The organism is Microcoleus sp. AT3-A2 (genome assembly GCF_036705685.1).
Lineage (GTDB): Bacteria > Cyanobacteriota > Cyanobacteriia > Cyanobacteriales > Microcoleaceae > Microcoleus.
In genome coordinates, this window is sequence record NZ_JAUBVF010000038.1 from 11,702 (window position 1) to 57,663 (window position 45,962).

A 45,962-nucleotide genomic window follows, 5' to 3' on the forward strand; every position below is an offset into this window, starting at 1 on the left:
CTGGGCAATTTGGGAGGTGCTTACCTCAATTTGGGCGACTATACCAAAGCCATTGAGTATACACAGCTCAGTTTAGCCATCGCCCGCGAAATTCAAGACCGCGAAGGGGAAGGTACAGCACTGGGCAATTTGGGAGGTGCTTACCTCAATTTGGGCGACTATACCAAAGCCATTGAGTATACACAGCTCAGTTTAGCTATCGCCCGCGAAATTCAAGACCGCCTTGGGGAAGGTACAGCACTGGGCCGTTTGGGAATCGCTTACCTCTATCTGGACAACTATTCCCAAGCCATTGATTATACACAGCTCAGTTTAGCCATCGCCCGCGAAATTCAAGACCGCCAAGAGGAAGGTACAGCACTGGGCACTTTGGGAAGCGCTTACCGCTCTTTGGGCGACTATACCAAAGCCATTGAGTATGCACAGCTCAGTTTAGCCATCGCCCGCGAAATTCAAGACCGTCTTGGGGAAGGTGCAGCACTGGGCAATTTGGGAATCGCTTACGGCGCTCTGGGCGACTATACCAAAGCCATTGAGTATGCACAGCAGTGGTTAGCCATCGCCCGCGAAATTAAAGACCGCAGTGGAGAGGGTACAGCACTCAACAACCTCGGAGCGGCGTTCTTAAAGGCTGGTAACCTGACAGAATCTGAAAAAATGCTCATCAATGGGATTCAAGTGTGGGAATCGATGCGGCAAATGCTCGGCTCCAACGACGCGCATAAAGTCTCCATCTTTGAAAAACAAGCTAACACCTATCGGACTTTACAACAAGTCCGGGTAGCTCAGAATAACCCGATCGCCGCTTTAGAAATTGCCGAACGGGGACGGGCTCGTGCCTTTGTCGATCTCCTGACACAACGCTTATCGTCAGGTTCTACCAATCCGGTCATTACCGCTGCTCCCAACGGCGAGCAAATCCGCCAAATCGCCAAAGCACAGAATGCCACTTTGGTGCAGTATTCCATAATCTACGACAACTTCCAGATTCAGGGCAAACAAGAAACGCGAGAATCCGCGATTTACATTTGGGTGATTCAACCGACAGGCGAGATCGCATTCCGCGAGGTTGACCTCCAACCCATCTGGCAACAGCATAACGCCTCTCTAAGAAGCTTAATCGTTGGCAACCAAGAATTCCTGGCTGTCCGCAGTCGCAGCAGTTTTGGCTCCACCCAACCCCAACCCAACTTACCGACGCTGCATCAACTGCTGATCGATCCCATTGCCAGACTCCTACCCAAAGACCCCAATGCCCGTGTCATTTTCATTCCCCAAGGCTCCCTGTTCCAGGTGCCTTTTCCCGCCCTGCAAGATGCCAGCGGCACTTACTTAATCCAAAAACACACGATTCTCACCGCCCCCTCGATTCAAGTTTTGGATTTGACTCGACAACAACGGCAGAAGTTAGCACACAAGCCAGCTAACAGCGGCAGCGCTCTAGTATTGGGCAATCCCACGATGCCGAGTGTGTCTTCCTATCCCGGAGCTCCCAAACAGCAATTGTCTCCTCTACCTGGAGCTGAAGCTGAAGCGATCGCGATCGCGCCTCTGCTCAACACCCAAGCCATCACAGGCGCACAAGGGACAAAAGCTGCGATCGTCCAAAAAATGCCCCAAGCATCGATTATTCACTTGGCAACGCATGGATTGCTCGATGATGTGCGCGGATTGGGAAGTGTGATCGCGATGGCTCCTTCTGGTAGCGATGACGGCTTATTGACTGCTGAAGAGATTTTTGACATGAAACTGCAAGCAAGCTTAGTCGTTTTGAGTGCCTGCAACACTGGAGAAGGCCGAATTACCGGGGATGGAGTAATTGGTTTGTCGCGGGCTTTGATTTCGGCAGGAGTGCCGAGTGTAATTGTTTCTTTATGGGCGGTTCCTGATGCGCCGACATCGGAATTGATGCAGTCGTTTTATCAAAATTTGCAAAATAATCCCGACAAAGCACAGGCACTTCGGCAAGCAATGTTAACTACGATGAAAACTCATCCCCAGCCGCGAAATTGGGCGGCATTTACTTTAATTGGGGAGGCAGAGTAAGGACGATCGCGACAAGCAGATTACAAAGTACGATCGGGATACTAACCCTTACCGCGAAACTGGCGGCTGCAAAATTTCATCCTCCGGGGCTATTTTTGCTGACTCCAAAACCTCCTCTAAAACCGGAGAAGGAATCGGCACTTTCTCAACTACCGGATGCTTTTCCAAAGTCAAGCGAGACTGCGACGAACCAGACAACCTTTTCAATAACTGCGGTTTGCGATCGTACAACAAATAAATAATTCGATCGCCTGCTTGCCAAATCTGGGTCGCCTCCACTACTTGCAAGTATCCCTGCCTTTCCACCAGCAACGGCGCCAACTCCCCGGCTTTAACCAAAGCTTGTAAGTGAGCAATCTGAAACTGCAATCCCTCTGTTTTTAACTCAGTTTCCCCCAATTTCACTTCGCCGTCGCTTAAATATTCGTTCCAATCCTTCAGCGACAAATCGGAGACAAAGGCTTGATTGATTTTAGTCGGATTTGCAGGCGTATTTGCTTGCGGATCTTTGGGGAATATTGCCAAAACCCTCGGCGGTGCAAACTCTTCGGCTGCTCGCTGAGCTAACACTAAGTTTACCTCGCCGTTGTTAGTCATTGCCAAAAAAGTTCCCATCGATTCGAGTCCGGCTTCTTCTAACACGCTGTGGTCGAGAGCACTGCTCAAAAACACCCGCAAACCCTCTCGTTCTGCTTGTGCACAAGCTTCCGGGTTCGTGTCAATAATTGCCACCGATTCTCCGCGTTCTTGAAACAAGCGAGCAATTAATCTGCTCAAAGGATTTGACCCGACAATTGCAGCACCGGTTGCCGATTTTGAGGTGACGCCCAACAGTTGAGCCATCCGTCCGGCGGTTAGTCCCTGGACGAAAACTGTCATAATAATTGTTAGGAAGACTAAGGCTTTAATCGAGTCGCCGCCGTTGATTCCCCGCTGGGTGAGCAAAATTGCAAATAAAGATGCGATCGACGCTGAGACAATTCCCCTCGGCGCTACCCAACAAACAAATAATTTCTGCCGCCAATTCAGTCCGCTGTTCCAAGTACACACCCAAACGTTTATCGGCCGCACTACCCACATTAAAGCTAAAACTGTAAACAAACTTCCCCAACCGAGGGCGACCACACTAGCGAGGGATAAATCGGCCGCCAGCAGCACGAACAGCATGGAAATAGCCAGGACTGTCAGTTGACCTTTAAACCTCCTCAGCAGCCTTTCTTCCGGCACAGCAGCGGCTCTGAGGACGATGCCGGAGAGGACTGTTGCCATCAGTCCCGATTCACTGCGGATTTCTTCTGCTAAGCCGAAAAATCCCCATAAACTGGCTAACACTACTAAGTTTTTGAGGTCTTCGGAGAGAAATTGCGATCGCTTGAGAAGGAATCCCAGCAGCCAACCTCCCACAACTCCGACGAGTGCGCCAACGAAGAGTCGCACGATTAAATCTCGGAACAAAACGAGCAAATCAGCATTGCCGTTTAAAATAATATTCAGCACCAATACTGCTAGAATTGCCCCGACTGGATCGATTAAAACGCCTTCTGCTTCTAGCAAGGCGGCAACTTTTTTGTCAACGGATACTTGTTTGAGCAAAGGGCCGATTACTGTCGGGCCTGTGACGACTACTAGAGAAGCATACAGAAATGCGATCGGCCAGGGGAATTCCCCCAACCAGTGTGCGGCCATTCCGCCGCCTATTAGCGTAATTAAAGTGCCTACGGTAACTAAATTGCGGATGCTGCCGGAAAGTTTGCCCAAATCTCGCAATTCCAAATTCAAGCCGCCTTCAAACAGAATTAAAGCTACGCAAAGGGATACCATAACTTCCAAACCGCTGCCCAGCAGATTCGGGTGCAGCACTCCCAAGCAGTCTGGGCCGGCTAAAATGCCAAACAACAGCAAAAAGACGATCGCCGGAACTTTCAGATAGGCGGCGAGAACTTGAGCGCTGATGCCACAGATGACGGTCATGACCATCAACTGGGTGATGTTAAAGGGGATTTCCATAGATATAATTGTTACAGGCTGCCCGCTCAGTTTTAAATGTTCGATCGCGGGTAATTGGAGTGCAGGCGCTATTTTCGGCGCAGCTTACAAACTCGGCACGGCCCTGGATTTTTCCCAATAAGATTAAAAAAACTTGATAGTCGCTATAACTTTATCAGATAATTCTATTGGCGTCAAAGATGGCAGTAAGCTGTAGCTAAGCGAGAGATTGTCTGTTATGTTAGAGAGTTGGACGGGGATGCGGGCACAGAGGGATAGGATTTGACGAATTTTGATGGGGAGTCATTCGATTTTAGATTTTAGATTTTGGATTGACCCCACGGATAAATTCGGAGGCTTGAGGATTTTAGATTTTCGATTTGGGATTGATTCCACGGATAAATCACGTGGCGCGTACCACCTTTGAAATTCGCTTGTCAATCTCAAATCTCAAATCTCAAATAGCAAGAGTTGTCGGCTTTCCAATTACAGAGCGATCAAACCCCCAAATTTATCTGTGGAGTCAATCTCCCATCTAAAATCTCCCATTTATAATCTATAATCGACTGGCATTCTGCCACCTGCGAAAAAACTCCGAGAGAATGGCCGGCGAAATTCGCCCTTCCAGCCAATCTAAAGCCTGGTTTTGCTGGGGTGCGGCCCGATAAAATTTGCACGCATCTATCAGCCGAATCGAAGAATTAGTGACAATAGATTGAGCTCGCCATTTTTGTGCAAACTCGTTAATAATAGCCGGAGAAAGTTGTTTTTGCAGCCAATCTAAAGCTTGGTCTTGTTGTGCTAAACCGCGATAAAATTTGCCCACATCTATCAATCGCAAATTACTGTCTTGAGGTAAGGTAGTTGCCCGCCATTTTTGAGCAAATTCCCCTAAAACAGAGGTAGGAACCTGACTTTGCAGCCAAATTAAGGCAGTATCTTGGCTAGCCTTAGCTTGATAAGACGAGAATACCTGAGTCAGCCGCACGTCTGAGATGGGAGGGGGAGTCGGAGTGGGAGTCGGCTGCGGAGTGGGTGTCGGGGCTGGAGGGGGAACAATTACTTTGGGAGGTTTTCGCATCAAAGCGGCCCAGGTTTTGAGGCTTGCAATGCCGTCTGGATTGAGACCTTGAGATTTCTGAAACGAGATGAGCGCCGCTGTGGTGGTAGCTCCAAATTTACCATCCATCGCACCTTGATAAAAACCTTTAATTCTTAATTCCTTCTGGATGTCTGCAACTTTATAACTTTGGGCGCCTTCTCGGACGCTTTCAAAAATATTGGTGTCTACATTGCCCGATACGCCGGACACGGTGCCGGTGTCGCTGTACTGCCAAAAAGTCCAAGTTTTCCAGCCGCCGGGAACCCAAGGTTCATCAGCACTGGTATAGTGAGCAATCCACAGCGGGTAATCGGCAAACCGTTTTGTCCCCAGGTTGTCCCAGAAACCGGGGTAAGTATAAATAATCGGCCGCATCAAGGTGGCTTTTTCGACTGCTTCTAACCAAATTGCGGCTCGATCGCACAATTGAGTCGCACTCAAACCGCCTGTAGTTTCGATATCCAAGACTGGCGGCAAATCCCCCGGTTCGAGTTTTACAGTTTTCAAGAACAAATCTATTTGTCCTTGAATACTGCTTGCAGGTTGAAAAAAGTGGTAAGCACCGCGTTGAATCCCCGCCGCTTTCATCGCCGCCCAATTGCGAGCGAAAGTTTGGGCAACTAAAGTTACACCTTCGGTCGATTTGACAAAACTGAAGGTAATACCATCCCGCGCAACGGCTTGCCAATTGACATTGGGCTGGTAGTCGGAAACATCTATACCGCGAATACTCATATTACCAAGGGTTGAGAAAAGCTGGTTTGCTCTGAAGCAGCGACTCGATTAAGGGTACATTAAATTGTAATGCTAAGTCGCTAAGTGTTTTTTTTGCAGTGGAGATTGTGCGAATGAACTTCGATCGAATAGAGCCCGGCCCTGGTGAAGAGTCTGTTTGGGATTACCCGCGTCCCCCTCGGCTTGAGGAATCGACCAAACACGTACAGATAATTTTTAATGGAGTGACGATCGCCGACACGCGCCGTCCTCAGCGGGTATTGGAGACCAGTCACCCTCCTGCCTACTATATCTGCCCCCATGACATCAAAATGGAATATTTGCACAAAACTTTACGGGGTTCTTGGTGCGAGTGGAAGGGACAAGCCGGTTATTACAATGTGACGGTAGAGTCGAAAGAAGTAGTAAATGCGGCTTGGTTTTATCCCAATCCTAATCAGGTTTTTGCAGCTATTAAAGATTATGTGGCTTTTTATCCAAGCAAGATGGATGCCTGTTATGTGGACGGGGAATTAGTGCAATCTCAACCAGGGGATTTTTACGGCGGCTGGATTACCAAAGATATTGTCGGCCCGTTTAAGGGAGGGGAAGGAACTTGGGGGTGGTGAGGGAGTTTTGAGTTTTGAGTTGAGGACAGTGGCAGACACCGCGTTTTTTTTACGCAAAACCTCGTTACAGCCTCGACCTCGGTTTCAAAACCAGGTTTCTTGAGTTTGCCTGCACCATCAATGAGTTGAGGAATGGCGCAAAAATTGTTTTTTTTACGCCGTAAAAATCCTAGTAAAAAATTGAGTAAAAAATCCCGAATAATTCAATAAATCGGGAATTTAGTGAGCATGAATCAATGCAAGGCAGCTACCGCAAAAACTAACGCAGCAGCTTCTTCCATTATTAAAAAATAGTATAGTAAAGATTACAGGGACTGGCAATAAATAAATAATTATATAATTTAATAGCTGACACTAGCTTTGTTGCTGGTTTATTGTTTATTCGGATCTGCGCTGTGTCTGTTGAATTTATTGAACCCTCTAACTCGCCCGAAAACTCACCCCAAAATTTATCTTTAGAGTCTACTCTTAAGGATCTAGCTCTATTCAATTTCCAGGTTGACTCCTCATATCTCGCCAAAGAAGTAGCTCGGTTGTTTCAATCTCACCCGCTGCTTCCGGGAGTTATCTTAACCGTAAATGGGGAATTTTTAGGCATGATATCGCGTCGGCGATTTATGGAACGCATGAGCCGCCCTTACGGAGTAGATATATTTGCTTGCAGACCGATTATAGCCTTGTATCAAATAGCTCAAACCGATATTTTGATTTTACCAGGAGTAGCCTTAATTGTCATGGCAGCTCAGCGCTCCGTGCAGCGACCGCCGGAACTGCTTTACGAGCCGATTGTTGTGCAGTTAGAACCTCAAGTTTACCAACTTTTAGACGTGCATCAACTCTGGGTAGCTTTATCCCAAATTCACCAACAAGCTACTTGGTCTATGAGCGAACTTTATTACAATTTATCGCTCACACAATCCGAGTTAGAAGCAGCTAATTCTCAATTAAAAGCAGCTAATTCCGAATTGTATCGCCTTGCCAACTTAGATGGCTTAACTCAGGTTGCCAACCGTCACTGTTTTAACGAATACTTAGAGAAAAAGTGGCAAGAATTGGCTGAAGCAGCATCAGAACTATCTTTAATTTTATGCGATGTAGACTTTTTTAAGAAATACAACGATACTTATGGACATCAGGCGGGAGATACTTGCTTGCAGCAGGTAGCCCAAGCTATTTTGGAAGCGGTAAATTACTCAACAGGCGAAGTTTCGGGCGAGAGTCTGGTAGCCCGTTACGGAGGCGAAGAATTTGCAGTGATTTTGCCTCGGACTTCACCGGAAATAGCTGTCTGGATTGCAGAGAAAATTCGAGTGTGGATTAAAGAACTAAAAATTGAACACGTTAATTCAGAGGTGTGTTCTCTCGTGACGCTGAGTTTGGGGGTAGCGAGTACGGTTCCTCGATCGTCCGCAGCACAAAAAAACTTGATTGCAGCGGCAGACCGCGCGCTTTATCAAGCTAAAGACAAAGGGCGCGATCGAGTGATTTTAGATTTTAGATTTTAGATTTTAGATTGGAAAAAGTGATCCACGAATAAATTCGTGGGCTTGTTTAATGGTTTCCATCATAGATTATCGGGCAAATCGCCGATCGACTTGCCGATGCTAGCCAGCAATTTCTCCAAAGCTTTCATCTGCTTGACGGTGAACGTGGGTACGTTCTTCCCCAAATCCCAACGGCTGATTGTTTGCGACGAAACGCCAAGCTCTCGCGCCAAATCTTCCTGACTCATCTCCAGTTCTTCCCTGAGCTTCTTCAAATGCGACTCTTCATCTTCAGGTCGCGGAACGGGCTTTTTCGGCATATCCTCGATCGCACATTTTTTATATAAGATGCTTAAGCATCTTACTTCCTTCCTCGGAGAAGATTATCTACTTCTGATTCTTCCTGAATTCTCGCGATATTTCACAGCAGGCGAGAGCCGAAAACTTGGCAGTCACGAGTCTAATAATTTTATGAATAGGAGATATATCGGGCGATCGTCCCCTGCCTACAAAGACTCGCACCAAGCACGTTCTGCCGTCCAGTGTCTGTCTGAAGATTCATAAATCCTCAACCCATCCAACCCGGCATTTTGGATCATCTCCTCAACTTCATCCAGGGTAAATGCTGCTTGCAACGAATCGCTGAATAACTGTTTCTGATGCGCGTTGCAATCTCCCGCATACAGATTGACTAAATTATCCCTGATTTCCGCTGTTTCTGGCCGCAGCAAATCCCGCAAAAAAATTGCTCCCTGCGGCTTCAACACCCGCTTGACTTCCTGCAAAAACAGCAGCGGATCGGGCAAATGGTGGATAATGCTGTTAGAAATCACCATGTCAAAATAACTGTCTGGATACGGCATGGCTTTAGCATCGATTAATTCGAGATTGATTTGCGATCGCACGCCCGCCTTTTCCACATTTTGGGCCCCGACTTTCAGCATATTTGGTGACAAATCAATGCAAGTCAATTTCCATGCACGCCGCAGTTGAGAAATTGCGATCGGAATTCTCGCCGTACCCGTCCCCGCATCCAAAACGTTTCCCAAAACCGGTCCCAACGCCGCAGCACTCTGAGCAAAAGCAGCATTAACCTCAGTAAAGTCCATCGAATCGTATTCGATCGCCTCTTCCAAGGAATCCATCACTTCCGGTTCCAAAACTCGCTGCATAAAATTTATCTCGTTCTCTGGCATTTCCATATAGGGGTTCAGTTTCGCCTGCAAAAGCTCGACTAACTCCGGTTCCATATATTCGTAATTGTCCGGGATTTGCAGGCAAATAACTTTCTTGCCTTCGAGACTTTCAGGAAATTTGCTGCGAAGTTGATCGCCATGCTTCTTCTCCATCACAAATATCAAATCCGCCCAGCCCAGCAAACCCTCAGTTACTCTAATTCTTGCACCTTTTTCCGTTCCCGCCGATCGTACGCTGTAGCCGCTAACCTTCTGGCATATCTTCTCGGCAGTCAAACTTCTCCACTTATTCTGACTGCACACAAACAATATCTTGATTTTTTCCACAAGTTTAAAAAGCAAAATTCCATCTTATCTGCGTTAATCCGCGTTAATCCGCCCCCATCTGCGGTTCAAAATCTTAATCCAATTTTCCCCCATCGCACCTTGCATACCACAAATACTGTATTTTGTCAAACTTGGCAAAATCTGCGTTACAATTCTTAAACCTTAAAATACGGATTTTGCATAAATAATTGTACTTATTACATTTGCAGAGTTCGTTAATTTTACGATTTTAAAAGCTTTCAGCGTCAAAAACTTAAATTAGTCATAATGCCCCTGGATTGTGAAAATCGTACCACAAGCCTCAAAACAAGTAAATAGGTAAAATAATTGAGAATGAAGTCAATAATTTGGGTCGTCTTTAGATTTTCTTAAGATTTCAGCCCTTAAAATAGATCGAACATTTAAAACTAAATCGACTTTTAGATTGTTTTTGCTTATTAAAGTAGCTGGAATTGCCCCGAAGACCGATCGACCCTCAACAATAGATACAGATGCTTGATCGCACAATGGCATCAAACCAAACTCGATCTAACTCTGCTAGAATTAGTAAAACGAAGTCGTTATGAGTTTAAGTAAATAGCTATGACCAACCAAACCGTAGAAAACCTAGTAATTATCGGCTCAGGCCCTGCAGGCTACACAGCAGCAATCTACGCCGGGAGAGCAAATCTGAAACCCATAGTCTTTGAAGGCTACCAAGCGGGAGGCGTCCCCGGCGGTCAACTGATGACCACCACAGAAGTCGAAAACTTTCCTGGCTTTCCCGAAGGCATCACCGGGCCGGAACTGATGGATCGGATGAAAGCTCAAGCAGTGCGCTGGGGTGCCGAATTATACACAGAAGATGTAATTTCGGTGGATTTGACCAAGCGTCCGTTTACAGTGCGATCGGAAGATAGAGAAATCAAAACCCACACGATAGTAATCGCTACAGGCGCGACGGCGAAAAGGCTGGGGCTGCCTAGCGAACACGTATTTTGGAGTCACGGCATTTCGGCCTGTGCGATTTGCGACGGCGCTACCCCAATTTTTAAAGGAGTAGATTTAGCTGTAATCGGCGCGGGGGACACTGCAGCGGAAGAATCTATTTATTTGACAAAATACGGCTCTCACGTACATATGTTGGTGCGGCGCGATCAAATGCGCGCCAGCAAAGCCATGCAAGACCGAGTGCTGAGCAATCCCAAAATTACCGTGCACTGGAACACCGAAGCAGTGGATATTTTGGGCGAAGCCGGCGGCAAAATGGACGGGGTGAGAATTAGAAATATCCAGACCGGCGCCGAGAGCGATTTGCTGGTGAAAGGATTGTTTTATGCGATCGGTCACACTCCCAACACTCAACTGTTCCAAAGTCAGTTAGAACTCGACGAAGTAGGCTATATCGTTACCAAACACGGTTCGGTAGAAACCAGCGTTGAGGGAGTTTACGCCGTCGGCGACGTGCAAGACCACGAGTTTCGCCAAGCAATCACCGCGGCCGGCAGCGGTTGTATGGGTGCGATGCTGGCAGAACGTTGGCTGTCAGTCAACGGTTTAACCCAGGAATTCCATCAAACCCAGGAATCCGAGCAACCCACCGCAGCGCCGGAAGCTCAAAAAGTACGCAAAACTAGCGAGAACTTTGATATCAACGACACACGCCACGAAGGAGGTTATGCTTTGCGGAAGTTGTTCCACGATAGCGATCGACTGATTGTGGTCAAATATGCCTCTCCGAGTTGCGGGCCTTGCCACAGCCTCAAGCCGATTTTGAGCAAAGTAGTAGATGAGTTCGAGGGCAAAATCCACTACGTGGAAATTGACATCGAAGAAGATCCAGAAATTGCTGAAAATGCTGGCGTGATTGGTACGCCGACGATTCAGTATTTCAAAAACAAAGATTTGGTAGCTGATCTCAAAGGAGTTAAGCCGAAAAGCCAGTACCGCGAGTTAATTTCCAGTAATTTGTAGGAATTTGATCGATTTTAGATTTGAGGTTTGCCAAGAGAGATTTAATCTAAACTCAACTGGCGTCCCACCTGCCGAAAACCCGGTTTCTCTCCTGCGCGCCAGTCCAGTTCAGGGGATAAACCGATTTTTTTTTAGCCCCATCGTGCGAAAAAACCCGGTTTGTCGCGAGTGTTTGGCGAATGAGAAAGAGGATTTTTGACTGTTCCGGGTTTTTTCGCCTGAGTGCTACTAAAATCGAAAAGTCTTATATAGGTCGATCGTCATTATGGCTCAAAGCCGCCTCCGACTGCCGCGATTTCTCAACAGTGCCTCACCGTCAAGCCTGTCAATGAAAATGATGTGGGCAGGTTTGACAATAACTGTCGTGTTTATATTGGTAGCCACCTTGTCTCCAGCTATGCAAGCTTGGGGATGGCTGCAAAATCCTACCGAGGCTTTGAGTAACCCCATCCACGAACCGCCGTCGGCGAATTATTGGTTTGGTACTAGCCGCAGTGGCTACGATGTATTTTCCCGCACGCTGTTTGCTTCTCGGGCTGCTTGGCAAGTGGTAATTTTAGCCACTGCTTTGAGTTTGTTTATCGGTGTCCCGCTAGGTTTGGTTAGCGGTTATTTGGGCGGTAAGCTCGATCGAGTGTTGTTATTTTTAATGGATACAATTTATACTTTGCCGGGGCTGCTACTTTCTTTGACGCTAGCGTTTGTAGTGGGAAAAGGAGTTTTTAATGCTGCGATCGCCCTGAGCATTTCCTACATCCCTCAATACTACCGCGTCGTCAGGAATCACACCGTCAGCGTCAAAACCGAATTATTTGTCGAAGCTGCGCGAGCAATGGGTGCTGACACTTGGACAGTGCTTTCGCGCTACCTGTTTCTGAATGTGATTCAAAGCGTACCGGTGCTGTTTGCGCTCAACGCGGCCGATGCAATTTTAACATTAGGAGGTTTAGGATTTCTCGGATTAGGACTTCCCGAAGCAACTCCCGAATGGGGACACGACTTGCGTTTAGCTTTAGATGCACTACCTACTGGCATTTGGTGGACGGCTTTATTTCCCGGTTTGGCGATGACTTTAATGGTAGTGGGACTGTCCTTGGTGGGGGAAGGATTAAACGAATTTGTGAACCCTCGCCTGCGGAATCAGCAGTAATTTGTCTCGCGGTTACATTAAGTTCGCAGTCAGGACTTTAGTGCTTATTCACAAATATAAAAAAACTGAAGTCCTGACTGCAAACAGGCGCTATAAAGAGATCGTAATATCGGCCAGATTAATTATTAAATCTTTCTCTCAAGAAGGTGCATTCTTTCTAGTAAACCTTCGTTGGGTTGTCTATATAGACACGGAGCGGAAATTTTTCTTGATAGCTTCATCCCCTAACGCTCAAGCCACATAATTTAAACCCCAGTAGAGGATAAAGCGCGGCTCTGTGCTTTCTGATGACACGCTGTAAATAATAACAAAATTTTGAGGATCGCACTAGCCTCCTATCGGTTCAAATCTTTAAGCGCATCCTGCAGCTTATGCCTTCTCTAACCATAGCAAGCACATCGCTAACTGGGTAAATTTTTCTTCTCTGGCGGAGCTATCATTGGCAGACAGTTGCATCAACGTCCGCTTACGATTTTTTTGCGTCTGCTTGAAATTATCAAGACAATTGGGGAATCCTATCTAAAATTAATTAAAGGGCTTTATAGAATCTTCACGCTGCCATGAGATATTTAAAGGAATCGTGAAGTTATACTTCCGAGAGATGGCGAATTGTATGGTTTGTGAGAGCGTGCGATCGCGTAAGTGCGAACCGAAAGCCAAAAAAATTAGAGAAATCCGCAGCCGAGAGTTGCGTGGCTGCTTAACTCTCAGTAGAATTTATCCTGGTGGTTTTTGCCATTGACGCGACAAACTCGTGTCGAACTGCTTAAATAAGAATGTGACGTTAAGAACTTAATGTGATTTAACGTTAAAATTAAACCCAATTTCTGAGATTTGAGCTAACTTAACAATGAAAGCCCCTGTTGCACTACTCAACCCGCAACGCTTCATTGGGGGTCAGAGTCGGTCTCTAATCCAGAGTGGCCGGCTTAAAACTAAAGCTACGAGCTTTATTCAATCGCAGATTGCGTATGATTCAATTCAGGGAAACAGGGTAATGATGGGTGTATCTACACGGATTGTATTGGTTCCAATTTGGGCAACTCAAAAATTGTCTGCTAAGTGTCTGGCCAACTACGCCGCAGCCGTTCACCCAGATATACGCAGAAAACAGCGCCGTTCGATCGTGCCAAAGTTTTTGCGGGCCGTTCTCAGGATTTAGCAGAGCCGGACATGAGTTAGTATTGTCAAGCTAAGCTGACAGAGTTTTCCTAGTTCTTGACAAACAATGGAAAACAACTTCCATTTTTTGTGAGAAAGGCTACAATCGGGAAGGTCTTTGCAAGATCCAATTCTCCCCGTTTGGTGCTTCAACCCTCTGCTGTTGCATTTGAGCCAGCAGACCGATATCCAAGGTGGCGAAAATTTGCCGTGCAACTGTCATGTCTGACAACCGGAGTCAAAGCAAGGCGAATCAAAAGTTCGACACCTCCAATACAAAAGTTAGAGGGTTCCGTGCAGGAAAACTTGTACGGGTAAAAGCTCGAAGTACCGAGTAAAAAAGCCAGTATTTTTGGAAGTGCGATGAATCGCACTTCATGGTTTGCTTCTCTGGGCAAGGTATTGCAGATGATGTGGTAACTCGCTCCGAAAGAAAAAGCCGCTAGCTCAATTTAAGGTCGCGATGTTAAAATCTGCGCTCGATTGAATGCGCTGGCTGCTTCAAACCAGAACTCGAACTGTGACTCATAAAACAGGTGCAGTTTCGCTAACAGATTCAGCTAGCAGACCGAAAATCCCACTATTTTTTCCTGCGGGAATGTCAATACTGGCTAACTTGTCTAAACTACAAACAGACACTATTCCACTGTTATTTATTCTTTAATTCAGGAGCATGAGGAAGACGGCATGATCCAGGCTAACACCGTACTCGAAACCACAATTACACCGGAAATGGAAACAATCGAGTTGCTTCGGAGCGCCGAAAGCGTTCTACCTGAGAGCGAGTTAGAACTCTTTATCGACGAAGAAGACGATCGAGAAGAATTCTTAGACTCTCAATCTGAGGACGACACTAAATCTGGCAAAGGCGCCAAAGCCCGCCGCCGGGCTCAGGCAAAGAAAAAGCATTATACTGAAGACTCTATTCGTCTTTACCTCCAAGAAATCGGTCGGATTAGACTGCTGCGAGCTGACGAAGAGATTGAACTAGCGCGCAAGATTGCAGATTTGCTGGAATTAGAGCGAGTTCGAGAACAACTGCTCGAAGAGTATAACCGCGAACCCAAAGACAGCGAATGGGCTAATGCTGTAGATATGGCACTACCTGCATTCCGTCACCGACTTCACGTTGGTCGGAGGGCAAAGGAAAAAATGGTGCAATCAAACCTGCGTTTGGTGGTGTCGATCGCCAAAAAATACATGAATCGCGGTTTGTCTTTCCAAGATTTGATTCAGGAAGGCTCTTTGGGTCTGATCCGAGCCGCTGAAAAATTCGATCACGAAAAAGGCTACAAGTTTTCTACCTACGCAACTTGGTGGATACGTCAAGCCATTACCCGGGCAATCGCCGACCAATCGCGCACTATCCGCCTACCGGTTCACCTTTACGAAACCATTTCGCGGATCAAGAAAACTACCAAACTCCTGTCTCAGGAAATGGGTCGCAAGCCGACGGAAGAAGAAATTGCTACCCGCATGGAGATGACGATCGAGAAGTTGCGGTTCATTGCTAAGTCAGCACAGTTGCCCATCTCTCTAGAAACTCCGATCGGCAAAGAGGAAGACTCGCGTCTGGGAGACTTTATTGAATCTGACGGGGAAACGCCAGAAGATCAAGTCTCCAAAAACTTGCTCAGGGAAGACTTGGAAAGCGTTTTGGATACTCTCAGCCCCCGAGAACGAGATGTACTGCGACTGCGTTACGGCTTAGATGACGGACGGATGAAGACCTTGGAGGAAATTGGTCAAATCTTTAACGTCACCCGCGAGCGGATTCGCCAAATCGAGGCTAAAGCCCTGCGGAAGTTGCGCCATCCCAACCGGAACAGCATCTTGAAAGAATATATCCGCTAGAGTAATTTGCTAGCATCACCCAAAAGAGTGATTCGCACTCTTTTTTTGGGGGGGGAGACCCCCCGCCCCGGTTTGATATATAGCTGTTAAATTTTGTGCGACTAACTGCCGGGGGCAAGTGGCTATTTGCCACCCCAATCGTGCTGTCAAAGTTTTGGGAGTCCGTCACGGAACTCCTAAGCTTTGCAGTGTCATAAAAGTCTTAACTAGAAAATTACATCACGCCCCAAAAGTGAAGCAGGCCTTGACCGGAAACCAATTCAATGATGACAGCGGCAGAAAAACCAATCATCGCCAAACGACCGTTCCAATTTTCGGCTCCTTCGCTGAAGCCCCAGTTCCAAGCGTTGCGTTTTTGTTCTTGCATAGTGCGAACTCCTTTCGTTAACTTGTGTAAGGCTTATGTAAATAAATATAACATTACTTGATAAAAATGCAAGCTTGTGATTAGTGATATCGGTCACAACGGTCGTGAAGCGAAGCTATCCCGGAGGGAATCGACCTTGATGATTTTGGCTAACGAGGAAAAATAGCCAACTCGGTCTCAGGGTCGAACAAGTGAATTTTGTCATGGGCGATGGCCAACCAAAGCTCCTCGCCAACTCGGATCGATCGCTCAGGAGGAACCCGCACTTGCATCCGCACCGCCGGAGCATCCGTCAAACAAACCCCCAAATAAGTTTCGTGTCCCAAAGCCTCTACAATTTCTACTTGTACCGAAAGATTTTTGGTAGCCGGAGGGTTAATGCTCAGATGTTCCGGCCGAATTCCCAAAATTAGCCCTCGCCCGTCATATTGTTGTAGACTTTTTGCCCAAATATCGGGTAAAGTAAAGCGAAATTGCGGGTGAGAAATCAACAGCGGAGCACTAAATTCCACCGACAAAAAATTCATCGGCGGAGAACCGATAAACTCAGCAACAAATAGATTAGCCGGCTTGTTATAAAGCTCTAGAGGTCGAGCTACTTGCTGAATCTGGCCGACCTTCATAATAGCAATCCGATCGCCCATAGTCATCGCCTCAGTTTGGTCGTGAGTCACATAAATAGTTGTAGTTCCCAACTGTCGCTGCAACTGCACAATTTGCGATCGAGTTTCCGCCCTCAATTTCGCATCAAGATTCGATAACGGTTCGTCCATCAAAAAAACTTCAGGATTTCTAGCCATCGCCCTACCCAAAGCTACCCGCTGCTTTTGCCCTCCCGAAAGTTGTTTCGGCAAGCGATTTAAAAGAGATTCTATTTGCAATAATTCAGCTACCTCTCGCACTCGTTTTCCTACAGCCTTTTCCCGTTCCGACAAATAGCGCAAACCCGGAGGCAACTTGCGAGTCGCTCCTCCTAAAAAGTCCTCAAACAAAGGATAAATTAGATGATTTTTAAAAGAATGAGAAGGTAAATTATTAATAACCTCTTCTACCTTATTCCTGATCTTTTCTATCTTCTGGATGTTTCCTTCTTCTCCTTGTATCTTCCCTCTTCCTTCTTCCTTCTTCCCTTTTCCTTCTTCCTTCTTCCTTCTTCCTTCTTCCTTCTTCCTTCTTCCTTCTTCCTTCTCCCTTTCCGATCGGCGCAATCCAAAGGCGAGATTATCGTAAACTGTTAAGTGAGGATAGAGAGCATAATTTTGAAATACCATAGCGATATCTCGGTCTTTAGGAGGCAAATCGTTAACCAGCCGATCGCCAACCCAAATATTGCCAGCCGTCAAAACTTCCAAACCGGCGATCGATCGCAGCAAAGTGCTTTTTCCGCAGCCAGAAGGCCCCACCAACACCATGAATTCCCCGTCTTCGACCGTTAGGTTAATGCGCCGCAAAACGCTGTTAGACGAAGGGCGATCGGCCGCAGGCAAGACATTTTCGGCGGCGGTGTTTGCTTCTTTTTCCTGTTCTCCTTGGCGGAGAGGAAAACTTTTGTAGATATTTTCTAATACAACTTGCGCCATTAAACAATTTTAGATTTTAGATTTTAGATTTTAGATTGGGGAATTGGGCATTGGGCATTGGGCATTGGGCATTGGGCATTGGTAATTAAGATATTCAAGGAAGGAGGAAGTTGGGGAACGAGCAGTGTACAGGATTTAAATGATTTAACGGATGGATGTTGAAGTCAGAAGTCAGAGGTCACAAATCTGATTAATGCCCCATGCCCCATGCCCCATGCCCCATGCCCCATGCCCCATGCCCCATGACTATTGACTGCTGATAACTTTGATAATTTTTTCACCCGGATTGAGGTCAAAAACTCGATCGCCCGCAGCATCTTTCCCCCAAAAAGCTATAGCATCCATAGCCGATCGCAGCAGGCGGCCAGAATTAGTAAAAAGTTTGACATCCGTACCCGGAACAGCCTGCAGCAAGCCAACTAAAGCATCTTTAGGTTCGGAGAAACGAAAAGCTTGAGTGCCAATTTCGCCCCGGTTAGTAAGTCTGACAGAACCTGCAGGCATTCGTTTTGCCCACCCCAACTCGGAAAACAGCACCAGACTGTCGTCCGGGTAGAGAGTGATGCAACCCACCAACTGTTCCTGCTTCCGCAACCTGGTTACTTGAGAACCCTGGGCCGCGCGGCCCATTGGCGGCAGTTGTTCATCATCAATCTCAAACCGGAGGACTCGACCTCCTGAAGTGGCGATTGCCACTTGTTCCCCGACTTTAGCCAGACTGGCACAGCGCAGCCGATCGTCCTCCTTGAGTTTAACAACAGTAACGCCACGATTAGTCAAATCAGCAAATTCCTGCATCGCCAAGCGCTTAATTTTTCCTTGCTGAGTCAGAGTTACTAAATCCGCGGCTTCCGAATTTTCCGGCAAAATAAAGTGTGCAACTGTGATTTCCGACAAAGCGCGATCGGCACTGTCTTTAGTAGCACTCGGCGACAACAAACTAACGATCGGCGTTCCCCGGTCTTTGGCGCTACTACTAGGAATATCGGCCACTTTCAGCGGATAAGCTTTGCCGTTAGGAGTTAAGACGACCAAAGTGCGATCGGTTTTCGTCAGATTTGCCGTCACAATAAAATCTTCATTTTTTTCTAAAGCTGAAACCGATTTTTCGCGACTTTTCGAGCGTGGCTTTTCCCCAGTCGGCAAGCGTCGCACGTACTGCTTGTGCGAAAATTCAACAATAGTTTCCTCTGGCTCTAGAACGGGCAATAAGTTCGGCTGAATCGTTGCCGGCGACAACTGCTTCACCCCAGAATTTTTCTTACCAGCAAATTGTGATTCGGCGTTTGCTGCGCGTGCAGTTCCATTGGCGAATTTAGTGCGGCGGGGGTCAGCGTACTTGCGTTTTAGCGATCGAAATTCCTTCTTTAAAGCCTTCAAAAGTTCACGCCTGTCGCTCAACAACCGCTGCAATTCTTGAATATTAGCCATCAACTCATCAAACTCAGACTGCAAATTTTGCCTTTCCAAACCAGTCAGCCTACGCATAGGCATCGCCAAAATCGCATCAGCTTGACTTTCGCTCAAATTGAGGCGAACTTGCAAAGTTTGCTTAGCAGTAGAGCCGTCAGGAGAATTTCTGAGAATGTCGATCGCTGTATCGAGATTTGTCAAAGCCAACATTAAGCCTTGGACAATATGACAGCGGCGTTCTGCAGCTTGCAACTCGTAATTGTAGCGGCGGGTCAGAGTCACTTCCCGGAAATCCAGAAATTCCTGCAACAATTGTCTCAGCGTCAACTGTCGCGGTTGACCGTTGACAATTGCCAGCAAAATCGCGCCAAAATTTGTTTGTAGGTCAGTTTGCTGGTAAAGACGAGCGAGAACCGCTTCTGGGGTAAATTCCCGCTTGAGTTCAATCACAACTCGAATGCCTTCGCGATCGCTCTCGTCACGCAAATCAGAAATACCGTCGAGGCGGCCAGCATTGACCAACTCCGCCACCTTTTCAATCCAAGCCGCCTTATTTACCTGAAACGGAAACTCCGTCACCACGATCGCCGTTTTAGTACGCACCTTGCGATTACCTGGCACTTCTTCCACCCCGGCCACACCCCTGACCGCAATGCTGCCTCGACCCTTAGTGTAGGCGTCAACAATCCCCTCTGTAGCGACGATTTCCCCCCCGGTTGGAAAATCCGGGCCCGGAATCAGTTCTATCAACTTCTCATCGGATAGTTCGGGGTTTTCAATCAAAGCAATTAAACCGTCTACCACCTCCCCCAAATTGTGTGGCGGGATATTAGTGGCCATCCCCACAGCAATGCCCGTACAGCCGTTGAGTAACAGAAACGGCAACTGAGCAGGCAGCGCCGTCGGTTCCTGCTGGGAACTGTCAAAGTTAGCAGTAAAATCAACAGTTGCATCGCCGACTTGGGTTAGCATCGCTTCGTGGGCGATCGGTGCTAGCCTAGTTTCCGTATAGCGCATAGCAGCCGCCGGATCATTGTCCACCGAACCGAAATTGCCGTGGCCCGCCAGTAAAGGATAGCGGCTCGAAAACTCCTGAACCATGCGTACCAGAGCGTCGTAAACCGATTGGTCGCCGTGGGGGTGATATTTTCCCAACACATCTCCAACAACCCGGGCGCACTTACGGTAAGGTCGGTCTGGCGTCAGACCGAGTTCGTGCATCGCATATAAAATTCGACGGTGAACTGGTTTTAAACCGTCGCGGACATCAGGCAAAGCTCGCCCGACGATCACACTCATGGCATATTCGAGGTACGATTGCTGCATCTCGGCGTGCAGAGGCGTAGAAATTACTTGTCCGGAAAGTAGGTTGAGTTGTTTAGCCATGAGTCCTTGTGTCCGTTAATTCCTGAGTGAAAACAGCCTCTGTCAATAATGCCGAGGTTCCCTATCTCGATTGAAAAGCCTTTGCCGCAGGCGAACCGAAAGTTCGACCCAACCGCCCAGTTGAAGAATAAAAATAAACTTAACTTGTGAAAGCAGAATCAGAGTCCCGAAGACGGGCAACACTTGCCTCTTACTCTCCACTCTTACCCTAACCTCTATGTTGCCTTCATTTGCGCCTACCTGTCTATTTACCTTCTGCCGTGAGAAGGTTGATTCACAGGAAAACACGGAATGCCAGAAACTCAGAACGTAGTGAGGCTGTAGCTCTTCCTAGGAAAGCGTCACGAGGGGCTGGAGTCCCCGTCAATCTATGATAGAATTTAATTGCAATTAGGAATAACCATCTACACGAAGAAATATTTTATTCAGGAGAAACCCTGGATTGAGCTCGTCTCGGTACAGCCGTAGCGTGGATCAAGCAGCAATGGTTGACGATCGAGCTTATCGTATTTTGGCAAGCGTGATGGACTCCGAAAGTATTAAAAAAGAAAAGTAAGTGGAATTGGAATATCTCTGGTACTGGTACTTGTTCTGATCGTGTAGAGGCGACTGGACTATGAGTGAACTCCCATTTTTGGGCTTATTCAACCATAGAGCGTGGTCGTGACTCGCTGAGAGTGTCAAAAATGCCATATTGATAAATTGATCAGTCACAAGCTCTCCTGGCGATATCTCCTAGTCTGACATCCACTAGATGAACGGAAGCGTCGATATTTTCAGCCGTTTTGAGGGGTTAAAACTGAGAATTAAAAATCTCCAACAATCCCCGCTAGATTCGCTACTCCGAATGCGGTGGCCACGGGAGTAGGTGAATAAACATGGCTTGATTCTAATGAGGAAGAAGGAAAATAATTATCACACATTCCCGAATCTAATACCAGTTCAAAAAATAATGCAACTGTATATCCGTGATCCAAACTGATATCCAGTCAATCAGTTCCCATCTAAAATCTAAAATCTAAATTCTAAAATCTAAAATCTAAAACCTAAATTCTAAAATCTAAAATCTAAATTCTAAAATCTAAAACCTAAAATCTAAAATGGTAGAAGCTGGAGGCTTGACCGAAAGAGAGGGTACTATAAGTCCAGGAGGCACGGGTAGTCAGAAACCGGGTATTTTCATAGCAATAGTTCATTATAGCCCGCCGAAACGAGCAAGAACCAGGTTTCGAGGCGTCGTCCATGCGTCCTGGATTGTACGAGAAACCTGCTACCTGAGAATCTTGAGACTCTCACCAGTGCCAGGTCTAGTTATAAAAAACAACTAAACTGTCTGTGTGTAGTAGTCTAAATGATGGTACTGGATGCTTCTAGGCATCTGTAAACCCTCTCACAGCTAGTGGCTCAAGGATATACATACGGGTTTTGCAGGGTTCCCGGCTGATGGCGCTAAAAACTCTGCATTTTTGACGGGGAATGTAGTCCCCGTGTCGTGTTCCTCTTTGGACTAAAGTCACAAAGTTTCTATACTTCCCATATTTATTTATGAAAACCGTTCTGATTGTAGAGGACGATTTGGTTAATGCTCGGGTTTTTTCCAAAATTCTGACTAAGCGGGGGGGCTTAGCCGTGAAGCACACGGAAAATGTTGAAGAGGTGATGCAGATTGCTGCCAACGGCGAAGCTGATTTGATTTTAATGGATGTGTCTCTTTCGCGCAGCGTGTACCAGGGTAAATCTGTTGACGGCATTAAGATTACTCAACTGCTCAAAGCTGACCCACAAACGGCATCGCTGCCGATTATTTTGGTGACTGCTCACGCGATGGCTGGTGATAAAGAAACATTTCTGGATCAAAGCGGTGCCGACGGTTATATCTCTAAACCTGTGGTAGACCATCAAGAGTTTGTTAATCAAATCAAGGCTTTGCTACCTGATTGAGTGAACCATACATGAAGAAGGAATAAGAAGGAAGAAGGAAAAAGGAAGCAGGAAGAAAGAATTGTTTGTTTGAACCAACAAACAATTAAAACTCTAGAATTACAAAGTTTGCTTAAACTCTGAATCTTCCTTCTTCCTTCTTCCTTTCGATGTCCCGATTACACAATGCTATGAGTTCGGACTTGTAATTTGTGAGGAAAAATTTGAGATTTTTATGACGAGTGAAATCGGAGTGTGCGTTGCGGCGAGGAACCAACTTATCCTCAGCGAGCGCAACGCTGTTCACTCATTCATGCAATCTCAAAACTATGATTACTCTTCGTCCTCATCGAAGTCAAAACCGATATCATCATCATCGTCAACATCAGGTCCCAAGGCATCATCCTCAGTCTCAGCGACAAACTCGTCCTCATCAACCTCAACTTCCTCAAAATCCTCATCAGGCTCAAGATCAGACGGGCGCCCGATCTCATAACCGCTCTCGATCGTATAAGCACGGCGCGCCGATCGGTCATCAAGTACCACATCCTCCTGTAAATCGTGGATGTCGTCATCAAACACAGCACCATCAAAACCCGCATCCTGAACCCCAGCATCCTCATAGGCATTGAACCCAGTACCCGCAGGAATCAGGCGGCCGATAATCACATTTTCCTTCAGTCCCCGCAGCCAGTCAGACTTACCTTCGATCGCAGCCTCAGTCAACACCCGCGTAGTCTCCTGGAACGAAGCAGCCGAAATAAAGCTATCAGTATTCAGCGAAGCCTTAGTAATCCCCAGCAACACCGGAGTATAATCCGCCGGCGCCCCACCAGTAATAGACATCGCCTCATTCACCTGCTCAACCTGCCGCAATTCTACCAACTCGCCAGGGAGCATAGTAGTATCGCCGCCATCTTCCATCCTGACTTTGTTGGTCATCTGGCGGACAATCACCTCGATGTGCTTATCAGAAATATCCACACCCTGAGACTGATAAACCGACTGCACCTCATTCACCAAAAACGTCTGCACCTGTTGGAAACTCTCCAAGGCAGCCTCAAAAGTAGACTGTCGCTCCTTAAGCACGTGGAAGAACACCTCCAGAATTTCGTGAGGGTTAGCAGGCCCGTCGGTCAAAGCTTCGGCGACGCCTACGCGCTGTCCGTCGGAAACGATCGGGTTTTGACCAGGCAACAAAGGATACTCCTCAATCCGGCCATCATCCTCAATCACCGCAAGTTCCACAACATCGTCATCCGTAACCACACGAGCCGTCCCCGGCCGCTTGGCTAAAATACAAGCTTCCTTCGGCTTCCGCCCTTCCAGAAGTTCCTCAATCCGTGGCAAACCCTGAATAATATCCCCAGTCTTTGCCCGCTCAAACACCAGAATCACCAAATTGTCACCCCGCTGCACCAAGTCGCCGTCGTCTACGTGCAGCACCGCACCGGCCGAAACCCGGTAAGGACGAGCCACCCTGAGCAAGAGTTTCGCCGGTTCAGTCTCCGACGCAGGTATAACCTTCACAACTTGGCCGGATTCTTCGAGAACAACCCCCGGAGCTATTTCGGTACCAGCCACCAGTAGTTGACCCGGACTCACATCCGGTGTACCCGCCACAGAGATCGAAATAGAATCCGCATCTCGCATCACCAACAGTCGGCGCACTGGTTCGCCATGCCCCTCACGGATGCCTCGAACGATACCCGCTTCTTTACAGAGAATCTCGGTGCGAGCGACTACTGCTCCGGGCGCGATCGACTGCCCATCTTCGACCAACAGCCGCGTGTGAGTGCTGCCCTGAGTCGGATCAGCAGACACATCCCGTCGAATCACCAGCGATTCCAAAATCACTAACTGCAAGCGGAAAGTCTTGGAAGCTCGATCGCCCCCATCAGCCACAGCCATCGCCAACTCTTGCGACGCACTAACGTCTTCAGGCGAACCCCAAGCCGGGCCCGAACCGTCCGCCCCAAAAGCCATAGCATCATCCTCATCCGGCAGTAGCTCGATATCCGCCGCCAGTTGCGGAGCTCCCGAACCAATTTCCAAAATAAGCTGAGTCCGTAGCAGTTCCAATCCCTCGACAGACTTGACGCGCTCCCCATCCTTATAAGGGAGTCGCTGCACCGCTTTCAAAGAGATCGACTCATTCAGCGCTGTCTGAGAAGGCACTGGTGGCTTATCTGGTACTGGAAATTCCACCACAGGCCGCAGCAACAAAGCCGGGCCTTCGGGAGTTTCGATATACTCGGCATAGCCCAACTCTTCGGCAATCAAGCCTGGGAAAATTTCTTGACCGGCGTTGACGATTTGACCTTCCCCGAATGTTAGCGGCGGGCGGTCTACTACATGGAGTGTACCCGGTTTGATCACAATTTCCCGCAGGATGTCATTTTTCTGAGTGATTTCCACTGCCCCGCTGGTTTGGCAGAAAATATCCTTAACCACCTCAGTACCGGCTTCTACGTACTGACCATCTTCCACCAGCAGCAGAGAAATATCCTTATTCACCTCGTGGCACTCTTCTGCTATCCAGAGCAGAGTGCCACCTTTAACGACTTCGTAGCCAAGTTTAGCTTTGCCGCGCTTGTGGACTTCCACACCGCCGTACTTGACAATGCCCCCTGTAGCTGTGCGGTAGCTGTCGTCGAGCAGTTCGGCGACGACTTCCCCGTTAATCACTTTGCTCCCAGGAGCCGTCTTCAGGGAAAACCGCTGCTTAGAAGATGTTTCGATCGTGTAGTGGTCGCGGCCGCCTGCGCTTTCGGCCCGCACGACTGCTTGGTCGAGCAGGACTTGGGCGGTGATAATTTCGATTTCTCTGGGGTCAGCGATGCGGACTACGCCACCGTGTTCGGAGACGAGTTTAGTTTCGGCAATCACGCTTTCGGCCGGAATGCGATCGCCATTTTTCACTGCTGGTTCCGCGCCGGGGGGCAAGTTGTAGACTTCTCCTGAGAGAATCCAAATCAGCCCGCCTTTGCTGGCGGTGCGGGTTGTGTTCCCTTGGCGGTCGGTTTTTTCTTCGGGCACCAAATCCGCAAATTTGGCTTCTCCGGCTAAGTCGGAAGCCACGTCTGTAGTCACTTTTTCGGTTGTTTTGCGGGCGGCGCGACCGACGATCGGCACTTCTGCCAAAACTTGACCGGGAATGGCGCGCTGTCCGTCTTTGACCATCAGAGTAGAACCCTGGACGATCGCCAATTCGATTTTCAGCTTTTGATTTTTGGCGCCTGATTTCCCTTCTTCAAAGCCGTCGCCTTCAAATACAAGTTTGCCGTTGTTTTCTGCCACCAGTGCTTCTTCGCCGTGTCTGGTGCGGAAGGAACGAGTACGCAAGTTCTTGAATTTCACTACGCCAGGGAAGGGGGCGCGTTCTTGTTTCGCGACTTCTCCGGTGAATACGCCGCCTGTGTGGAAGGTACGCATGGTGAGCTGGGTTCCCGGTTCCCCGATCGACTGAGCTGCAATAATCCCGATCGCTTCTCCCATGTCCACCATTTTCAAGTGGGCGAGACTCCAGCCATAGCAGTGCTGGCAAACCGATCGCGTAGATTCGCAAGTCAGGGGCGATCGTAAATACACCTCTGCCACCCCAGCGTTACCAATTTCCGTCGCCAACTCATCGGTAATTGGCTGATTTCGGACGGCTTTTTCGTCGCCGTAGGTCACGATTTCCCCGGTTTTGGGGTGCACCGCATCTCTCGCCAACACCCGCCCTAGCAGCCTGTCCTTGAGGGGAATCAGCACTGTTGCTCCGTCCGTCATCGGTCGTACTCGAATTCCCCGCTGAGTGCCGCAGTCCACTTCCCGCACAATTACGTCTTGGGACACATCCACCAAACGACGAGTCAAATAGCCAGAGTCTGCCGTCCGCAACGCTGTATCTACCAAGCCTTTGCGCGCGCCGTAGGAAGAGATGATGTATTCGGTGACGGTGAGTCCTTCGCGGAAGTTGGTTTTAATTGGCAAGTCGATGATTTCGCCTTGGGGGTCAGCCATCAATCCGCGCATTCCGACTAGCTGTCGCACTTGAGAAATGTTTCCCCGCGCCCCGGAGAATGCCATCATGTAGACCGAGTTTAGGGGGTCTGTGGCTCGGAAGTTTTTGACTACTTCGTCTTTGAGGTCTTCTGATGTGCTGTTCCAGGTATCGATTACTTTTTGGAAGCGTTCGACTTCGGTGATTTCGCCTCTGGTGTATTTTTGTTCGGTGATGCGGATTTCTTCTTCGGCTGCATCTAGGAGCGATCGTTTCGACGGGGGCACTTGCAAATCGTCTACGCTAATCGAAACTCCCGCTCGTGTCGCAAAGCGAAAACCCAAGTCTTTGAGTTTATCGGCCATTTGCGCTGTACGGGCCGTTCCGTAGTGCATGAAAGACCAAGAGATTAATTTTTTGAGCTGACCTTTGTCAACAACTCGATTGCGAAAAACAATTTCCTTATTTTCTGTCATTTTTCTGAGTAGTGGTAATTGGTAATTGGTAACTTTTACTGACGTTCGACTTCGGTTCTCCTGAGCGAAGCCCAAGGGTTCAGAACGTAGCCGAAGTATTGGTAATTGGTAAGTGGTAATTGGTAATTGATAAGTACAGCGGCGGGAAAAAACAACGAGCCTTTTGTAGGGGCTGGTTTAGCGTATAAGGAAGAGAGCTAAGCTAGGAGATGAATGCACTCACCTGCCCTTCCCATAATAAAGTTTATTTGCACCTACCTACTTAATTGGTAATTGGTAACTTTTACTGCCCTTAGACTTTGCTTAGGAACCGCGTCGCCGAAGTATTGGTAAGTAGTAATGGGTAATTTTTCCTTCTTTAACCGCTATTATTTGTTAGCGATCATTTATCAGTTATTACCCATTACCTCTTACCCATTACCTCTTATCCATTACCTCTTACCCCTTACCCATTTCTAATTGTTAATTACCGATTCGATGGTTTGGTGATAAATAATCCGACCTGGGGTAGTGCGAATGAACTGATTAAGAACCTTGCCCTCTCCGTCTTCCCGAACCCGGCGGAACTTGTATTCTTTCGTCACTATACCGTCGGTAGAGCGTTCCACTTTCAGCGGTTCTCCTTCGGGTTCTGTGTTTTCTATGGCGCCTTGAAACCTCACCCACACATAAGAGTGCAAGTCAACGACTCCTTGTTCGTAAGCTACAACCGCGTCGGTAAGGTTGGAGAAATAGTGACCGGCTCCTTTTTGAGCGTCAGGATTTTCGGCTGTCAAGTAATAGCAACCGAGCACCATATCTTGAGAAGGAGTAACGATCGGTCTTCCGGTTGCCGGCGACATAATGTTGTTAGAAGCCAGCATCAGCAAGCGCGCTTCCGCCTGAGATTCCAGAGACAACGGCACGTGCACGGCCATTTGGTCGCCGTCAAAGTCAGCGTTAAAAGCCGGACAAACTAGCGGGTGAAGCTGAATTGCCCTGCCATCCACCAAAATCGGCTCAAAGGCTTGAATCCCCAAACGGTGGAGGGTCGGCGCGCGGTTTAGCATTACCGGGTGTCCTTCAATCACCTCCTGAAGCACGTCCCAAACGCTGGGATCGTTGCGCTGGATCAGTTTTTTGGCAGCTTTGATGTTGTTGACCAATCCTTGGCGGATCAGGCGATGGATGACGAAAGGCTGGAAAAGTTCGATCGCCATTTCCCTCGGCAAACCGCACTGATGAATTTTCAGTTTCGGCCCCACCACAATCACCGAACGCCCGGAGTAGTCAACCCGTTTCCCCAGCAAGTTTTGCCGGAAGCGACCTTGTTTCCCTTCAATGATGTCCGACAGAGACTTCAGCGGGCGGTTGTTTGCCCCCACAACTGTCCGGCCCCGGCGACCGTTGTCAATCAGCGCATCCACAGCTTCTTGCAGCATCCGCTTTTCGTTACGGATGATAATCTCCGGTGCCAGAATTTCTTGGAGTCTCGCCAAGCGGTTATTGCGGTTGATGACTCTCCGATAAAGATCGTTGAGGTCGCTCGTTGCAAAACGCCCGCCGTCTAGCTGTACCATCGGCCGCAAGTCGGGGGGAATCACCGGAATCACATTGAGCACCATCCAATCGGGTTGAGATCCCGTAGCGATGAAGTTGTCAATTACCCGCAAACGTTTAATTAACTTCGCCCGTTTTTGACCTTTAGCATTAGCAATATCTTCCCGCAACTTTTCCGCTTCACTTTCTAGCGGAATATTTTGCAGCAGAACTTGCAAAGCTTCAGCACCTATGCCTACTTCTACACCTGTGAGTGTGGAATCTTCGCTGTAAAGTTCGTCTTCTATTTCCAGCCAAGCATCTTCCGTGAGCAATTGCTTGTATTGCAGCTTTTCTGCATTACCTGCATTGAGGACAACGTAGGCATTAAAATACACGATTTGTTCGACATCTCGCAGCGGCATATCTAACAGAATTGCCATGTAACTAGGGATGCCTTTGAGATACCAAACGTGAGCTACGGGAGCCGCTAATTTGATAAAGCCCATCCGGTGACGGCGGACGCGAGATTCAGTGACTTCAACACCGCATCTTTCGCAAACAATGCCTCTATGGCGAACTCGTTTGTACTTCCCACAATGACATTCCCAATCTTTTGCAGGCCCAAAAATGCGCTCGCAAAACAAGCCATCCATTTCAGGTTTTAACGTGCGATAATTTATGGTTTCCGGTTTTGTCACCTCTCCAGTAATCTGACCGTTGGGTAAAGTTCTCTCTCCCCACTGTCTAATTCTTTCTGGTGAAGCTAACCCAATCTTGACGTAATCAAAGCGTTGTTCTATTTTAGCCATTCTTGACTCCAATTAATAATTTACAGTCGATTATTTGTTGTTGTTTATCTTTTTGGGTTGCGTGTTTCACTGCTTAAATCAATGTTATACTCCTCTATATGTGACGTGGTTTTTAATATCAGAAATGACACTTGACGATACTCCAAAGTCATCAGCGATTTTAGAGATTGATTCTCTACCTCTAATTCTTTTTCGTACCTCAAGAGCTTGCTCGAAAGTCAATTTGCGATCAAGATATCCGCCCATGCGAGGAACTGGAACCTCTTCGCCTGCTTCCTTCCAAGTGACGTGATACTTAATATCGTGTATGGTTTTGCGACCAACACTGTATTCTTGAGCTACATCCTTCACTCTCTCTCCTGCTGCTAGTTTTTGCCTAATTTTTCGCACCTTTTCCCAGTCTAATTTGGCATTAGAAAGGGGATGACTTTTGCCTTGAGTGCGTCCTTTCTTAGAAGCATCTAATAAATTTTGAGTGCGCGTTCCACCCCAAAGGTGTTCTGGATTAATACAACTGGGAGTATCGCAGGTATGACAAGCATCCATCGAAGTGGGAACTTCACATCCTAATTTCTCTGCTAAAACAGCACGAGTAACTGATTGGGATTTCCCATTTTTAAAGTACCTGCCATAACCACCTTGACCATCCTTTGCACCTTGAAAAATTATGCAGCCGCTGTCTTGAATTTCTCCTACAAAACCGGGGGGAACTGTAGTGAAGTTATGGGGGATTTTTGCCTGAAGTATCTTAGTAATAGTGTCATACTGTACGCCATACTCTTTTATTAGGTGGCTTTTGATGGTTCCAGCTAAATATTTACGCTGAATTTCCCGCAGTTGTTCGATCGATAGTTTACCAATACCGGGAATACTTTTGCGTCGGGGAGTTTTGCGAACGCGCCCCATCATTTGCGCTGTATTCTCAGCCGCAGTTCCAGGTACGAGATGTGCTGGGTTAATGCAGCTTGGATTGTCGCAGGTGTGGCAAGCAAAATAACCGGAATCTAGAAATCCTGGTATCTTTGATTCGAGCACTAATCGGTGGACTAATACCGTTTTGCCCTCGATCCACTTGCGCCCGTAACCATTTTTGAGCTTACTCCCTTGCCAATTAATACAGCCAGTCTTCAGGTCAAATTCTCCTTCTATTCCCGGGCCAACTGTTACAATAGTCATGTCAGCGTCTCTCCTCTTAAGAGCGTTGATTCGCCTCAGCAGTGTTCGTACCACTGCTGAGGCATTTTAATTTGAGATTGCGGATTAAAGATTAAAGAATTGAATGCTGTCAAAAAATCTTTAATCTTTAATCTAAAATCTTTAATGCCTAATCCTCGTCCAGTTCGTCACGAGAAAGGGATTCGTAAGTAGGCCGGGAGGGCGATCGCTTGCCCCCAGCATCTGCCATCAAATCCACCTCAACGTGCTCGCTGCCCTCGTCGGACGTATTCACCTTGTGCACAGCAATATCCAAGCACAAAGACTGCAACTCCCGCATCAGCACCTTGAAAGATTCCGGCGTACCGGGGCGCGGAATAGCTTTGCCTTTAACGATCGCATTCAGCGCTTCATTCCGCCCCTGCATATCGTCCGACTTCACAGTCAGCAACTCTTGCAAAGTATAAGCTGCGCCGAACGCTTCCAGAGCCCAGACTTCCATTTCTCCGAACCGCTGACCCCCCTGCTGCGCTTTGCCACCCAAAGGCTGCTGCGTTACCAGCGAGTAAGGGCCTGTGCTACGGGCGTGGATCTTGTCGTCTACCAAGTGAACCAGCTTCAGCATATAGGCGATGCCGACTGTGATCGGGCGATCGAACGGTTCCCCAGTTCGGCCATCGTAGACAATAGTCTTGCCGGGGTGCTTTTCATTAAACACCCAAGGCTTGCCGGTTTTTTCGCGTGCCTCCTGTAGCTTGCCGTGTACGGTTTCGCGAGACTTTTCAGCGCCGTGCATTTCATCAAAAGGCACCATTTTAAACCGCATCGACAGATTTTCGCCCGCCCATCCCAGCAAGCATTCAAAAATCTGACCCACGTTCATCCGCGACGGTACGCCCAAGGGATTGAGCACTATGTCAACCGGAGTCCCGTCGGGCAAATAAGGCATATCCTCCATCGGCAGAATCCGGGACACAATACCCTTATTTCCGTGCCGGCCGGCCATTTTATCGCCGACTTGAATCTTGCGTTTTTGAGCTACGTAGACGCGGACGACCATGTTGGCGCCGGGGGGCAGTTCGTCGCCCTGTTCGCGGGTAAACACCCGCACGTCCACCACACGGCCTTTTTCGCCGTTAGGGACGCGGAGGGAATTGTCGCGCACGTCGCGGGCTTTTTCACCGAAGATTGCCCTCAGCAGTTTTTCTTCCGGCGGTTGGTCGGATTCGCCTTTGGGGGTGACTTTGCCAACTAGGATGTCGCTGGCTTCTACCCAGGCACCTTTGCGGATAATGCCCTGTTCGTCTAGCTGGCGCAGCGCGTCTTCGCCGACGTTAGGTATTTCGCGGGTGATTTCTTCGGGGCCGAGTTTGGTTTGGCGGGCTTCGATTTCGTATTTTTCAATGTGGATCGAAGTGTAGACATCTTCGTACACCAAGCGCTCGCTAATTAGCATGGCGTCTTCGTAGTTGTAGCCTTCCCAGGGCATATAAGCTACGAGGATATTGTGACCCAGAGCGAGTTCTGCCCCTTCGGTGGAGGAACCGTCGGCGAGCACTTGACCTGCTACGACTCGATCGCCCTCATAAATCAAAGGACGCTGATTTAAGCAAGTATCCTGGTTAGAGCGCTGATATTTTTGCAGTTCGTGTTCGATGCAGCCAGCATATTTTTGCTTCCAAACCGACGGCTGTTTGACTTTGAGATCGTCGTATTCCTTAATCAGGAAATGTTCTTCGCTGGAATTCGATTCGGCATCTACAGCCAGGGGTTTGACAATAATCCGGGTAGCATCGATGTAAATCACCTCGCCGTCGATCCGGGAAACCACAACCATCCCGGAATCTCGGGCGGCTTGAGCTTCCAAGCCCGTACCGACGAGGGGCCGTTCTGGTTTCAGTAGCGGCACAGCTTGCCGCTGCATATTCGATCCCATCAGAGCTCGGTTGGCGTCGTCGTGTTCCAAGAACGGAATCAGCGATGTCGCTACGGAGACGATTTGCACGGGCGAAATCGCCATGTAGTCCACCTGCATCGGCGTGGTGGTAGTAAATTCTTGGCGGTAGCGGACGGCTACGGTTTCGCCCAAGAGGTTGTTGTCTTCGTCGAGGCTGATGTCTCCAGGGGCCACGCGCAAATCGTCTTCTTCGTCGGCTGTCATGTAAACAGGGGCTTTGTCGCGCAGCACCCGTCCTTTTTCTACTGGATAAAAAGGAGTTTCGATGAAGCCGTAGGGGTTGACGCGGGCGTGAGTTGCCAAGGAACCGATCAGACCGGCGTTGGGGCCTTCTGGTGTTTCGATCGGGCAAATCCGGCCGTAGTGGGACGGGTGAATGTCCCGTACTGCAAACCCGGCGCGTTCGCGAGTCAGACCTCCAGGGCCCAAGGCGGAAAGCCGACGTTTGTGCGTCAGTTCTGCTAGGGGGTTGGTTTGATCCATGAACTGCGATAGCTGGGAGGAACCGAAGAATTCCTTGATTGCTGCTACCAGCGGTTTGGGGTTGACCAGAGAAGCGGGGCTGAGGGAGTCGGCATCCGAGACGGTCATTCTTTCGCGGATGATCCGTTCTAAGCGGTTAAGTCCGACGCGCACTTGGTTTTGCAGCAGTTCTCCGACACTGCGGACGCGACGGTTGCCTAAGTGGTCGATGTCGTCGGTGGAGCCGATGTCGAATTCGAGGTTAATTAAATAGTCGATCGCCGTCAAGATATCTTGGGATGTCAGTACCCGCATCGTATCGGGGACTGTCAAGCGCAATTTTTTGTTGAGTTTGTAGCGGCCGACTCTGCCCAAATCGTAGCGTTTGGGGTCGAAAAAGCGCGAGTTGAGGAGCTGTTCGCCGCCCGCCACGGTGGGGGGTTCACCGGGACGAAGTTTGCGGTATAGCTCCATCAAAGCTTCTTCTTCGCCGAATTGTCCTTCTTTCTCGATCGTCTTTTGGAAGTATTCCGGGTGCCGCAGGGAGTCGTAGATTTCACCGTCTGTGAGTCCGAGGGCTTTGAGCAGAACCTGAGCCGATAGTTTGCGGGTTTTGTCGATTCTGACCCAGACTAAATCGTTTTTGTCTGTCTCGAACTTGAGCCACGCGCCACGGTTGGGGATGAGCGAGGCGTTATAGGAACGGCGACCGTTTTTGTCGGTTTCGGATTTGTAGTAGACGCCTGGGGAACGCACGATTTGGTTGACGATGACCCGTTCCGCGCCGTTGATGATGAATGTGCCGCGCTCGGTCATCAAGGGTAAGTCGCCGATGAAGACTTCTTGTTCTTTGATTTCCCCTGTTTCTTTGTTAATCAGGCGGGTGGGGACGTACATTTGCACCGAGTAAGTGCTGTCCCTGCGCTTGGCTTCGTCCACGTCGTATTTCGGGCGCTTGAGTTTGAAGTCTTTGCCCATGAAGTGGAGTTCCAGCTTACCCGTGTAGTCTGTAATCGGGGAGAAGCTGTCGAGTTCTTCGATCAGCCCGGCTTCTAGAAACCAGCGAAAACTTGCCCGCTGGATTTCGATCAAATCGGGCAAGGTGAAGGCGAATTCTGTGTAATCTTTAGTGGTCATGGGGGTCCTTTTTCCGCAGTGGCTCTAGCTTTTTACATGGCGCCAAGGCTGGGCTTTTTTACCTTGTTGCGTTTTTTTGATTGATTGTGTGAGAGAATTTATATGATGTTTTCGATCGCCTGCCAACTGCTGCAACGGTTATTATTGCTGGTGGCTCGCAGTATTTTTGTGCGGATTTTTGTTTCGATCGAGATGCTTTTAGCTCTGATCTCGTGGTATTGCGGGGTTAATTCCCTACACTTTTGACTCCTAAAATTGACTTGACAGCTATTGCCAAATTGCTGAGGTTCCAAGTTTCTTCTGATGTGTAAGTTTGAGTGTGTAAGTTTGAGGTATTGCGTGAAGTTTTGACCGATCCCGAAGGTTAGCGTACTCGCGTTGTGTTGGTAGTTCCTGGGCGACATCGCAGTCGCGGATACTAAGCCAACGCCCGATCGGTCGGTTCTTTTTATTATAGGACGCAAATCCGATCGCAACAGGCAACGCCAAAAGAATCTCCAATAAAGGATGAATCCGGTTTTTCGGGCAGGATAGAAATGGGATTGTCCTGATCGCTGGCTCCTAAATCAACCTGTTTTCCTCGTTTCTCTGTTCTGCTATAACTAAACTGAAAAGCCGAATAGCTGACAGGCATTTTCGGTTGTCTGCTGGGACAAAGTTAAGAGAGAAACTCCTCTCAATTTAGCAACTTGCTCGGCTACGTAGTAGACGTAGGCTGGTTCGTTGCGTTTTCCCCGCTGGGGTACGGGGGCGAGAAAAGGGCAATCTGTCTCGACTAGGATGCGATCGCTATTTACCATACAAGCTGATTCTTGTATTTGCAAGGCTTTTTTAAAGGTTACTGTTCCGCTAAAACTGATGTAGAAACCTAGGTCTAAAAACCACTGGGTTTCTTCGGGCGTGCCTCCCCAGCAGTGCATGACGCCGCGCACTGGCCCGCGTGTTTGCCAAAAGTTCCTCAGCATTTCGGCCATTGGGGCGGCGGCGTCGCGACAGTGGATAATGACTGGTTTGTCAAGTTCCTGGGCGATTTCAAGCTGTGCCTCAAACACTTTAAACTGGTGTTCTCGATCGTCAGCTTTATAAAAGTCCAGTCCGGTTTCGCCGATCGCCACTACCCTAGAGTCCGAATTTGCTAATTCCCTAATCTGGCTCGCCGTCTCGTCTGTCCACTTCTCGGCATCTAGGGGGTGGAGTCCAACCGCAAACGAGACTTCGGCAAACTGATTGGCGATTGCTTGAATGCCGGCAAACTCTTCTGGCTCTACACAAGAATGAACCAGCCGAACTACACCAGCTTCGCGCCAGCGTTCTCGAATGGCTTCTAACTCAGATTTGTAGGTCTCAAAGTTGATATGAACGTGAGTGTCGATGAGCTGCATGGGGGAAGCAGATTAGAGGTGATACGGGAGAGTCCTGGTGGGATAGGGCGAGGGCGAGTGAGAGAGTCTGGGAGTGGGAGTGGCAGAGAGTGCGTGGGAAAAATCTTCCGTCTTCTTTCTTCCTTCTTCCTTCTTCACCCTCGACTTTTTCACCCTTGACTTCTTCCCTCAACATCCATCCCTTCAATCTTGTACACTGCTTCGTTGCCGAACTTTCTGCTTCCTTAAGATGCTACCGATACTTCGTGCGGCTTGAGGGTTCTTGCCAAGCGGGACTTTTTGCGAGCGCCGTTGTTGCGGTGGAGTACACCTTTTTTGACAGCTTTGTCAATTTTGCTGTATGCCTCAGACATTCGCTGCTGGACTTCTTGCATTAATTCCGGGCTCGGAGCTGCGGCGTACTTGTCTACGGCAGCGAAATACTTCTTCATCAAAGTTTTGACCGCTGACTTGTAAGATTTGTTGTACAAGCGGTTACGTTCGGCGATTTTGACTCGTTTGACGGCGGACTTAATATTTGCCATAGTTCTGTTGCTGGAAGTAGGTATTCATTGATACACCCTAGTCTCAAGACAGTCCCAAGACACGGGGATTTTGAAGGACAACCTTTTCGGGATCGATCCACAAAAAGCTTGATTTTTAATGGCGGAGTGAGACAGCCACTCTCCCTTCGCTCAGATTGAGCTGAGTCTGTGGCTACTTTTTGGCGACGCCCGCGCAATAATTTTTTATTGACTTATTTAACCGCCCATTTTTTGCCCTTGACGATACCCAAAGGTATGACACGGATGTTACGGAGGCCTGTTGCGTGGTTTCCACCGTCACCAGTTAAAGTCACGGTTTCTTGCGCCCAACTTTCCAGTATACAATAAATTGGCGTTTTTTTATAAAAAAATTATCAGGTGTTGGAAAAACTAATATAGCATATATTCTGCAAAGAATGTGATTCCCTGAAAAATCCAAGTTAAGCTATAACAAAGAGTACGGGTTGTTATAGCTTCGGCAAGAAGCACTTAACGAAGGTAGAAGGCAGAAGGTAGCCGGAGCAGAAGGTAGCCGGAGCAGAAGGTAGAAGGTAGAAGGTAGAAGGCAGAATCTAAATTCTCCCCCTTGCACACTCTCCCCCTCATACAAACTCCCGCTCGGACAATCTCCCCCTCTGGGATCGAACCCTCTCCCTCCGCACCCGGTTCTCTGGCGCGCAATTCCTCAGAAAGGTTGTGACTTGTCCTCAGTGTTGCAAAATCCTCGACAGAGATTTAAACGCTGCACTGAAGCCTTTGAAAATGCCGCGACTATCGCGGTTTAAGCTTGTGGACTGGTGGTGGCCTACTTTTCTAGGAGATCCCCACAAAAATCCCCAATTGTCAAGCAAATGTTAGTGAAGTTATAGACGGCATTCCTAATCTCCATGCTGCGAATCATTACTCAGTGGGTTGAGGCACAAGCTGAACTGCGACGGATCTGCGATCGCACCCATGACGAACTTGTTGTTCACAAAGAAGCCACCGTGCGCGAGGTGCTGCAAGCTGTAAGGCGCAGAGGCGATCAGGCTGTGCTGCACTACACTGCTGAATTTGACCGCATGACCCTAAATGTGGAAGATTTACGGGTAAGCGGCGCCGAATTGGATGCTGCTTATCAGCAGGTGTCGAAAGAATTATTAAATGCAATCCGGCTGGCTTGCAAACAGGTAGAGGCGTTTCACCGACAGCGCGTACCCAAGTCTTGGGTGCAGTTTGGTGATGACGAGATTGTTTTGGGCAAACGCTACACGCCGGTCGATCGAGCGGGAATCTACATTCCTGGCGGTCAGGCGTCCTATCCAAGCTCGGTGATCATGAATGCGGTTCCTGCGAAGGTCGCCAAGGTGCCGAGACTGGTGATGTGTACTCCCCCCGGACAAGAGAAGAAAATGAATCCTGCGGTGCTGGTAGCGGCTCAGGAAGCGGGAGTTGATGAGATTTATCGGGTAGGCGGGGCGCAGGCGATCGCGGCTTTGGCCTACGGTACGGAAACTATTCCGAAGGTGGATTTAATTACTGGGCCGGGGAATATTTACGTCACCCTGGCTAAAAAACTGGTTTACGGGACTGTGGGGATCGATTCTCTAGCTGGCCCGTCGGAAGTGTTGATTATTGCGGATGGTTCGGCGAATGCTGTTCATGTAGCTGCGGATATGTTGGCTCAAGCTGAGCATGATTCGATGGCGTCGGCAATTTTGCTGACTGCGGATTCGGTGCTGGCGAGGAAGGTGGTAGCTGAGGTAGACAGACAGTTGGCAAATCACCCGCGCCGAACTTTAACAGAAAAGGCGATCGCCAACTATGGTTTAGTCGTAGTAGTTGACTCGCTTAAAGCGGCGGCGGAACTCTCTAACGAGTTTGCCCCGGAACACTTGGAATTGCAAGTTGCAGATCCTTGGGCTTTGCTCGATCAAATTCGCCACGCTGGGGCGATTTTCTTGGGCTGCTCGACGCCGGAAGCTGTAGGTGATTATTTGGCTGGCCCGAATCACACTTTGCCGACTTCTGGGGCTCCGCGCTATGCGTCGCCGCTGGGTGTCGAAACTTTTATGAAACATTCGAGTTTGATTCAATATTCGCCGGCTGCACTTAAGAAGGTGAGTAGGGCTATTAATGTTTTGGCGGAAGCAGAGGGGCTTCCTTCTCACGCTGATTCGGTGCGGCTGCGGACTGAAAATGAGGGAAAGGATAAATTTTAGATGGTCGATGTGAGATGGGCGATCGAGATTTAAGTAGATGAGCGGCCAAATACATAATTAGTCAAAAGCCAGTGAAACGAAGCAATTCGCTGGCGATTATTCCTAGCTTTACTTTCTGTGACAAGCGGCAAAGTTTATTTCCACCTATCTACTGACGCACTCTGGGGTTAAGAAACCGGGTTTCTTCAAGTATCTTGCTGAAATGACGCAATTGGGTTTAGAAACCGGGTTTCTGGGTAGGTAATAATGATGTTGGTGGGGAGTGCGAAATTGTGGAAAGTAGGCGACAATCAACGAAAAATTTAAAGTCTAAATATCTGAAATTTAAAGGTGCATGGTATTGAATACTGTTTTGGTAGCGATCGACAATTCAGAGTTAGCAACTCAGGTATTGCAAGTTGTAGGACAATTTCAGCTAGAACCGACGGCAAAGGTGATTTTAGTTCATGTTGTGAGTTCTGGTACGTCGGATTTTGACGCGGTTGTCGATCGACCTCACGCTCAAGGAAATGAGATTGCTTACCGAGAGGTGGAGAAGTTGCTGCAATCTTATCAGGAAAAGTTGTCTTGCGAGAGCGAATTGGAGATTGTTTCGGGACAACCGGCAGAAGAAATTGTCCGCTTGGCTAATATTTATAAGGCGGATTTAATTGCGATCGGCTGTCGGGGTTTGACTGGTTTAAAGCGGATTTTGGAGGGATCGGTGAGTGCTGAGGTTGTGGCTGAGGCTCCTTGTTCGGTGTTGGTGGTGCGGGCGAAGTAAGTAGGCTGGTAAATGCGATCGACTATTGCATTTACATAAACCAAGATAGCTATTAATATCATTTGTTAGTTGAATGTAAAAATTAACGACGTATCAAATATATGCTTTTTGTCAATTAACCGACCAACGAACAAATAAAAAACTTCCAGTAAGCGATCACTTTTAACCGTAGATTAACGGGGCTACAAAAAGGGCGATTCACGATCTGGGTAGCTCCGCTTCAGGCTCATTTGATGAATTGATATTATGATAGACTCGAACCAATGGCTAAGCATTATCATCTATGCCTCCAACTGCGAAGTATCTAAAAATTCCTCTGCGCGGTGTTCTTGTTGTTCCATTTGTTCTACAAATCTTTACAGCAGTGAGCTTAACAGGTTGGCTTTCCTTACGCAATGGACAAAAAGCGGTTAACGATGTGGCGACTCAACTTCGTCAGGAACTAATAGCACGCATTGAAGGAGAACTCAAGCAATATATCAACAAACCTCATGATATCAATCGTGTGAATTCAGTCGCTTTTGCACAGGGCCACATGGACATGGTGAAGGGCCGCAACGCTAAGCAATTGTTGACCCAATTACAAATTTCTCCTTTTGTGTTTGGCTCCTATTGTGGCGATGCCCAAGGACATTATCTAGGGGCCGCTCGTCGAGAGTCAACAATTGCGATGACTGCGAGTAATCAAGAAACAAACTATCATTTTACTTCTTATGAAATGGATAATTGGGGCGATCGGCAAAAATTCCTAGAACAGGTAAACTCTTCTTACGATCCTCGCCAACGCCCCTGGTATCTTTCTGCTGTGAAAGCAGGGAAGCCTACTTGGAGCAATATTTTTGTGAATATTGTCAACAATGGTAAGCCTGCAATTACTGCCAGCGAACCTGTCTATGACTCAGAAGGTAAACTTGTGGGTGTCTGTGCCACTCTTGTTGTCCTCTCAGAAAATTTAAGAGAATTTCTGGGAAGTTTGTCTATTGGTAAAACAGGTAAGGCTTTTGTGATGGAGCGATCGGGTTCAATGATTTCTAGTTCAACAAAAGAGCCACTAATCAAAGGACAAGGTAAAGCTCAGAAGATGATTGACGCCGTGGAAAGTAGCGAACCATTTGTGCGGGAGACAGCTAAATATTTGCAAAAATATTTTGGTAACTTTGACCAAATTCATAAATCAGAACAGTTAGAATTTACCCTCAACAGTGAACGGCAGTTTGTTCAGTTGCTACCGCTGAATGATGGTAGAGGAATCGATTGGCTAATTGTAGTCGTCGTGCCTGAATCGGATTTTATGGAGCAAATAAATTATAATAGAAATACGACGATTATCCTCTGTATGTTATCACTGGTAATCGCAACAGGATTAGCAATTATCACTTCACAATGGATAGCTAAACCTATTCGGCGATTGAGTCAAGCCAGTCAGGCGATCGCCAGTGGAAATTTCGAGCAAAATGTTCCCGACACTCTCGTAGAGGAATTGGTAAGTTTATCAGTATCTTTTAATCAAATGAGTCACGAATTAAAGAACTCTTACCAAACCCTTGAACAAAAAGTAGAAGAACGCACTCAAGAACTACGGGAGACTCAAGCCCAACTCATCCAAAGTGAGAAAATGTCATCTCTGGGGCAACTGGTAGCCGGGATTGCCCATGAAGTGAATAATCCCGCGAATTTTATTCACGGTAATTTATCTTATCTTAGCCAATATACCCAAGATTTACTAGAGCTAGTACAGCTTTATCAAAAGTATTATCCCCAGCCGGTATCGGAGATTCAAGCCAAGTCGGAAGATATTGAGATCGAATTTTTGAGCGAAGACTTATCAAAACTGCTCAAGTCTATGAAAGTAGGTTCTGAACGTATCCGCGATATTGTTAAATCTCTACGGAATTTTTCTCGATTGGACGAAGCAGAGTTCAAAGCTGTCGATATCCATGAAGGCATTGAAAGCACCCTGATGATTCTGCAAAATCGTCTCAAGCCCAGACACACACATCCAGAGATTGAAGTGATCAAAGAGTACGGTAATCTGCCGCCGATCGAATGTTATGCAGGACAACTTAACCAGGTATTTATGAATATTCTGACAAATGCTCTGGATGCTTTAGATGAGCGAGATCGGGTGGAGAAAAAGATAATTCGGATTAGTACGAGTCTGTATAACTCAGAATTGGTCAGAATTTGTATTGCTGATAATGGGTGTGGCATCACAGAGGAAGTCAAAAAAAGGCTATTTGACCCATTTTTTACAACCAAACCCATAGGAAAAGGTACGGGAATGGGGATGTCTATTAGTTATCAAATTGTGATCAAAAAGCATAAAGGGAAACTGTGGTGTACATCAGAACCCGGAGAAGGAACAGAGTTTTGGATCGAAATTCCCCTAACTCAAAGTGTTATTTAGTTGAGGATATTCGCGAACTGTGGCATTATCTTGCCGAACCTCATGAATCGGGTCACTTCAAAGGTGTGGAACCTTCAATGTGGATTTTTGAGGGCCCGTTTCCCGATATCACCGAACCGCGCGAGATGAGGGGGGAAACCGCACAACCGCTGCAATCGGTAGAGTAGGTATTAACCCTATTGCTGCAATCCCTTACTGTGCAAATCCTGCTCGATATGCTGCATTTCCTTCATATCCTCACCCGCAACTATCCCGTAAATTTCCGTGTAGATTTTCCCGTATTTAACCTTCTCTAAAGCCGACAGGATTATCAAGTCCTTGCGATCGAGTTCTGGTTTGAGCGTGACAAGAATCGATTCCAAAGTCCCATCCATTCGCCAGTTACTGGAATATTGAGCCACCTCCTTTCCCCGCCCCAGTAAGGTATGGCGCTGTAAGCAAAGCGGAGTGGAGCCATTAACTCGGAAATTGGCATCAATGGCATACAACTGTCCCTCTGAGTCTTCCAGCACGTCGAAGCCAATAACGCCGAAATAACCCTGTTGGTGAGCATATTTACCAATAGCGGCAATCATCTCAAAAAACCTACTCATGTCGGTTTCGCGGTAGTGAATTAGTCCGCCTAAATAACTGCCCTCTGGGGTGACAAGTTGGCTAGTAGTGCCGATAAGCGTGATATTTCCCGTTTTGCTTACATAGAATTGCACGCAATAGTTTTGCACTTCATTGTTGACGAATTCCGAAACAATAATCGTATTCAGCAACTTAATATCGAGATATTTCCTCACTTCCTGCAAGCAGTAGTTCAGATCGCTGGCGCTTTTGATAATATAAGTGCCTTCTCCAGAAAGTCCGTGGGATGTTTTAATTAAGTAGGGGAATTGCTCTGGCAACTGAATGCTTTGGAGATTGACTTCGTGCAGATTGTAGGTTTGGTATTTCGGACATTGCACGCCTAATTCTGCTAGGGTTGCTTTGCTGAGTAAGTGGTAGTGGATGTCGGGATGGACGGCGTGTTTTTCGGGTTTGAGATTGTCGAAGGGAAATAGAGTGAGGAGTTTGTCAAAGCGATCGCTTACGCTGAGATCTTCGAGATAAGTTGAGCAGTCTATCATCTCCATACTGCTGTTGCTGAAGCCCAAATGCTCCCGCCAATAGTCAATCAGCGAGTTCGGTGGCTGATTAATCACAATGCCTGGGATGGCATCGCCTAACACAGCCAGATTTTTCCAAGGTTCCTTCTGGCCAATCTTGTCGAAAGAAGTTTTGGTGGCTTCACTGCTGCCGTCTTGAATAAAGTATTTTTCCCTGTTGGGATAAGCAGCCCAACTGGCAGTTGCAGGGTAATTTAAAATTAACGCATAACGTGCATCTGTGATATCGGGAGCAAACAAATCGGAAAGAGAATTGCCTTGAAAGTAAGGAAAGTCGTAGGTTGAGTTCATAGAAACATCCAAGTCGAGTTTGAATTCAACTGTTTTCCCGGCAACTAAGTAGCTCGACATAATTAAACGTAGGGTGGGCATTGCCCGCCCTACAAATTGAAAAAGTGTTTATTGACAATACTCCGGACAGTTTTTGAGACCGAGGCTGAAACCCTCATTCTACCGTTAGCATTTGACCTCACTGAGAAGGCTGAAACCCGCATTCTGCCGTTAGTGATTGAAAACTGTCCGGACTATTGTATTGATGTCAAGCTACTTAATACCTAGAAAATAAGATATTAGTTGCGGAATTTTAACTCTCTGCAACTAGAGAGAATGCAACCTCAATAATTTCAATGATGGACGAGTTGTTTTTTCTTAGTGAACACAGCCACCTTGTCCATTTCTGAGGTTCTATAAGCACAAGCCATGTCGGTTGAATTATGCGCCCAGCCAACCCGCCCTTGAGGGTCTATGATGACGCACCCAGCTTCTCCTGCCACCTTAGATGCCAGAGTCTCAATTGCCATCTTCGCTGCTTCATCTGGGTGCTTGCCGGACGCTAGAATGTCGATCGCCCTCTTAGCTAGAACTACTGGCATAATGGACTCGCCATCGCCTGTTGTCGAGCAAGCGCCCTGTTCATTTTCAGCAAACAAGCCTGAGCCAATAATCGCGCTGTCGCCGACGCGACCGGCGGGCTTATTCATAGTGCCACCTGTTGAGGTACCGGCAACTAAAGTGCCACTACTATCTAAAGCTACACAACCAACGGTATTGGGGCGGTCAATAACTTCTTTTTCCTCCTCCCACTCTTCCTGTTGCTCATCTGCGATTAAGTCTTCTTTTGTACACATCTCGGCTCCACTTTCTGCAGCAAAATGTTCTGCATGATCCGCTACTAAGAACATGGGTTTTTTATCCATAATCTTTCGCGCCACGGAGATGGGATGGCACACGCCTTGAACATTGGCGATCGCTCCCCAAGCTAAGGAACTGCCTTCCATCATCGCTGCGTCTAGCTCTACCTCTCCCTGGTTGTTGAGAACCGATCCAAAGCCTGCGTTAAATGTCTGGTCAGCTTCGAGAACCCGGATAGCTGCCTCAACTGCTTCTGCTGCGGAACCCCCGCTTGCGAGCACTGCCCAACCCGCTTCTGCTGCTGCGGTACAGCCTGCATTGTTGGCTGCAACCTTGTCTTCTGTGATGGTTTTTGCTCCACCATGAACAATAATACTCATTACCATAAATTTCCTTTTTTTTATCTTAAGCTCTACTTAAAAATTCCTTATATTAATCAATTTTTAAGTAGTTTTTTATCCCTCATAGTTTTATAGATTAGCAGTGTTTAATTTTGGGTTGTTCTATCTTCAGAGATAATTATTTTTGTCGAGCTTTGTGTTCCTTAAGACCTAGCTATTTACGAATTATTAATAGAGATGTGACCAAAGTTATGTCAATAGTGTGAGGTAATTTGGCATCGAGTTAGTTAGGGAAATTGAAAGATGTAGGGAGTAAAGAAGGGGTAAAATTTAAGGCGATGCACTACACATTAACAGGCAAAATCGGTAAACGTGAAGAATGAGACTTTGAGAGAAAATAAGTGCGATCGGGCTTCACATCAGTCTGAGCCTGCTTACCCGCCAAAAACCCTCGCAGCGACAACAAACTAGCCGTTTGACCCAAATTCAGCCGTAGCAGCGGTACTCCCGTGCGATCGCTAATTCGGCGGTACTGTTATTGCTGGGCAAAAATCGCTACTTTTACTGTCAACAAAAGTTGCAATTTTTTTTTTGAAACCGCAAGTAAAAGCCGAGCAACGCTAGGCAAATTACCATTAATTCAGTTAGCTTACTTTCCGGAAAGTAAGGTTGATTCTTGGTTCAGTAACTTTGGCTGCTTTTGAGATTTGGTGTTGCCAAAAATGCTGGGTTACTCCTTTCATCAGCAGGAAGCTTCCAGGAGTTAATTGAATTTCTAATTTCATTTCTTTTTGGTATTTGTGCCTGAGCATAAAACGACGAGTAGCCCCAAAACTTACAGAACCGATCGCTGGGTTTTCACCAAGTTCTGATTCATCATCACTGTGCCAAGCTACACTATCTTTGCCGTCGCGATATAAATTAAGCAACACGCTGTTAAACACTGTACCTGCTATTGCTTCTATTTTAGATTTGATTGTTATGAGTGTAGGCGTCCATAGATTAGGATCCATTTTTATTTTGGAGTAAGTGTAAGATTTACCTGCATCTCCGTACCATGCGCTAAGTCGCGGTATAGCGACTTGCTTGCCAAAAAGCAGAGCCACCTCTTGCTTCCAATTAATAGTGCCGTACAATTCCGCAAATATCTGGTTGCTCTCATTGTTATTGAAGAAGTCGCGGTACATGATTACTTCGGCATCAGGCAGAGATAATTGCTGACCATGCTTCGGGCTCTCTGCTTTTGGCTCTTCCCACAATGAAAGTTGAGTATACATAAATCTGCTCGCTAATTACGTTTTACTGAAATTTATAAATATACAGTTGTTGACACAATCACTGCCCAGCTTTACCATTAATCATGTAAAGCTAATTTTAGCATTTTAACAAGACTAATACAATTACTTTTTGTAACACACATAAATTTTTATGTGTTCACCAACCAAATCATGAATCGTGATTTAAGATGTGACTGGTGTCAATTAGCTATGTACTATGAATTGCTTTCAAATAATTAAATCTGTTCTTGATGAAGCTTATGTCCTAATTCCAGGAGATGAAGCTGAAAAGGATAAGGTAATTAATGCCGCACTAGAAGACCTGCGAAGAGAATATTCTCACCTATCACAGGAATGTAACATAGATTATAGCGCTCCGAGGTTGATGGGGTTGTCACCCCGTCAAATGAAAATGATCTCCCCCTCGAACAATGTAGCGATCGAGCTTTGGACTTTTATGATTAATCTAAATTGTGTGGCCTGTCTTTGATTTTTGTGCGATTTCTTAAAGTAGACTGACAGCGTTGCCAGTAAATTTTAGCGACGGCATCGCCCTGATTCTGACGCGAACACTCGGCAAACAGCCGCCCCGCTTTAGCTAACTTCCCTTCCGAGTAAATTTCCAAAGCTTCGGCAAACAATTGCAGCGTAGCTAACTTGCCCTCTTTAATTTCTGGCGGATCAGCATCAAAGACCTCATAAACTGTTACTAATTCAGATTTTCCCTTAACTTTTACCGTATCGAGGGTGCGGATTGCGTACTGAGATGGATTTTCTAAGCGCGAGTAAGTTTCCTGGGTGATTAACAGCGACACCCCATAATTTTTCGTCAAACTTTCCACGCGAGAAGCTAAATTCACCGCATCGGAAATTACTGTACCCTCCATACGATTTTGTCCTCCCACCGTTCCCAGCATCAAAGTTCCAGTATTACTGTAGTTTAGACTAAATAAAGATGAGAAAGGTGGCTTCAGAAGAACTAGAGCCACCGCGCTGGGAGAGAATAAGG

Annotated in this window: 29 protein-coding genes; 12 read left to right on the forward strand and 17 right to left on the reverse strand. The window is 47.5% G+C overall.

Features of this window, described 5'->3' with window-relative positions; genetic code table 11:
* On the forward strand, nt 1-2,046 hold a 2,046-nt coding region (locus QUB37_RS19630; protein ID WP_333165157.1), incomplete at its 5' end, for a CHAT domain-containing tetratricopeptide repeat protein.
* A gap of 48 nt (nt 2,047-2,094) precedes the next feature.
* On the opposite strand, the gene QUB37_RS19635 is transcribed toward QUB37_RS19630, so the two are convergent.
* Both QUB37_RS19635 and QUB37_RS19640 read right to left on the reverse strand, forming a co-directional pair.
* A complete protein-coding gene (locus QUB37_RS19635; RefSeq protein WP_333165159.1) occupies nt 2,095-4,053 on the reverse strand; it encodes a cation:proton antiporter domain-containing protein in 1,959 nt (652 codons plus the stop codon).
* Between the two features lie 535 nt (nt 4,054-4,588).
* Nucleotides 4,589-5,869, reverse strand: a complete 1,281-nt coding sequence (locus QUB37_RS19640) for a GH25 family lysozyme (RefSeq protein ID WP_333165161.1) — start codon at nt 5,867-5,869, stop codon at nt 4,589-4,591.
* A gap of 113 nt (nt 5,870-5,982) precedes the next feature.
* On the opposite strand from QUB37_RS19640, the gene QUB37_RS19645 reads away from it, so the two are divergent.
* Entirely contained in the window at nt 5,983-6,477 is a 495-nt protein-coding gene (locus tag QUB37_RS19645; protein WP_333165164.1) for a DUF427 domain-containing protein, read from the forward strand.
* Between the two features lie 395 nt (nt 6,478-6,872).
* Nucleotides 6,873-7,982, forward strand: coding sequence for a diguanylate cyclase (locus QUB37_RS19650; RefSeq protein WP_333165166.1), 1,110 nt, complete (start codon nt 6,873-6,875; stop codon nt 7,980-7,982).
* A gap of 59 nt (nt 7,983-8,041) precedes the next feature.
* On the opposite strand, the gene QUB37_RS19655 is transcribed toward QUB37_RS19650, so the two are convergent.
* Both QUB37_RS19655 and QUB37_RS19660 read right to left on the reverse strand, forming a co-directional pair.
* Entirely contained in the window at nt 8,042-8,281 is a 240-nt protein-coding gene (locus QUB37_RS19655; protein ID WP_333165168.1) for a helix-turn-helix transcriptional regulator, read from the reverse strand.
* A gap of 186 nt (nt 8,282-8,467) precedes the next feature.
* A complete protein-coding gene (locus QUB37_RS19660) occupies nt 8,468-9,433 on the reverse strand; it encodes a methyltransferase domain-containing protein (RefSeq protein WP_333165171.1) in 966 nt (321 codons plus the stop codon).
* 633 nt (nt 9,434-10,066) lie between these two features.
* On the opposite strand from QUB37_RS19660, the gene trxB reads away from it, so the two are divergent.
* From trxB to rpoD, 4 genes are all read left to right on the forward strand, one after another.
* Nucleotides 10,067-11,437: a thioredoxin-disulfide reductase gene (gene trxB / locus QUB37_RS19665; RefSeq protein WP_333165173.1), complete on the forward strand. Its 1,371-nt coding sequence runs from the start codon at nt 10,067-10,069 to the stop codon at nt 11,435-11,437.
* Between the two features lie 265 nt (nt 11,438-11,702).
* Nucleotides 11,703-12,587: an ABC transporter permease gene (locus QUB37_RS19670; RefSeq protein WP_333165176.1), complete on the forward strand. Its 885-nt coding sequence runs from the start codon at nt 11,703-11,705 to the stop codon at nt 12,585-12,587.
* 997 nt (nt 12,588-13,584) lie between these two features.
* The gene (locus tag QUB37_RS19675; protein WP_333096143.1) at nt 13,585-13,749 is read left to right on the forward strand and encodes a hypothetical protein; all 165 of its coding nucleotides are present in this window, start codon (nt 13,585-13,587) and stop codon (nt 13,747-13,749) included.
* A 686-nt stretch (nt 13,750-14,435) separates the two neighbouring features.
* Nucleotides 14,436-15,602 carry an RNA polymerase sigma factor RpoD gene (rpoD, locus tag QUB37_RS19680; RefSeq protein ID WP_333165178.1) on the forward strand — a complete coding sequence of 389 codons (1,167 nt, stop codon included), beginning with the start codon at nt 14,436-14,438 and terminating at the stop codon, nt 15,600-15,602.
* 214 nt (nt 15,603-15,816) lie between these two features.
* Here rpoD and QUB37_RS19685 read toward each other — a convergent pair whose 3' ends face one another.
* From QUB37_RS19685 to QUB37_RS19695, 3 genes are all read right to left on the reverse strand, one after another.
* On the reverse strand, nt 15,817-15,969 hold the full coding sequence (locus QUB37_RS19685; RefSeq protein WP_015179166.1) for a high light inducible protein: 153 nt from the start codon (nt 15,967-15,969) through the stop codon (nt 15,817-15,819).
* Nucleotides 15,970-16,118: 149 nt separating this feature from the next.
* Nucleotides 16,119-17,549: an ABC transporter ATP-binding protein gene (locus QUB37_RS19690; protein WP_333165180.1), complete on the reverse strand. Its 1,431-nt coding sequence runs from the start codon at nt 17,547-17,549 to the stop codon at nt 16,119-16,121.
* A gap of 246 nt (nt 17,550-17,795) precedes the next feature.
* Entirely contained in the window at nt 17,796-20,348 is a 2,553-nt protein-coding gene (locus tag QUB37_RS19695; protein ID WP_333165183.1) for a DNA topoisomerase (ATP-hydrolyzing), read from the reverse strand.
* A gap of 1,545 nt (nt 20,349-21,893) precedes the next feature.
* Here QUB37_RS19695 and QUB37_RS19700 point away from each other — a divergent pair.
* Nucleotides 21,894-22,289 carry a response regulator gene (locus tag QUB37_RS19700; protein WP_006632892.1) on the forward strand — a complete coding sequence of 132 codons (396 nt, stop codon included), beginning with the start codon at nt 21,894-21,896 and terminating at the stop codon, nt 22,287-22,289.
* Nucleotides 22,290-22,601: 312 nt separating this feature from the next.
* On the opposite strand, the gene QUB37_RS19705 is transcribed toward QUB37_RS19700, so the two are convergent.
* The 6 genes from QUB37_RS19705 to rpsT form a co-directional block, all read right to left on the reverse strand.
* Entirely contained in the window at nt 22,602-26,732 is a 4,131-nt protein-coding gene (locus QUB37_RS19705; RefSeq protein WP_333165185.1) for a DNA-directed RNA polymerase subunit beta'', read from the reverse strand.
* A gap of 455 nt (nt 26,733-27,187) precedes the next feature.
* Nucleotides 27,188-29,062: a DNA-directed RNA polymerase subunit gamma gene (locus QUB37_RS19710; protein ID WP_333165188.1), complete on the reverse strand. Its 1,875-nt coding sequence runs from the start codon at nt 29,060-29,062 to the stop codon at nt 27,188-27,190.
* A gap of 84 nt (nt 29,063-29,146) precedes the next feature.
* Nucleotides 29,147-30,238, reverse strand: coding sequence for an HNH endonuclease (locus QUB37_RS19715; RefSeq protein ID WP_333165190.1), 1,092 nt, complete (start codon nt 30,236-30,238; stop codon nt 29,147-29,149).
* Between the two features lie 148 nt (nt 30,239-30,386).
* Nucleotides 30,387-33,773 carry a DNA-directed RNA polymerase subunit beta gene (gene rpoB / locus QUB37_RS19720; protein ID WP_333165192.1) on the reverse strand — a complete coding sequence of 1,129 codons (3,387 nt, stop codon included), beginning with the start codon at nt 33,771-33,773 and terminating at the stop codon, nt 30,387-30,389.
* Between the two features lie 602 nt (nt 33,774-34,375).
* Nucleotides 34,376-35,155, reverse strand: a complete 780-nt coding sequence (locus tag QUB37_RS19725; RefSeq protein ID WP_190660454.1) for a TatD family hydrolase — start codon at nt 35,153-35,155, stop codon at nt 34,376-34,378.
* Nucleotides 35,156-35,379: 224 nt separating this feature from the next.
* Entirely contained in the window at nt 35,380-35,679 is a 300-nt protein-coding gene (gene rpsT, locus QUB37_RS19730; protein WP_006632886.1) for a 30S ribosomal protein S20, read from the reverse strand.
* Nucleotides 35,680-36,566: 887 nt separating this feature from the next.
* Between rpsT and hisD the strand changes: the two genes are divergently transcribed.
* From hisD to QUB37_RS19750, 4 genes are all read left to right on the forward strand, one after another.
* Entirely contained in the window at nt 36,567-37,880 is a 1,314-nt protein-coding gene (hisD, locus tag QUB37_RS19735) for a histidinol dehydrogenase (RefSeq protein ID WP_333165196.1), read from the forward strand.
* A 334-nt stretch (nt 37,881-38,214) separates the two neighbouring features.
* Entirely contained in the window at nt 38,215-38,643 is a 429-nt protein-coding gene (locus tag QUB37_RS19740) for a universal stress protein (RefSeq protein ID WP_333165199.1), read from the forward strand.
* Nucleotides 38,644-38,926: 283 nt separating this feature from the next.
* Nucleotides 38,927-41,050, forward strand: a complete 2,124-nt coding sequence (locus tag QUB37_RS19745; RefSeq protein ID WP_333165202.1) for an ATP-binding protein — start codon at nt 38,927-38,929, stop codon at nt 41,048-41,050.
* Nucleotides 41,014-41,217, forward strand: a complete 204-nt coding sequence (locus tag QUB37_RS19750) for a hypothetical protein (RefSeq protein WP_333165205.1) — start codon at nt 41,014-41,016, stop codon at nt 41,215-41,217. Before QUB37_RS19745 ends, QUB37_RS19750 begins: the two co-directional genes overlap by 37 nt.
* Before the next feature lie 9 nt (nt 41,218-41,226).
* Here QUB37_RS19750 and QUB37_RS19755 read toward each other — a convergent pair whose 3' ends face one another.
* The 4 genes from QUB37_RS19755 to QUB37_RS19770 all read right to left on the reverse strand — a co-directional run.
* Nucleotides 41,227-42,576, reverse strand: a complete 1,350-nt coding sequence (locus QUB37_RS19755; protein ID WP_333165208.1) for a carbamoylphosphate synthase large subunit — start codon at nt 42,574-42,576, stop codon at nt 41,227-41,229.
* 251 nt (nt 42,577-42,827) lie between these two features.
* Nucleotides 42,828-43,715, reverse strand: a complete 888-nt coding sequence (locus QUB37_RS19760) for an isoaspartyl peptidase/L-asparaginase family protein (RefSeq protein ID WP_333165211.1) — start codon at nt 43,713-43,715, stop codon at nt 42,828-42,830.
* A 605-nt stretch (nt 43,716-44,320) separates the two neighbouring features.
* The gene (locus QUB37_RS19765) at nt 44,321-44,953 is read right to left on the reverse strand and encodes an alpha-ketoglutarate-dependent dioxygenase AlkB (RefSeq protein WP_333165213.1); all 633 of its coding nucleotides are present in this window, start codon (nt 44,951-44,953) and stop codon (nt 44,321-44,323) included.
* A 461-nt stretch (nt 44,954-45,414) separates the two neighbouring features.
* A partial coding sequence (locus QUB37_RS19770; protein ID WP_333165215.1) for an adenylate/guanylate cyclase domain-containing protein occupies nt 45,415-45,962 on the reverse strand: 548 nt, incomplete at its 5' end.

Coding starts and splice junctions, on each gene's coding strand:
- QUB37_RS19635 (WP_333165159.1), bottom strand. CDS start 4,053: ATGGAAATCCCCTTTAACATCACCCAGTTGATGGTCATGACCGTCATC.
- QUB37_RS19640 (WP_333165161.1), bottom strand. CDS start 5,869: ATGAGTATTCGCGGTATAGATGTTTCCGACTACCAGCCCAATGTCAAT.
- QUB37_RS19645 (WP_333165164.1), top strand. CDS start 5,983: ATGAACTTCGATCGAATAGAGCCCGGCCCTGGTGAAGAGTCTGTTTGG.
- QUB37_RS19655 (WP_333165168.1), bottom strand. CDS start 8,281: ATGCCGAAAAAGCCCGTTCCGCGACCTGAAGATGAAGAGTCGCATTTG.
- trxB (WP_333165173.1), top strand. CDS start 10,067: ATGACCAACCAAACCGTAGAAAACCTAGTAATTATCGGCTCAGGCCCT.
- QUB37_RS19670 (WP_333165176.1), top strand. CDS start 11,703: ATGGCTCAAAGCCGCCTCCGACTGCCGCGATTTCTCAACAGTGCCTCA.
- QUB37_RS19675 (WP_333096143.1), top strand. CDS start 13,585: ATGATGGGTGTATCTACACGGATTGTATTGGTTCCAATTTGGGCAACT.
- rpoD (WP_333165178.1), top strand. CDS start 14,436: ATGATCCAGGCTAACACCGTACTCGAAACCACAATTACACCGGAAATG.
- QUB37_RS19685 (WP_015179166.1), bottom strand. CDS start 15,969: ATGCAAGAACAAAAACGCAACGCTTGGAACTGGGGCTTCAGCGAAGGA.
- QUB37_RS19690 (WP_333165180.1), bottom strand. CDS start 17,549: ATGGCGCAAGTTGTATTAGAAAATATCTACAAAAGTTTTCCTCTCCGC.
- QUB37_RS19695 (WP_333165183.1), bottom strand. CDS start 20,348: ATGGCTAAACAACTCAACCTACTTTCCGGACAAGTAATTTCTACGCCT.
- QUB37_RS19700 (WP_006632892.1), top strand. CDS start 21,894: ATGAAAACCGTTCTGATTGTAGAGGACGATTTGGTTAATGCTCGGGTT.
- QUB37_RS19705 (WP_333165185.1), bottom strand. CDS start 26,732: ATGACAGAAAATAAGGAAATTGTTTTTCGCAATCGAGTTGTTGACAAA.
- QUB37_RS19710 (WP_333165188.1), bottom strand. CDS start 29,062: ATGGCTAAAATAGAACAACGCTTTGATTACGTCAAGATTGGGTTAGCT.
- QUB37_RS19715 (WP_333165190.1), bottom strand. CDS start 30,238: ATGACTATTGTAACAGTTGGCCCGGGAATAGAAGGAGAATTTGACCTG.
- rpoB (WP_333165192.1), bottom strand. CDS start 33,773: ATGACCACTAAAGATTACACAGAATTCGCCTTCACCTTGCCCGATTTG.
- QUB37_RS19725 (WP_190660454.1), bottom strand. CDS start 35,155: ATGCAGCTCATCGACACTCACGTTCATATCAACTTTGAGACCTACAAA.
- rpsT (WP_006632886.1), bottom strand. CDS start 35,679: ATGGCAAATATTAAGTCCGCCGTCAAACGAGTCAAAATCGCCGAACGT.
- hisD (WP_333165196.1), top strand. CDS start 36,567: ATGCTGCGAATCATTACTCAGTGGGTTGAGGCACAAGCTGAACTGCGA.
- QUB37_RS19740 (WP_333165199.1), top strand. CDS start 38,215: ATGGTATTGAATACTGTTTTGGTAGCGATCGACAATTCAGAGTTAGCA.
- QUB37_RS19745 (WP_333165202.1), top strand. CDS start 38,927: ATGCCTCCAACTGCGAAGTATCTAAAAATTCCTCTGCGCGGTGTTCTT.
- QUB37_RS19755 (WP_333165208.1), bottom strand. CDS start 42,576: ATGCCCACCCTACGTTTAATTATGTCGAGCTACTTAGTTGCCGGGAAA.
- QUB37_RS19760 (WP_333165211.1), bottom strand. CDS start 43,715: ATGAGTATTATTGTTCATGGTGGAGCAAAAACCATCACAGAAGACAAG.
- QUB37_RS19765 (WP_333165213.1), bottom strand. CDS start 44,953: ATGTATACTCAACTTTCATTGTGGGAAGAGCCAAAAGCAGAGAGCCCG.